Origin of the sequence: Amnibacterium flavum (assembly GCF_003097495.1) — a bacterium.
In the GTDB taxonomy this organism is placed as follows: Bacteria; Actinomycetota; Actinomycetes; order Actinomycetales; family Microbacteriaceae; genus Naasia; species Naasia flava.
The window spans coordinates 964304-1021974 of the sequence record NZ_QEOP01000001.1; the positions used below are offsets into that span (position 1 = coordinate 964304).

Genomic DNA, 57671 nt, shown 5'->3' on the forward strand with positions numbered 1-57671 from the left:
GAGGTCCCGTCGATCATGGGAAGCGTGGGTGTGGTCATGGCGGGGGAGTTTAGCGACCCGTTCCCGATATCCACCGAAAGAAAGTTTCGTGCAATGAATACAAAGTTGCGGACACCTCGAGGGGCGGCTAGCGTCGAGTAGCGAGCACCGGGCCGAGTCGGTCGGCCGGCCGCGACAAAGGAGTTGTTGTGCCCCTCATCCAGATCGACCTCGACGAAGACGTCTACGAGAACCTGCACGAGCAGATCAGTGCCGAAGTCCACCAGGCGCAGATCGACGTGCTGAAGGTCCCCGCCGATGATCTGTTCCAGATCTTCCGCACCCACAAACCGGGTCAGCTCAAGTTCGACCCCACCTACAACAACGTCGAGCGACGCAGCCTCGTCCTGATCCGAATCACGATGGTGCACCTGTACAGCGTCGCCACGAAGCGCGCCCTGTTCGAGGCCATCGCCGCCCGGCTCGACGCGATCGGCGTCCGTCACGAGGACCTGCTGATCTCGGTCGTCGAGAACCACTTCGAAGACTGGTACGCCGGCGCCTGAGCGCCGACGCAAAGGACACCTCACATGGCTTTGGATCCCGCACCCCTCTCCGTCCTCTTCATCGGAGGAACCGGAACCATCAGCGCCTCGAGCGTCCGCCTCGCGGTCGCATCGGGCATGACCGTCCACGTGCTCAACCGGGGCAACAACTCGGCGGCGCGCGACCTGCCCGACGAGGTCGTCTGGCTCACGGGTGACGTGACAGACGATGCCTCGCTCGCGGCCGCCCTCGGCGACCGGCACTTCGACGCGGTCGTCAACTTCCTGTCCTACGACGCCCCCGGCGCCCAGCGCATGGTCGACACCTTCACCGGTCGCACCGGGCACTACCTGCACATCAGCACCGCCTCGCTGTACGGCAAGCCGGTGCTGAAGTGGCCGATCACCGAGTCGACGCAGCTGCACAATCGCTTCGTCAAGTACTCGCGCGACAAGCTCGACGCCGAGCACGTGCTCTTCGACGCGTTCGCCGAGAAGGGCTTCCCGGTCACGATCATCCGTCCGTCGCACACCTACGACGACCACAACCCGCCCCTCCCCGGTGGCTGGACGGTCATCGACCAGATGACGCGCGGCGAGGAGGTCGTGGTGCCGGGTGACGGCACGTCGCTGTGGACGCTGACGCACGCCGAGGACTTCGCCCTCGGGCTCGTCGGACTGCTCGGCAACACCCGTGCGATCGGCGAGGCGTTCCACATCACAGGTGACGACGTCTTCACGTGGGATCAGATCTACACGATCATCGCCGACGCATTGGGCGTCGAGGCCAAGCTCGTGCACGTCCCGTCGGAGCTCATCTCCGCTGCGGCCCCCGACTGGTTCTGGTCCGAGCTGATCATCGGCGACCTGTCGCACTCGGCGGTCTTCGACAACTCGAAGATCCGCAGCTTCGTGCCGAGCTTCCGTCCGTCGCTCACCTTCAACCGCGCGGCAGTGCGGATGATGGCGTGGCGCGCGGCGAACCCCGAGCTCACCAAGGTCGACGCTTCGACCGACGAGGTGCTGAAGCGCCTCGTGAAGGGATATCACCTGGCACTCGACGCGTTCACCTCGCTCGCACCGAGCAAGTGATGAGCGAGTCCGGACAGTCCCGAGTCGAGCTCGCCCATCGCGAGCTCGGCTCGACCGGACTCAGCGTCACCGAGGTCTGCATCGGCACCAGCCCGATCGCGAACATGGCCGGGCTGTACGGGTACGAGGTCGGCGAGGAACGCGCCATCGAGACCGTGCTCGCGGTCTTCGACAGCCCGTTCAACTTCCTCGACACCTCGAACGGCTACGGCGCCAACGGCGAGTCCGAGGTGCGGATCGGCAAGGCCATCGCCCGCGTGGGCGGCCTACCCGACGGGTTCGTCCTCGCCACCAAGGTCGACCCCGACCCGGCGACCCGCGACTACTCGGGTGCTCGTGTTCGTCGTTCGATCGAGGAGAGTCTCGAGCGGTTGGGTCTCGAACGTTTCGACCTCCTCCAGCTGCACGACCCCGAGCAGATCAGCTTCGAGGAGGGCACCGCCGCGGGCGGACCGCTCGAGGCGCTCGTGGCGCTGAAGGAGGAGGGCCTCGTCGACAACATCGGCGTCGCCGGTGGGCCGGTGGGCCTGCTGCAGCAGTACATCGACACCGGTGTCTTCGACGTGGTGCTGAGCCACAACCGGCTGACCCTGCTCGATCGATCGGCGGAGTCGCTGTTCGCGTCGGCTCGCGAACGGGGCATGGGCGTCATGAATGCCGCCCCGTACGGCGGCGGCATGCTCGCGAAAGGTCCCGAGGCGCAGCCCAAGTACGCCTACGGTGCACGCGACGACAGGATCACCGAGGCGGCTATCGCGATGCGCGACGCCTGCGGGCGCTTCGGGGTTCCGCTCGCCGCGGCCGCCCTGCAGTTCTCCACCCGGCACCCGCTCGTGCACTCGACGGTCGTCGGAGTCTCGGCGCCCGAGCGCGTGCAGCAGACGCTCGACTACCTGGCGGTCGCGATCCCGGACGAGCTCTGGGCCGAGCTCGCCGACCTCACCCCGTCGAAGGATCTCTGGCTCGACTGACCGCACCGCCCGTTGAGCCCGTCGAAACGAAGGCGAGCCGGGTCTCGATACGCGCTGGCGCGCTACTCGACCTCCGTGAGAAGGCTCCGCCCGTTGAGCTCGTCGAAACGAAAGGTGAGCCGGGTCTCGGTACGCGCTGGCGCGCTACTCGACCTCCAATGCTTCGGACGTCGAGTAGCGGAGGGTACCGGGAGGGCTCGAGTGGCGGCCCGCGCGTATCGAGAGCGGCGACTCCGCCCCTATGCGACCGACCGGTCGAAGCCCGCCGCCTCGTAGATGGCGTCGATGAGCGCCATGTTCGCGACGATGTCAGCACCTTCGGTCGGCAGCTTCTCGCCGGTCTCGAGGGCGCGCAGCACCGCGTCGAGCTGGTGGTCGTAGGTCGTCAGGCCCGCGACGGTGAACTGGCGGTCCACCCCGTCGACCGTCTGGGTGACGCTGTGGCCCGAGCTGGGGAAGACGAGCGAGTCGATCGTCGCCGTCCCCGTCGAACCCGTCAACGAGAGGGTCGCCTCGAGCGGGCCGTCCATGCTCGTCACGATGGTGGCGGTGGCGCCGGAGGGGAACTCGAGCTGCGCCTCGATGCTCTGATCGGCGCCGAGGGCGTTCTTCTCGGCTCTCGCCGACACGACGCGGGGCTCTTCGCCCATGAAGGCGCGGATCCAGTGGACCGGGTAGCAGCCGAGGTCCATGAGCGCACCGCCTCCGACGGTCGGCTCGTGGCGGATGGATGCCGGGTCGAAGGGGATCTCGGCGGTGAACCGGGCTTCGATGTGCTGGATCGTGCCGATGGAGCCGTCGGTGAGGTACTCGCCGATGCGGGCGCTCAGCGGGTGGTAGCGGTCGTGGAAGGCCTCGATCAGTCGCCGTCCCGTGCGCTCGGCGGCCTCGACCATCGCCGCCGACTGGGTGGCGTTCATGGCGCTGGGCTTCTCGCAGAGGACGTCCTTGCCGGCTTCGAGGGCCGCGATCGTCCACTCCGCGTGCTCCGACGGGGGGAGGGCGTTGTAGACGAGATCGATCGTCGGATCGGCGAGCAGTTCCGCATAGGAGCCGTAGGAGGACTCGATGCCATGCGTCGCGGCGTACTCCGCGGCGGCGGCCGCGCGGCGGGAGGCGACGGCGGCGATGACGGCATCGCCGGATCGGCGGCGGACGGGACGGATGATCGCGGCCGGGGCGATGCCCGCGGCTCCTAGGATTCCGATGCGTGTTGTCATGTCCTCTTCCTCGTCGATGGGGTGGAGCCAGCCTATCGGCCCGGCCTGAGCACGAAAGTTTCGCTCGATTCGGTGACCCGGGATTGCCTCGAATGCAGGTTTGACACCCGTCCCGCCGCGTCCGTAGGCTCATCCGAGCGGCGAAAGTATCGAATTCCGCCGCGCGAACGAGCATCGCCATGGGCGGTGCCGTCGCAATCATGCTGACGAAGGAGTCGCGAGTGTCCGAGACGTCTGGATCCGAGATCTCCGAGATCTCCGAGTCCCCGAAATCGCGATACGCGAGCTACCCGAGTCTCGAGGGCCGGGTCGCGTTCGTCAGCGGCGGAGCATCCGGGCTCGGCGCCGAGTTCGTCAGTCAGCTCGCGGCCCAGGGCGTGCGCGTCGCGTTCGTCGACATTGACGACGCCGCCGGCGAGGCCCTGGCCCGTGAGATCGCCGATCGCGGCCATCCGGCGCCCTGGTACCGCCACGGGGACGTGCGGGACATCCCCGCCCTCCAGCAGCTGATCGCCGACGCGGGACGCGAGCTCGGCCCCATCACCGTGCTCGTCAACAACGCGGCGAACGACACCCGGCACAAGGTCGAGGACGTCGACGTCGCGCTCTGGGACGACCGCACCGCCGTGAACATCCGGCATCACTTCTTCGCCGCCCAGGCGGTCGCGCCGATGATGCGCGAGGTCGGCGGCGGGTCGATCATCAACCTCGGGTCGATCTCGGCGCACATCGATCTCGCCGACCTCCCCATCTACATCGCGTCGAAGGCGGGGATCGAGGGTCTCACCCGCACCATGGCACGCGAGCTCGGGGGAGATCTCATCCGGGTCAACTGCATCATCCCGGGGTGGGTCATGACGCAGCGTCAGCTCGACAACTGGATCACCCCCGAGGCCGAGGCCTCCATCGAGGCCAACCAGGCGCTTCCCCATAAGCTCTATCCCGACGACGTCGCGCGCATGGTCCTCTGGCTCGCCGCCGACGACTCGCGTTCGTGCACCGGGCAGAAATGGATCGTCGACGGAGGGTGGATGTGAACACGACGGCGGAGCAGGTCACCAGCCCCATTGCGAAGCACGGCGAGGGCCCCCTCTGGGATCCGAAGGGCAACCGACTGCTGTTCGTCGATCTGCTCGTCGGCGACATCATCTCGGTCTCGCCTGACGGCGATACCGCGCGCCACCACATCGACGACATCGCTGCAGCGCTCCGAATCCGCGACTCCGGCGGCTTCGTCGTCGCCGTGGAGCAGGGCTTCCGCTTCCTCGACGACGACCTCCGTCGGGTGGGCGACTACATCCCCGCGTTCGACACCGCGGGCGTCCGCATGAACGACGGCGGATGCGACCCGCAGGGCCGGTTCTACTGCGGATCGATGGCGTATTCGGCGGCCGACGGGGCGGGAACCCTGTACAGCATCGAAGCCGATCACTCGGTGCGCACGGTGCTCTCGGGCGTCACGATCTCGAACGGCCTCCAGTGGAACGCGGCGGGCACCCGGGCGTTCTACAACGACACCCCAACCGCGCGGGTCGACGTCTACGACTTCGACGGCGAATCCGGAGCGTTCTCGAATCGCCGCACCTTCACCGAAGTGCCGGGTCCGGGTATGCCCGACGGGATGGCGATCGACGAGCAGGACGGCATCTGGATCGCGCTCTGGGAGGGCAGCTCGGTGCAGCACTACGACCGCGACGGTCGTCTCGACCGGGTGGTCGAGCTGCCGGTCTCGCGAGTGACGGCGTGCACGTTCGGCGGCGACGACCTGAAGACGCTCTACATCACCACCTCGCAGGAGGAGGTCGATCTCGCCGATGAGCCTCTCGCCGGTGCCGTCTTCTCCGTCCGGGTCGACGTCGCGGGCGCCCGCGCGCACACGTTCGCGGGCTGACGCCGCAGTTCCTCCCGCCCGGATCGTCCTCCCCATGGGGAGCCTGCCCGGTGCCATGATCGAGCCATGGTCGCACGATCCTCGGGGCGCCCCGTCTGGCGTCGCTGGAACATCCGGACGGCTCTCGCCTGGGTGTGGCCGACCGCGCCCAGCACCTGGTCCGAAGTGCCGGGGCGGCTCGCGCCCGGCGCCATCCAGGTCGCCCGTCTCACCATCGCGGCGGTGCTCTCCTACGTCGTCGCGGATGCGCTGTTCCCCGGAATCCTCGATCTGACCGCCCCTCTGACCGCGCTCCTCGTCGTCCAGGCGTCGACGGTCGGGACTCTGCTGATGGGCGTCGTGCGCGTCGGCGCGGTGCTGACGGGTGTTCTCGTCGCCATCGGCGTGACCGCGTACCTCGGCTTGTCCTGGTGGAGTCTCGCGCTCGTCATCGCGGCGTCCCTGATCCTCGCCAAGCTGCTGCGGCTCGGGGATCAGACCCTCGAGGCGCCCATCAGCGGGATGCTCATCCTCGCCGTGTCCACTCCGGGGATCGCGGGGGAGGTGCGGCTCGCGAACACCCTGATCGGCACCGTCGTGGGGATCGCGTTCAGTCTCGTGGTGCCGATCGCGATCCCGAACGCGCAAGCGGGCTCGGCCGCGCGGCGGGTCGCGCGCTCCCAGGCCGCATTGCTCGACGAGATCTCGCACACCGTGGCGAGCCGCCCGCCCCACGCCGAGGAGGTCGTCGCCTGGACCGAGTGGGGTGCTCATATCGCCGGCGAGCTCGCCGCGGCCGAGCAGGCGGTCGTCGAGGCGCGGGAGAGCAGGCGCCTCAACCCGAGGGCGCTCGCGACGGCGACGGTGCATCCGGGCCTCAGTGCCGCCGTCGCGCGGCTGGCGCGCGCCCATTCGGCGGAGCAGGCGCTCGTCGTCGCGATCGGCCGCCAGGCGCCCACCGACGATCAGGTGGCCGACGAGTCGGACCCGATCGGAACCGAACTGCGTCGAGCGTTCGCCGTCGCTCTCGACAACGTCGCCAGCGGACTGCGCTCGTTCGGGGAGCTCGTCGAGGCCGAGTACGGACGCGTCAGGGTCGACCGCGTCGACGGGGCGCTCGAGCTCACCCTCGAGTCGGTCCGGGAGACCCGGGCGGTGCTGACCGAATTGACGCTGCTCGATGTCGATCCGCGCGGCCGCAGCGACCTGTGGATGCTGCACGGCTCGGTGCTCACCGCTCTCGAGCACCTCGTCGCCCAGCTCGACGTCGAGCAGGATCAACGCAGCTCCGAACCGTGGCTCGGCAGCAGGGCGCTGCCGAGCCTCCGCTCATCGGTCTTCGGCGGGTGGCTGCGGGGTCGCTGACCTGAGTCCTCGGACGGCCGTCGTGCCCCGCGGGAGGTACCGTGTCTGCAGGAACGGTTCTCTTATCGACCTGGTTCCGACAAAGTTCGCGGCCATCCGAATCCGCGACTGAGGAAGCGGATGATGACGGACGATCATAGGCCGCAAGAGCCTCAAGAGCCGGCGGGGCCCGACCGGTTGCAGAGGTTCAATTCCGCCCGTCTGCTTATCGTCTCTGTCGCGCTGATCGTGTTCGCGTCGGTCCAGCTCCTTGATGCTTTGCGCGATGGCGGGGAGCCGCTCATTTTCGCAGGACTGCTGACGGTCGGCGTGATAGGTGCCATCTTCGGCTTTCGCTTGGTTCGAAGGCACTGGGTGAAGCGCGATGGGCTGACGCTCGACGAAGCCGATCCGAAACGCTCACCTGAAGAGCAGCGTCGACGCGACGACCGCGTGCGCAGTAACAAAGCTGACATGACCCCGCGTCAGGAGGTCAGTGTCGGGCTCATTCTCATCCCGGTCGCAGGCCTTTTCGGTGCACTGCCGCTGATGACCGGCGAACCCTTTAACTGCCTCTTAGCCATCGGTTTAGCCATCATCGGTATCGTCCTGCTCATCCGCGGACTGGTTCGTCTTGGTAAGCGATAACGACCCCGTGAATGCGAATACCCGTACGAGCCTTCTCCGATCGGAGATGATGCGACGGATGAACGACGGGTGGATGGTGATCGAGAGAAATGCATTCAGCATGATCTTGGTTCACGAGGTCCCTCCACCGTGGTGGAGGCTCGCACTCGAATTGCTCAATCCCCTGACTTGGGTTGACAGCACTTCGACCCTCGGGCAGGTGAAGCGGTGGCTTCACGTCAGCATCGACGAGGACGGCACCCTGTCTCGGTACACCATCGGGGAGATCCCGCCGCGCTGGCAGCGTCCCTTCTCATGGGAAGTGCCCGATGGCGACTCTCCGCGTGGCACGTCGAGCTGAGGACCCCCGCGACCAATAACGGACTGCCCGCTCGAGGGACTGGGTCGCGCCCCGCTGACCTGGCCGTCCGACCAGGCGCGCGCACGTTCCGGGCATGGGGGCCGGCCGGAACGTGCGCGTTCGCCCGGAACGCCCAGCTCTGGTGGGGTCAGTGGGACTCGCGCGAGACCTTCGAGCCCGATCCGCCGAGCAGGAAGTCGAGGTCGACTCCCGTGTCGGCCTGCTGCACGTGGTCGACGTAGAGGCGCTCCCACCCGCGGCTCGGAGATGCGAAGCCGTCGGCGGTCGTCGGTGCGACCGTCCGGCGCTCCAGCTCTGCGGCATCCACCTCGAGTTCGAGTCGGCGACCGGGAACGTCGAGCAGGATCGTGTCGCCGTTCTCCACGTAGGCGAGCAGGCCACCCGCCGCCGCCTCGGGGGCGACATGCAACACGACCGTGCCATACGCGGTGCCGCTCATCCGGCCGTCGCAGATGCGCACCATGTCGCGCACACCCGCCTCGAGCAGCTTCTTCGGCAGAGGCATGTTCGCGACCTCGGGCATGCCCGGGTACCCCTTCGGACCGCAGCCGCGGAGGACGAGCACCGAGCTGGCGTCGACGTCGAGGTCGGGGTCGTCGATCCGCGCGTGCAGGTCCTCGATCGAGTCGAAGACGACCGCCTTGCCGCGGTGGACCATCAGTTCGGGTGACGCTGCGGCGGGCTTGATGATCGCGCCGAGCGGGGCGAGGTTGCCGCGGAGCACGGCGATGCCGGCGTCCTCGATCAGCGGCTCCTGACGCGGGAAGATGACCTCTTCGTCCCAGGTGGGCTGGTTCGTGACGTAGTCGACGAGCGGTGCGCCGGTCACGGTGATCGGCGCGGGGTCGAGCAGGTCGCTCACCTGGTTGAGCACGGCCAGCACGCCGCCCGCACGGAAGAGGTCCTCCATGAGGAAGCGTCCTGACGGCTGCAGGTTGACGAGCAGCGGGACGCCGGCGCCAACGCGGTCGAAGTCGTCGAGCGTGAGGTCGATGCCGAGGCGACCGGCGATGGCGAGGAGGTGGACGACGGCGTTCGTCGATCCGCCGATCGCCGCGAGGGCGACGATCGCGTTCTCGAACGACTGCTTGGTGATCACCTCGCTGATGCGGCGGTCCGCGCGGACCATGTCGACGGCGAGGACGCCGGTCTCGTGCGCGGTGACGAGCAGGCGGCTGTCGGGTGCGGGCGTCCCGGCGATGCCCGGCATGGTCATGCCGAGAGCCTCGGCCATGATCGCCATCGTCGACGCGGTGCCCATGGTGTTGCAGTGACCCTTGCTGCGGATCATCGACTGCTCGGACTTGAGGAACAGATCCTCGTCGAGGGTGCCGGCGCGGACCTCCTCGCTGAGCTTCCAGACGTCGGTTCCGCAGCCGAGCGGAACGCCGCGGAAGTGCCCGTTCAGCATCGGTCCGCCCGGAACGACCACTGCGGGCAGGTCGACGGAGGCGGCCGCCATCAGCAGCGACGGGATGGTCTTGTCGCACCCGCCGAGGAGCACAACGCCGTCGATCGGGTTGGCGCGGAACATCTCCTCCATCGCCATGGCCGCCATGTTGCGCCAGAGCATCGCGGTGGGACGCACGAGCGTCTCGCCGAGCGACACCACCGGCAGGTCGAGCGGGATGCCGCCCGCCTCGTAGACGCCCTGCTTGACGGCCTCGGCGACCTCGTCGAGGTGCGAGTTGCAGGGGGTCAGGTCGGATGCGGTGTTCGCGATCGCGATGTGCGGCCGCCCGTCGAACGCGTGGTTCGGCAGGCCCCGGCGCATCCAGGCGCGGTGCAGGTACGCGTTGCGGTCCGTGCCGCCGTACCACTCCGCACTGCGGAAGCGACCCTCCGACGGATCGGTGGTCTCGGTGATGGGCTCGTTCTCCTGAGCACCGCGCAGTTCGTCGTTCATGGGATCAGTACCGTTCTTCCGATGGCGCCGTGGGTGAGCTGGTGGTAGCCCTCGTTGACCTCCGCGAGGGGGAGGCGGTCGCCGAGGAGCGCGTCGAGGGGGAGCTTTCCCGCGAGGTACAGCTCGAAGATCCGCGGAAGGTCGACGAGCGGGTTGCTCGACCCGTAGAGCGATCCGACGACCTTCTTCTGCCGCTGTACCAGTTCGTTCACCGGGACCGCGAAGGACGCATCGCCGCGGCCGAGGCCGATGGCCACGAGCGTGCCGGCCGGGCCGACCGTGGCGAACGCCTGCTGCATCGTGTCGGGTCGGCCGATCGCCTCGATGACCCAGGGAGCACCGGTCGGGAGGATGTCGAGGACCTTCTCGACGGTCCTGCCGTCGGCCGCGTTCACGACGTGAGTCGCACCGATCTGCTTCGCCAGATCCAGGCGGGCGTCATCCATGTCGACCACGACGATCGGGTTAGCGCCGATGAGCTGAGCGCCCATCACCGCGGACAGGCCGACACCGCCGGCGCCGAAGACGACGAGCGGGCGTCCGGCTGCGTCGTGCACGGCGTTGAACGCGGCCCCGACACCCGTGATGACGGCGCAGCCGGCGATGGCGGCGACCTCGGGCGGCACTCCGTCGGGCACGACGACGACGGAGCTCTCGGAGACGACCGAGTACTCCGCGAAGCAGGAGACGCCGAGGAAGTGGTGCACCTTCTCGTCGCCCTCGTGGAGACGCGAGGTGCCGTCGAGCAGGCCGCCGGTCTGAGCGAGCACGCGACCGAACTGGCAGAGCACCGGGTTGCCGGTGACGCAGGCCTCGCACTTGCCGCAGCGCGGGCGCCAGAGCAGAGCGACCCGGTCGCCGACCTTGACCTTCTCGCCCGCGCCCTCGCCGAGCGCCTCGACGATGCCCGCGCCCTCGTGGCCGAGAACGATGGGCAGCGGGCAGGCGATGTCGCCCGTCATGTAGTGGTAGTCGCTGTGGCAGACGCCGGCCGCCTCGATGCGGACGCGGATCTCGCCGGGTCCTGGTGCGTCGAGCTGGACCTCTTCGATGACGAGCGGCGAGCCGGGCTCGCGGAACACGGCGGCGCGCATCAGCGGGTCCTCTCCGCGGACAGGTGCGTGGGGGTCATGGTCAGCCTTCCTTCAGCTGGTCGAGGAGGGTCTCCCGCACGGCGCAGTTCTCGAAGGAGAACGAGTCGGCGAGGGCATCGAGCTCGGCGTCGTCCAGCCCGCGGAACAGCTCCGCGTACTCGTCGGCGAGGGGCTGGGCGATCGTGATGTTGAGCAGCAGCGTGCGCACCCAGTCGAAGCGGCCCCAGGGGTACGGCGAGAAGTCGGGAACCTCGGCGGCGACGAGATCCTGCACCGGCTGGGTCACCTCCTTCACTCCTTCACCCGTGCTGCCCCACTGGTCGACGCCGAGGCGGACCTTCTTGGCGACGAAATCGTCGAAGCGTCGGCGGTACGGGGTGTCGGGCTTCACGGAGACGAGTCCCTGACGGCCGAGGTCCTTGTACATCCAGGTCGTCCAGCTCGCGTCGTACTCGCGGTACAGCTCGAGCTGGTCGCGCAGGATGTCCCGGCGCATCGCGTCGATCCGCTCGTCTCCGGTGTAGATCGGTGCGAACTCCCCGACGAAGATCGGGGTGCCCGATCCGCGGGCGTATTCGGAGCGCTGCAGGAACTTGGCTCTGGCGAAGTCGCGATCGATCCAGACGCCGTCCATGTTGAAGCCGGGGTAGTCGAGTCCACGGCCCAGGCCGGCCGAGACGTAGTCGTGCAGCGTGTAGACCGTGTTCGGCCACGGTTCGCCGAAGATGTCGAACTCGGTCGAGTAGGTGTTGCCGTCGTTGAAGACGATGTGGTCGGGGTCGATCGCCCGGACCGCCTCGAAGAGGCGCTCGTAGAACGGGCCGACCACCTTGCGCGACGGGTCGGCAGGCTCGTTCATCAGGTTGTAGCCGGCGACCCACGGATTGCCCTTGTAGCGGGTCGCGATGGCCTCCCAGATGCCGACGACGCGGTCCTGGAAGTGCTTGTGCAGCCAGAACGACGCGATGTGGGTCGGGTTGTCGGAGTGCCAGTGCTGATTCTGCGAACCCGGCAGGGCGTGCAGATCGATGACCGAGTAGATGCCCCGTGCCGCGCACTGCTCGATGACGCGGTCGAGGTGGCGGAAGCCGTCCTCGATGATCTCGAACGGCGCGTCGTCGCGTTCGAGGTGGTGGTAGTTGACGGGGATCCGGACGACGTTGAAGCCGTTGTCGCCGAGGAACTGCGCGTCGGCGTCGTCGAAGAACGCGGTCAGCAGGCGTTCGAAGAACCGCTCGTACTTCTCATCGCCCAGGACCTCACGGACCTTCTCCCGCATGAGCGACTCGTTGGCCGCGTAGCCGGTGATGAAGTTCTCCATGTTGAGCCAACCGCCGATGCAGACGCCGCGCAGTCGGACCGGTTCCCCGCTCGCGTCGACGAACGACGCCCCCTCGACATGGAGGAACGGGGCGGATGAAACTGCTGACACGGAGACTCCCTCGTCGCGAAACTTTCTTTATCTCAACAGCGAGTTTCAAAAGTTGCGAAGTCAGCCTAGGAATCGCTTCAGGCCGTGTCAAGGAAGGCGGACCTGCCTCGAGGCCTCCCCGTGGAGCGAGGTCGCGCACGCCGGTGCAGGAACTGCGGAATCGCTCGCGAACGGGGACTCGTACAGCGATTTCCGCGGCTGAAGCCGCGATCCATGTACGTGTTGCCCTGTTCCCGCTAACGTCGTGCCATGAGGATCCTCTTGGTCGGTGCCGGCGGAGTAGGCGACGCGATCGCCAAGATCGCAGCGAGGCGCAACTTCTACGAACTGATCGTCGTCAGCGACTACGACCCCGCGCGGGCCGAGCGCACCGTGGCCTGGGTCGCCGCCCGTCACGGCGACGAGGTCGCCTCCCGTTTCGCAGCAGCATCGATCGACGCCTCCGACGCCGCCTCTGTCGAGGCTGTCGCCCGTGAGCACGGTGCCACCCACGTCATGAACGCGGTCGAGCCGAAGTTCGTGCAGACGATCTTCGCCGGGGCGCTCGCCGCCGGTGCCGACTACCTCGACATGGCGATGAGCCTGTCGGAACCCGACCCCGAGATGCCGTACGAGAAGACCGGACTGAAGCTCGGCGACGAGCAGTTCGACGCGGCGGAGGACTGGGAGGCCGCAGGCCGGCTCGCCCTCGTGGGCATGGGCGTCGAGCCGGGCCTCAGCGATGTCTTCGCCCGTTACGCCGCAGACCACCTGTTCAGCGAGATCGACGAGCTCGGCACGCGCGATGGCGCCAACCTCGTGGTCCGCGACGACGACGGCAACGAGATCTTCGCCCCCTCGTTCAGCATCTGGACGACCATCGAGGAGTGCCTCAACCCTCCGGTCATCTGGGAGAAGGACCGCGGCTGGTACACCACCCCGCCGTTCAGCGAGCCCGAGGTCTTCGACTTCCCCGACGGAATCGGCCCCGTCGAGTGCGTCAACGTCGAGCACGAAGAGGTCCTGCTCATGCCCCGCTGGGTCGACGCGAAGCGCGTCACCTTCAAGTACGGACTCGGCAATGAGTTCATCGGCATCCTCAAGACGCTGCACCAGCTGCACCTCGACGAGGTGAAGCCGATCCGCGTCCGGTCGGCCGCGGGCCCCGTCGAAGTGGCTCCGCGCGACGTCGTCGCGGCGGCGCTGCCCGACCCGGCGACCCTCGGACCCCGGATGACCGGCAAGACCTGCGCCGGGCTGTGGGTCACCGGCACGGGCAAGGACGGCTCGCCGCGCGAGGTGTACCTGTACCACGTGAGCGACAACGAGTGGACGATGGCCGAGTACGAGGCGCAGTGCGTGGTGTGGCAGACCGCACTCAACCCCGTGATCGCGCTCGAGCTGCTCGCCACCGGTGTGTGGCAGGGCGCAGGAGTCCGCGGGCCTGAGTCCTTCGACGCGGCCCCGTTCCTCGAGCTCATGGCGAAGGCCGAGAGCGACGGCGGATACGGTCAGGCCTGGGGCCTGGAGGATCGACTCGCCTGAGCCGCGCCCCTCAGATCACCGAGTTGAGCGCCGCGATGAGCGGAGCGGTGATGACCAGCACGGCCGCCCCGCCGATGAGGTAGGTCAGAGCGGGGTGACGCTCGTACCAGTACAGGTTCACCCCGAACCGATGCCGCAGCTCCGAGCGGGTGATCGGCTCCGTGAGCCGCTCGATCGGCAGGTCGTAGGCGTCGAGCGCACGCGCGATCATCGCGTCGCCCCAGTACTGGCCGCGGAGGCGCAGGCGGGTTCTGCCGTCGCGATCGAGGAAGAAGACGTGCGTGTTCGTCGCCAGTGAGCGGCCGCTGTTGACCGGCACCACCAGCACCGAGGCGAGTTCGGCCGCCGGCGTCGAATGCACCCCGCCCAGGTAGCCGCGTTCGACTATCTCGTCCTGCGAGAACGCCACCCGCACCGCGGCCATCCGAGCGATACCGCCCACGAGGATGGCGACCACGATCGCATTCACGATCAGCACCACGAGCGCGCCGCCGCTCGCCCAGGTCAGGAAATACAGGGCCGCGAACGGCGGAGTCAGTGCGAGCAGAGCCGAGAGATTCGCGCGTCGAGCGACGCTCGCGAACAGAGGCCGCAGCGTGACGACCTCACCCACCCCCATATGCGCCTGCATCGCGGACCCCCCTCCACCCGAATGCTAACGGCGGAGCGCAGCGCGGGCACGGACCCACTTCGGGGCCACCGCAGTCGGAGGTCGAGTAGCGGCGGAGCAGCGTACCGAGACCAGCACGTGGTCGGTCTCGCGTGCTGCGGTGGGCCGCCTTCGTCGGCCGGAGGATGGGGGACTCCGTCGCGAGCCGCTGCGCGGGCTGCTCCTCCCCGAATCCCTTTACCTCCGCCAACAGGAAGAGCGCCGCCCCGGGGGGCGGCGCTCTTCCTGTTGGCGGAGGATGGGGGATTCGAACCCCCGAGGGCTTTCACCCAACACGCTTTCCAAGCGTGCGCCATAGGCCACTAGGCGAATCCTCCGGTCGGCGAGACGGCGGAACCGTCGAAGCCATCAAGCATCCTACCGTGACGGTAAGCTAGACGTCGGCTCCCCGCGTGGCGCCATCCAGGCCAACTCCCCCAGGGCGGAAACGCAGCAAGGGTAACCGGGCTCTGGCGGGTGCGCGGGGGGTCCTTTTTTTCGCCCTGCGCGCACCCCGCCGAGCGCCGGGCGACGGCGTCTCCGATGTCCGACGCGGCGGTTACCCTTGACCCGTGGTCACCGCTCTGTATCGCCGCTACCGGCCCGAGTCCTTCGGAGAGTTGATCGGCCAGAGCCAGGTCACCGATCCTCTCCGCACCGCCCTGCGCACCGATCGGGTCAACCACGCCTACCTCTTCAGCGGTCCGCGCGGCTGCGGCAAGACCACGTCCGCCCGCATCCTCGCCCGCTGCCTCAACTGCGCCGAGGGCCCGACCGACACCCCCTGCGGCAAGTGCGACAGCTGCGTCGAACTCGGCCGCGGCGGCGGCGGATCGCTCGATGTCGTCGAGATCGACGCCGCGAGCCACAACGGTGTCGACGACGCCCGCGACCTCCGCGAGCGCGCCGTGTTCGCTCCCGCACGCGACCGCTACAAGATCTTCATCCTCGACGAGGCGCACATGGTCACGCCGCAGGGCTTCAACGCTCTGCTGAAGATCGTCGAAGAGCCGCCCGAGCACGTCAAGTTCATCTTCGCGACCACCGAGCCCGAGAAGGTCATCGGCACCATCCGGTCGCGCACCCACCACTACCCCTTCCGACTCGTGCCGCCGGCGCAGATGCTGGAGTACCTCGGCGAGCTGTGCGCGAGCGAGGGCATCACCGTCGCCGCCGGTGTCCTGCCGCTCGTCGTCCGCGCGGGCGGAGGGTCCGTCCGCGACACCCTGTCGCTGCTCGATCAGCTCATCGCAGGATCCGAGGGTGCGAACGTCGAATACGAGCGGGCCGTCGCGCTGCTCGGGTACACCCACGGGGCCCTGCTCGACGAGATCGTCATGGCGCTCGGGCAGCGCGACGCCGCCGCCGCGTTCGGCGCCGTCGACCGGGTCATCCAGACCGGACAGGATCCCCGCCGGTTCGTCGAGGATCTGCTCGAGCGACTCCGCGACCTCATCGTCGTCGCGGCCACTGGCGCGAACGCCGGTGCGGTGCTCCGCGGCGTCCCCACCGAGCAGATCGAGTCCTACCGGGTGCAGTCGACCCATTTCGGTGCCGCCGAGCTCTCCCGAGCCGCCGACGTCGTCAATGACGCGCTCACCGAGATGACCGGTGCGACCTCGCCGCGGCTGCACCTCGAACTCATGATCGCGCGGGTCCTCGTCCCCTCGAACGACTCGGCCGGTGCCATCGCCCGCGTCGAGCGACTCGAACGCCGGGTCGGTGTCGAGGGCTCGAGCGGCGACAGCTCGCGTTCCGCCGTTCCGGCTCCGGCTTCAGCGCCTCCGGTTGCGGCTCCCGTCCAGGTTCAGCGTGTTCCCGCGCCGGCAGAGGCCGCCCCCGCTCCCCGTGTCGATACGGTTGCCCCCGCCGCGGTCGCTCCCGCCGCCCCTGCGGCCGAACGCCCGACGGCCGCCCCTGTGCAGGCGCCGCCTCCTGTCCGCCCCGCCGCGGAAGCACCGTCCGCGCCCGTCGAATCCCGCAGGCCGAGCGGCGGTCCCGTCACCGCAGGATCGATCCCGGTCTCCGAACCCGGCTGGGAGGTCAGGGTGCCCGGGGCTCCTCTGATGTCCGAGTCCACGCCGCCGCCCAGCGATGACGACGCGCCCGAGCCCGACGAGCCGCCCCGGTCCGAGGTCGCGCCGTCTCCCGAGCCGGTGCGCGCCGCCCCGGTCGCCGCCGAGCCCGCCCCAGCTGGGCCCTCCCCGGTGTCGTCCGCCGCATCGGCTGCGACCGCTCCGGTCGGCGCGCTCGAACTCCAGCACGTCCGCGACGCGTGGCCCGAGGTGCTCGAAGCCGTGCGACGCTCCAGCATCAGCGCCTGGACCGTCGTCTACACGGCGTCGCCACTCATCCTGAACGGTGACGTCCTCACCCTCGGGTTCGTCAGCGAGAACGACGTGACCAGCTTCCGCCAGCAGCAGGCGTCAGGCCAGGGTGTCAGCGAGGTGCTGCGGCAGGCGATCGTCGAGGTCCTCGGCACCCGCGTCAAGTTCCTCGTCCGCGTCGATGCCCCCGTGCAGACCGAAGCCGCCGCGGTCGTCGTCGACCCGTCCGCGGTCGACGAGTCCCGCCGCTACGGCGAAGCGGTCGTGCGTGAGATCCTCGGCGCCAACTTCCTCGAGGAGACCACCATCGCGCCCAAAGCGAAGGACTGACCGGAGTGTACGAAGGCATCGTCCAAGAGCTGATCGACGAGCTCGGCCGGCTCCCCGGGGTGGGGCCCAAGTCGGCTCAGCGCATCGCGTTCCACATCGTGCAGACCGAGTCCTTCGACGTGCGCCGACTCGGGGAGCTGCTCCTCGTCGTGCGCGACCAGGTCCGCTTCTGCATCGAGTGCGGCAACATCGCCGACCAGGAACGATGCAACATCTGCCGTGACCCGCGCCGGAACCGGGCTCTCATCTGCGTCGTCGAAGAGGCGAAGGACGTCGTCGCCATCGAGCGCACCCGGGAATTCCGCGGCCTCTACCACGTGCTCGGCGGAGCGATCAGCCCCATCGACGGCGTCGGGCCCGAACAGCTGCGCATCCGCGAGCTCCTGAAGCGGCTCGCCGACGGCACGGTCGAGGAGGTCATCATCGCCACCGACCCGAACCTCGAGGGCGAGGCCACCGCCACCTACCTCTCGCGCACTCTCCGCACGCTCGACATCCCCGTCAGCCGGCTCGCGTCGGGTCTGCCCGTCGGCGGCGATCTCGAATACGCCGACGAAGTGACTCTCGGGCGGGCCTTCGAGGGACGAAGGCTCGTCGACGAAGGTCGCTGAAGTCGTAGATAGACTCGTGGGCGGCTATTTCGGCCGCGTCCCAGGAGTGCAGCAGTGGCATTGATCGTGCAGAAGTTCGGCGGTTCGTCGGTGGCAGACGCCGAGAGCATCAAGCGCGTCGCCAAACGGATCGTCGAGACCAAACGCGCCGGCAACGACGTGGTCGTCGCCGTGTCGGCAATGGGCGACACCACCGACGAGCTCCTCGACCTCGCCCACGAGGTCGCTCCCATCCCCGCCCCGCGCGAGCTCGACATGCTCCTCACCGCGGGTGAGCGCATCTCGATGGCCCTCCTCGCCATGGCGATCGAGAGCCAGGGGCACGAGGCCCGCTCCTTCACCGGTAGCCAGGCCGGCATGATCACCGACGCCCAGCACGGCTCCGCCCGCATCGTCGACGTCACTCCGAAGCGGGTCCAGACGGCGCTGGAAGAGGGAGCCATCGCGATCGTCGCGGGCTTCCAGGGATTCAACAGAGGCACCGGCGACATCACCACGCTCGGCCGCGGCGGCTCCGACACGACGGCTGTCGCTCTCGCCGCCGCGCTGAAGGCCGACGTGTGCGAGATCTACACCGACGTCGACGGCATCTTCACCGCCGATCCCCGCGTCGTGCCCCGCGCCCACAAGATCCCGCGCATCACGAGCGAGGAGATGCTCGAGCTCGCCGCCGCCGGAGCGAAGGTGCTCTACATCCGCGCCGTCGAATACGCGCGACGTCACGGCGTTACCCTTCACGTACGGTCCTCGTTCAACAACAACGAGGGCACCATCGTCTACACCCCGGCAGGTCCGGGGCTCGACCAGAACGGAGCACCCGTGGAAGAGCCGGTCATCGCGGGCGTCGCCGCCGACCTCAGCGAAGCCAAGATCACCGTCGTCGGGGTTCCCGACGTGCCGGGCAAGGCCGCGCAGATCTTCACCATCGTCGCGCGCTCGGGCGCCAACATCGACATGATCGTGCAGAACGTCTCCGCGGCCGTCTCCGGACTCACCGACATCTCCTTCACCCTCCCGAAGTCCGACGCGCAGGCCGTCCTGACCGCTCTGACGAACTCCAAGGACGAGGTCGGCTTCGAGCGTCTTCAGCACGACGACCAGATCGCCAAGCTCTCCCTCGTCGGCGCGGGTATGCGAACCAACGCGGGTGTCTCCGCCGATCTGTTCACGGCCCTCTTCGAAGCGGGGATCAACATCGAGATGATCTCGACGAGCGAGATCCGCATCTCCGTCGTCACCCGTGCGGACACCATCAGCGACGCGGTCCGCGCCGTGCACACCGCATTCGGTCTCGACGGCGAAACCGACGCCGTCGTCTACGCAGGAACCGGCCGCTGACAGGCGAGCCCGGACGCAACAAGAGGAAGTTCATCATGTCGGATGCCCAGGGCGCCCGCGTCGGAATCGTCGGCGCGACCGGTCAGGTCGGTGCTGTCATGCGCCGGCTCCTCGAAGAACGCGACTTCCCCGTCGCCGAGATGCGCTACTTCGCATCGGCGCGGTCGGCGGGCAGCACTCTGCCGTGGCGCGGAACGGACATCGTCGTCGAAGACGCGGCGACGGCCGACCCGTCCGGACTCGACATCGCCCTGTTCTCCGCCGGTGCGACCACGTCTCGGGCCCAGGCGCCGCGCTTCGCCGCGGCCGGGGTCAAGGTCATCGACAACTCCTCGGCCTGGCGGATGGACCCCGAGGTCCCGCTGGTGGTGAGCGAGGTCAATCCCCACGCCATCGCCCAGTCGGTGAACGGCATCATCGCCAACCCGAACTGCACGACCATGGCGGCCATGCCGGTCCTCAAGGTCCTGCACGAAGAGGCCGGACTCCAGCGCCTCATCGTCAGCACCTACCAGGCCGTGTCGGGTGCGGGCCTCGCCGGTGCCGAGGAGCTGCTCGAGCAGTCGCGCGCGGCGGTCGCTCAGGACCCCGCAGCGCTCGTGCACGACGGCAGGGCCGTGACGTTCCCCGAAGCGCACAAGTTCCCTCGCACCATCGCGTTCGACGTCATCCCCCTCGCGGGTTCGATCGTCGACGACGGCCTCTACGAGACCGACGAGGAGAAGAAGCTCCGCAACGAGAGCCGCAAGATCCTCGAACTGCCCGAGCTGCTCGTGAGCGGCACCTGCGTGCGCGTGCCCGTTTTCACCGGCCACTCGCTCTCGATCAATGCCGAGTTCGACCGTGCGATCAGCCCCGAACGCGCCTACGAGCTTCTCGCCGACGCGGCGGGAGTGCAGATCTCCGACGTGCCCACGCCGCTGCAGGCTGCCGGCACCGACCCGAGCTACGTGGGTCGCATCCGCACCGACGAGGGCGTGCCCGGCGGTCGTGGCCTCGCGCTGTTCATCAGCAACGACAACCTCCGCAAGGGTGCCGCGCTCAACGCGGTGCAGATCGCGGAACTCCTCGTCGCCGCCCGCACCGCCGCCTGACCGCTTCCGCTGCCGCTGCGCCGCCTGACAGGGCGCGGCGCGCATCGGAACCTCCCGAAGGGTTCACCCGGGTGCCGGACCTAAACTGGAGCCATGTCATCCGCTGAGCCCGTCGACGTCGTCCTCATCGGCGGAGGCATCATGAGCGCGACCCTCGGGACGCTCCTCCACCGCCTCGAACCGACCTGGTCGATCCGCATCTACGAGCGCCTCGGCGAGGTCGCGGCTGAGAGCAGCAACCCGTGGAACAACGCGGGAACGGGCCATGCCGCCTACTGCGAGCTCAACTACACCCCCGAGCGCCCCGACGGCAGCATCGACATCGCGAGCGCGGTCAAGGTCAACGAGCAGTTCCAGCTCTCGCGCGAGTTCTGGTCCGCGCTCGTCGAAGGGTCCTACCTCACCGATCCGGCGCAGTTCATCAATCCCACCCCCCACATGACCTTCGTCAGGGGCGCGGCCAACGTCGAGTTCCTCCGCCGCCGTTACGAGGCGCTCTCCTCCCATCCCCTCTTCGCGGACATGGAGTTCAGCGACGACCCCGCCGTCATCCACTCGTGGACCCCGACCCTCGTCATCGGCCGCGACAAGGACGAGCCGATCGCGGCGACCCGCATCGATGCGGGAACCGACGTCGACTTCGGCGCCCTCACGAGTCAGCTGTTCGATCGCCTCGAAGAGGACGGCGCCGAGCTGCTGCTGAACCACGAGGTCCGCGGCCTCCGTCGTCTGAAGAACGGCAACTGGCACGTCAAGGTCAACCAGCTCGTCGGTCACACCACGAGCGAGGTCGAGGCGCGATTCGTGTTCGTCGGAGCCGGCGGCTGGGCGCTCAAGCTGCTCCAGAAGTCGAAGATCAAAGAGGCCCGCGGCTACGGCGTCTTCCCGATCAGCGGGCAGTTCCTCCGCACCGACGACCCGGGCGTCGTCGCCCGGCACAACGCGAAGGTCTACGGCAAGGCCTCCGTCGGCGCCCCGCCGATGTCCGTCCCGCACCTCGACACCCGCATCGTCGGGGGCAGGGCATCGCTGATGTTCGGCCCCTATGCCGGGTTCAGCCCGAAATTCCTCAAGAAGGGGTCGATCCTCGACCTGTTCGGGTCGATCAAGGTGCACAACATCATCCCGCTCCTCGCCGTCGCGAAGGACAACTTCTCACTGGTCCGCTATCTGATCGGTGAGCTGCTCGCGAGTCGTGCCTCGAAGTTCCGGAGCCTCCAGGAGTTCTTCCCCGACGCCGACCGCAAGGACTGGCGGCTCGTCGTCGCCGGTCAGCGCGCGCAGGTGATCAAGCCCGACAAGGCGAAGGGCGGAGTTCTCCAGTTCGGCACCGAGGTGATCGCCGCCTCCGACGGCAGCATCGCCGGGCTCCTCGGAGCCTCGCCCGGCGCGTCGACGGCAGTGCCGATCATGCTCGACCTGCTGAAGAGGTGCTTCCCCTCGCGATTCGATGGTTGGGAGCCCGAGATCCGGCAGCTCGTCCCGACTTACGGCACCCTGCTCTCCGATTCACCCGCTCAGGCCAAGAAGATCCAGCAGGAGACCGCAGAGGCGCTCGAACTCACCGCATGAACTTGACCGACATTCGAACGTGTGTTCGAATGTCCGAATGCGATGGGCTGGTCAGGAATTGTCGACGGGAGTCGCGTCCGACGCGCTCCCGGGGCTCGCGAAGATCTCAGGCCTCGTCCGCTCGGTGCAGACGCCCGAGTTCGCGGGAGTCACCTTCCACGAGGTGATGGCGAAATCCGCGCTCAACAAGGTGCCGGGTACCGCGATGGGCTTCGGGTGGACCATCAACCCGTATCGCGGCTGCACTCACGCCTGCGTCTACTGCTTCGCGCGTCCGACGCACGGCTACCTCGAGCTCGACGCGGGCGACGACTTCGACCGCCAGATCATCGTGAAGGTCAATGTCGCCGACGTGCTGCGCAAAGAGGTGCGGAAGGCGTCGTGGAACGGTGAAGCGGTCGCGCTCGGCACGAACACCGATCCGTACCAGCGCGCGGAGGGCCGGTACAAGCTGATGCCGCAGATCCTCACCGCTCTGGCGGAGTCGGGGTCGCCGATCTCCATCCTCACGAAGGGCACACTGCTGCGCCGCGACCTCGAGCTGCTGGCCGATCTCTCGACGCGTGTGCCGGTCGATATCGCCATGTCGATCGCGATCTACGACGACGACCTCCAGCACGCGGTCGAACCGGGCACACCGTCGACCTCGGCTCGGCTGGCGACGGTCGCGGCGGTCCGCGAGCACGGCCTGCCGTGCAGCGTGTTCGTGATGCCGGTCCTGCCGTATCTGACCGACACGAAGAAGCACCTCTCCCAGGCGATGCGCGGGCTCGCCGAGGCAGGGGCGACATCGGTGCTGCACTCCACTCTCTACCTGAAGCCCGGCACCCGCGAGTGGTACTTCGCCTGGCTCGAGCGCACGCACCCCGACCTCGTCGCGCGCTATCAGGAGCTGTACCGAGGCGGAACGCATGCGCCCAAGGAGTACAAGAAGTGGCTCGCCGCCCGTTTCTCCGAGGCGAGGCGGGCCAGCGGTCTCGAGACCGGTCGTGCAGATCCCGCAACGGGGGCCATGTTCTCGCGAGCTGTCCGACAGGCTCCTCCCGCTCGGGATCTCACCCTGTTCTGAGCCGGCGACGGCCTTCGTCGAGGCTCCCGTGCGGGGGCGCGACCCGATGTGTACCCAGTACCGGGGTGAATTCGGCGAATCCCGGCGGCAAATGTCGCCCGATCTGCCAATCGGGGTACAAAATGTCGGTCAGCGCTGTAATAATCGACCCGGACGGCAACCGAGGCAGGAGCTGTTCACGGGCGTCTGGTCCGCCACGACTGTGAGGAGACGGAGTGTCGCTCGGACTTCCCGCGCATCTCGCGTCACGCGTCGTCACCGCAGCCATATCCCGTGCCGGTCATGTGCTCGCCGGATTGATGCTCGCCTCGGCGATCCTCGCGTCGCTGCTCCTGATCGGCAGTAATCCGCCGCGCGGCATCGTCCTCCTGGTGACGGTCTCGGTCGCGATCGCGGTTCTGCTCGTCTTCCTCTCGCGCCGGCCGTCGCTCGTGACAGCCGGAATCTACCTCGTCTTCGGGGCCGCCGGTCTCTCCGCGGCGACCGTCGTCGCCGCGGTGATGCCGAGCCGACTCGAATCGGTGGACGCCTACGTGATCGCCGCGCTCTGGATCGCCCTGGTCCTCACAGGGGCAGCCGGAGGAGGGTACAGACGCGGCATCGTGATGTCGGTCGCGGGCCTGGGCGCCGGAGCGGTCGGAGCTGCCGTCGGGGCAGCGGTGGGCGGAGTCCTCCCTCCCGTCGAGCCGACCGTTCCCTTCGCCGCTCTCCTCATCGTGACGATCTACTTCGTAACGGGCACCTCGACCCGATACGCCCGGCGAGCCCAGCCCGACATCCACCGCGCCGCTCGCGACGAGAAGCTCGCCGAGGTGCGGATCGGTGTCGAGGCCCGTGCTGCCGCGCTCCTCCACGACACCGTCCTCGGGTCCCTCGCCGCCGTCGCGTCGAGCCCGGTCGGTCCGCTTCCGCGGAAGGTCGCCGACAGTCTCGAATCCGATCTGCACGCCATCATCGGACAGGACTGGTCCGAGCGCCCGATCGTCAGCGAGGACGTCAGCCACGCTGCCCCCATCACCGCCGCTTCCGAGCAGGCTGCGGCCCTCGGTCTCCACGTCGAGACCACCGGGGATCTCGGCGCGCTGTCCCGGGTCGAACCCTCGGTCGTGGAGACCGTCGCGCTCGCGGTCCGTCAACTTCTCGCCAACGTCCGCCTGCATTCCGGCAGCCCGACCGCCGAGGTGGTCGTCTTCGGTGACGACCGGACGGTGTCGGTCATGGTCATCGACAGCGGCGAGGGTTTCGACCCCGAGGCGGTGAGCGCCGACAGGCTCGGACTCCGCAACTCCGTGAAGAGGAGGCTCAGCCTCGTGAACGGGGAGGTGAAGATCTGGTCGTCGCCCGGGCGGGGCACCTCGGTGCTGCTCAGCGTTCCCGTCTCCGACTCGGCTTCGCCGCCCGATGAATCCGCGAGTTCCGCGCGTCAGCCCCAGGGGGCGATGTGATCCGCGAACAATCCCTGCAACGGGTCGACCCGCTCGGCGCACTCGCTGGTCGACGCCTCACGGCGGTCACCGCCGTGGCGGTCGTCCTGCTTTCGGTGGTCTTCGCGTACACGTCGGGCCACTTCGTGACCGATCCGTCCGCGGCTGCGGGGGCCGTCATCCTCGAGGCGGCCGCGGCGGCGCTCCTCGTGATCCGCACCGGGCACCGCCAGCTGCCGTTCGGCCGGCCCTGGGCGCTGACTGTGCTCGCGCTGGGCCTCGCTGCGCAGTGGCTCGCCGCGCTCGGCACCGGGACGAGCGCACCCGGTGGACAGTGGGCTCCCTACGCCCTCGCGCTCCTCCTGCTGGCGATGGTCCCCTACCGCCCGATGAACGACATCGTCGCGATGACCGCTCTGGCCGCTGCCTGGGTGGGGGTGGTCACCTCGATGGCCCCCGCTGCGGATGCCGACGGTGTGCGCGGCTTCGAGCAGCTCGCCGCAGTCGTTCCCGTCCTCGCTCTTCCCATCGCGGGTGTCGTCTTCTCGCAGACGGTTCTCGAGTATCTGCGGCGCTGGCGCGACGACGCGCTCGCGTCGACGGAGGACGAGGCGCGGCGACAGGAGGTCGCCATCACGCGGGCTGTTCAGCAGACCCGTGTCAGCATCCTCAACCGCGACGTCGTGCCGTTCTATGCCGGCCTCGTGGAGCGAGGATCGGTGACCGCCGAGGATGTGGATCGTGCGGCCGAGCTCGCGGGTTCGATCCGAGCGGTCATGCTCGCCGACACCGAGAGGTCGTGGCTCGACGATCTGCTCTCGGGCCGTCAGGGCGCCGGCTCTCCTGCGATGCACCCCAGCGCGGTCCACGATGACGAGGATCTCGCCCGCTTCATGAACATCGATCAGCGCGCCTCGCTGCGCGCCCTCGTCGGCGCGCTCCGCGACAGCGTCGCGCCCGAGTCGATGGGCATCTCGCTCCGCCCGGCCGGACTCTTCTGCGAGGCGCTGCTGGTCGCGAGCGCCGGACCATCTCTGCGCAGATCGGTGGTGAGCCTGCGACCGTACCTCGCGGTCGGCTCAGCCGTCTTCTCCGAGTTCAGCTACGACATCATCGACGACACGTTGAAAGTGAGGTTCAGCTATGAGCGACCGTGACCCGGATTCAACGCTGACCGGAAGCATCCCCACCCTGATCGGAGGCGCGTCCCACCACCCCGCGCCCGAGGCGGCGGCATTCGATCAGCCCCGCATCCGTGTGGCCATCCTCGACGACCACGAGGTCCTGCTCGACAGCCTGAGCAGTTGGATCACCGCGAACGCTCCCGACTTCGAGGTCGCGTTGAGCGCCAAGACGTGGCTGGAGCTCGTGCACAGCGCGAACTTCCCGACCCAGCTGGTGCTGCTCGACTTCCAGCTGAAGGAGCACGTCTCGATCGAGGCCCGGGTCCGCACCTGCCGGGCGGCCGGTGCGAAGGTCATCGTGCTCAGCGGCCTCGAGACCAACGAGGCGCGCGATCGTGCGCTCGCCGCCGGCGCGGCCGGTTTCGTCTCGAAGGCGCAACCTCTCCGCGAGGTCATGGACCTCGCCCGCACGGTCATGGGCCTCTCCCGCGAGACCGACCTGCAGCGTGACTGGCGGCCGCTCCCCATCGGTGCGGAGTCGCCGAACCGCCCGAAGCTCAGCCTGGGGGAGCGGGAGGCGTTCAAGCTGTATGTCGCCGGCCACTCGACGAACGAGGTCGCCGAGCTGATGAACGTGCGGTACGAGACAGCCAAGACGTACCTGCGCCGGGTGCGCGAGAAGTACGCTAAAGCGAACCGACCCGCGAGCCGCAAAGCCGATCTCATCCGTCGTGCGGCCGAGGACGGGTATCTGCAGTGACATCGCCTGCGTGCGCTTCAGCGCGCTGACCTAAGGAGCCGCGTGGCCAAGCTGTACTTCCGCTACGGAGCCATGAACAGCGGCAAGAGCACCGCCCTGCTGCAGGCCGCGTTCAACTACGAGGAGCGCGGTCAGCGTGTGCTGCTCGCCAAGCCGGCGATCGATGTCAAGGGCGATCGCAGCATCCAGTCCCGCCTCGGTGTGGAACGCGCCGTGGACTTCACCGTCACCCCCGACGACGACATCGACACCGCTTTCCACCGTGAGGCGCAGCGCGTCACCGACGAGACCGGGGATCGCGTCGCCTGCCTCCTCGTCGACGAGGCGCAGTTCCTCACCGCGACGCAGGCGGACGACCTTCTGCGGATCGCGATCGTCGACGACGTGCCCGTGCTCGCCTACGGCATCCGTACCGACTTCCAGACTGTCGCATTCCCCGGCAGCCGGCGTCTGCTCGAGATCTCCCACAGCCTCGAGGAGCTCAAGACCATCTGCCGTTGCGGCCGCAAGGCGCTGTTCAACGCCCGACGCATCGGCGACCGCTTCGTGTTCGACGGCGACCAGGTCGCGATCGACACCTTCGAGGACGTCACCTACGAGTCGCTCTGCGGTGCCTGCTATCTCGAGGAGAGCGGCGGCCTCCTCGCCGGCCGCGACGACCACGCCCACCGCGTCGCCTAGCGGCGGCCGGGCACGGCCTCGAAGCGGGTCGAAGCATGTGGAAGCTGACACTCGTGCGCCAGTGGGCCCTGGGTACCTCTCCGCGGATACCCCGACAAATGAGTAAGGCCCCCGCCTGGCGGCGAGGGCCTTGCTCATCTGTCGGGGTAGCGGGATTTGAACCCACGACCTCTTCGTCCCGAACGAAGCGCGCTACCAAACTGCGCCACACCCCGATGTGCCCCGAAGAGCAGGTTCGATTCTAGCCGATCGAGAGCAGTGCTTCACGACGCGGACGTCAGGAAGCCGCCGTCAAGGTCACCAGTGTCGCTTCGGGACGGTTCGCGAAGCGCACCGGAGCGAAGATCGACGTGCCGAGACCCCCGGAAACATGCAGCCATGCCACCCGCCGCGCATGATTCCACAGACTGAGGCCCTTCACCTGCTCGCGCGGGATGTCGCAGTTCGTGACCAGCGCGCCGTACCCCGGTACCGCGACCTGCCCGCCGTGAGTGTGTCCGGCGAAGATCACATCGGCCCCGTTGGTCACGAACGAGTTCAGCACCCGCTGATACGGCGCATGGGTGACCGCGAGAGTCACGTCCGCCCAATCCGGGTCGTCGGCGCGCAGTTCGTCGATCGCCGCTGACACCAGATCGAGCCGATCGAAGTGGCGGTGCGGGTCGTCGGTGCCGAACAGCTCGAAAGCGACACCGCCCCCGGTCAACGTCGTTGCCGTGTTGTCGAGATCTTTCCAGCCGAGGCTGTCGAGGTAGGTCTGCAGCCCCGGTCGGTCGAGCAGGGCGCCCGAGCTCTTCGAGTGCGTTGACTTGCGGAAGTAGCGGAAGGGGTTTTTCGCCTGAGGGCCGAAGTAGTCGTTCGACCCCCACACGTAGACCCCGGGGATTCCCGCGAACGGTTCGAACGCCCGCTTGATCCCCTCGAGTCCACGCTCGTGGCCCAGGTTGTCGCCGGTGTCCACGATCAGATCGGGATGCAGGTCCGCGAGTTGCCGGATCCAGTCCTGCTTGCGCTTCTGCCACGGCGCCATGTGCAGGTCCGAAAGGTGCAGCACCCGGATCGGCCGCGAACCGGCGGGCAGGACGGGCACCGAGACGCGGCGCAGCACGTAGGCGTTACGCTCGATCAGGCTCCCGTAGGCGAACGCCGCCGCCCCGACCGCGGCGACGGCCCCGACGATGGACAGAGCGCGGCGGATCACTGCGGGCATCCCGTCGGCGGCACTGCACCCGTCGGTGAGTACAGGGTCAGCGTGATCGGTGAGCTGATCGTCGCCTTCGCACCCGGGGCCGGATCGGTTGCGGCGACCACACAGGTGTTGGCGACAGTTGCGCCGGTCGCCGTGTAGGCGACCGTGACCTTAGAGGTGTCCACCCCCGCCGCGGCGAGAGCCTGCAGCGCGACGTCACTGCGCTGACCCGTCAGGTTGGGCATCGTGGCGCCCGCCTGGCTCCCATCGCTCGTGTAGACCGTGATCGTCGCCCCCTTGCCCGTCTGGGTTCCCCCGGCCGGATCCATCGCGATGACGAGACCAGCGGTTGCATCGGAGGCGCGCGTTCCGCCGTCCTGGAAGGTGAATCCAGCACCCTCGATGACGGCCTTCGCCTGCTCGAGGGTCTGACCCGTCACATCGGGGACCGCCACCTGAACGCCGCGGATGTACTTGGAGTCGGGTGTCACGAAGTCGTCGCCGCCGAGACGGGCGTCGATCGCCTCCATGATCGGAAGCCAGATCCGGTGACGCGCGGTCGCCGCGCTGCCGCTGTCGAGATCGAGCGCACGCAGGTTCGCGTACTCGTCGAGTCCTGCCGGCAGCGAGGCCTGGCCGACCAGCACCGACAGGCCGACCTTCGAGCTGGCGCCGGTCGTCCATGTCGTCGTGTTGCCGTCGCTCGTTCCCGTCTTCGCGATGTGCTCGACTCCGTCGTACGGGTTCGAGGCGGTCGCGGATCCGCCCTCGATGACGCCGCGCAGCGCGTACGCCGCTGCATCGGCGATCGGAGCCTCGATGGCCTGCGAGCAGAGCGACGCCGGGATGGCGGCGTCGGTCCCGTCGGGCTTCACCATGCGGTCGATCGCGACGGGCGTGCAGAACAGTCCATGATTCGCGATCCCCGCGTAGGCGGCCGCCATCGTCAGCGGCGCGACCTCGTTCGTGCCGAGGATCGCAGACGGCTTGTCCTCGAGCGGAGCCCCGTCCGCGCGGTGGACACCGAGATCGGTCGCGGCCTTGCGGATGTCGCACTGATCGAGTTGCTGACCCATCTGCATGAATCCGCCGTTGATCGACGTCGCCGTCGACTGCATGACGGTGCGGGTGCCGCGCTCGTTGGCGTCGTTCGCAACCTGGTACTCGCCGGTGTACGTGGCGTCGCAGGCCTTGAAGTCGGCCTGGTTGTACGTCTTGGGAGAGATGTTGAACGACTCGCCCAGCGTGTGCCCCGCCCGCAGCCAGGCGATGAGGGTGAACACCTTGTAGGTCGACGCCGCCTGGAATCCGCTGGAACTGCCGTAGTCGGAATCGGCGTTGTAGTTGACAGCGGAGAAGTTCTCGCCGGCGGCTGCGGCGTCGCCCGAGTCGTTGAAGTCCTTATTCTGAGCCATCACCTTGATGCGACCGGTGCCGGCCTCGACCGCCGAGGCCGCCGACGCGAGATCGACCCCATCGAACCGGGTCTTGGGGATGTTCTCGTCGATCGCCTGCTGAGCGACGTCCTGCATGTCGAGGTCGAGACTGGTGTACACGTCGAACCCGCCGCGGATGAAATTGCTGTAGCGCTCCTCGGCCGTCTCGCCGAACACCGGGTCGTTGCGGATCGTGTTCACCACGTAATCGCAGAAGAAGCCCGCGTTGCCCGCCGCGGTGCACCCGACGGGCGCGTCGTGGATCGACGGCTCGATGGGGGCCGCGATCGCGTCGTCATGGGTCTGCTGATCGATCAGCTTGTGCGTGAGCATGCTGTCGATCACGTAATCGCGCCGCGCCTTGGTCAGGGCGTAGCCGTTCGCGGCACCGTTGTCCGGGTCGTCGGGCATGTCGAGCCGCAGGTTCGCCGGATTGTTCACGATCGCGATCAGGCTGGCGGCCTGGTTGATGTTGAGGTCGGAGGCGTTCACCCCGTAGTAGTACTGGGCGGCTGCCTGGATTCCGTAGACGCGACCGCCGAAGAGAGCGATGTTCAGGTAGCCGAGCAGGATGTCGTCCTTCGAGAACTGCTTCTCGAGGGCGATCGCGTACCGCATCTCCTTGAGCTTGCGGTCGAAGCTGACCGAGGTGGCCTCCTCGTAGGCGGCGTCCCGCTCCTCCTCGGTCGCGAGACCGGTCGCCTGGGCGACGAGGACGTTCTTCACGTACTGCTGGGTGATCGTCGAAGCGCCCTGCACGTCGCCGCCCATGACGTTCGAGATCGCCGCGCGGACGACCCCGAGCGGGTCGACCCCGCCGTGCTCGTAGTACCTCGGATCCTCGGCGGCGACGGCCGCGTCCTTCACGACCTGGGCGATCTGATCCCAGGTGACGTTCTCGCGGTTCTCCGCGTAGAACGAGGCGATGGGTACGTTCTGGTCGTTGCCGTCGATGGTGCGGTGGGCGTAGATCGTGGTCTTCTGCGGGAGGTTGTCGACGCGCAGGAATGTCGGGAGCTCTTCGAACATCCCGATCGAACTATTGGCTGCGACCCCCGTCAGCGCGATCGCCGGAGTCACCGCGACCGTGGCGAGAATCCCTGCGACCACACTGAGGCCGAGGAACGAGAGGACCGAGCCCATACGGCCGTTCGGCAGCCGGAAACGGGCAGACATATCATTGAGGGTACGTGATCCGAGCTGGCAACCGGCCACCGACTCGGGGGCGCCGACTGCATCCCAGTAGGGATTCAAAGGGGATTCATATGACCACCTGGGAGTACGTCACCACTCCGCTGATCGTGCACAGTACCGCCGCGATCCTCAACAACTGGGGCTCGCAGGGGTGGGAGCTGGTGCAGGTCGTCCAGGGTCCCGAAGGCGGGCTCGTCGCCTATCTCAAGCGTCCGGCGGAGGAATCCTGATGGCCCGCATCACCGACCGTCTCGCCGAACTGGGCTTCACCCTCCCCGAGGTCGTGCCGCCGCTCGCCGCCTACACGCCAGCGGTCGTGACGGGCAATCTGGTCTACACATCGGGCCAGCTCCCGATGACCGACGGCGCTCTGCCCGAGACCGGCAAAGTGGGCAACGGTGACGGCCTGGTCGATCCCGAGCGCGCCAAGCAGTACGCCCAGACCTGCGCCCTCAACGCTCTCGCCGCGGTCGCCAGCGTGATCGGCGACCTCGACCGCGTGGTCCGGGTGGTCAAGGTCGTCGGCTTCGTCTCCTCGTCACCCGAGTTCACCGGTGCTCCGGGCGTGGTCAACGGAGCGTCCGAGCTGCTCGGTGCCGTATTCGGCGACGCCGGAGTGCACGCGCGCTCGGCGGTCGGCGTCGCCGTCCTGCCCCTCGACTCGCCCGTCGAGGTCGAGATCGTGGTCGAGTTCGCCTGAGCTCCGCTGACGACTCGGGGCCCTGCCGCATGGGCGGTCAGGACCTCGAGTCGTTGACCTCGTCGGTGATGATCTGCATGACGGTCGTGTCCGCGAGAGTCGTCGTGTCGCCGATCTCCCGTCCCTCGGCGAGGTCGCGCAGTAGGCGCCGCATGATCTTGCCCGAGCGGGTCTTCGGCAGCTCATCCACCACGAACACCTGACGGGGGCGCGCGATGGCGCCGATCTGCTCGGCGACGTGCCCGCGCAACGAGTCGGCGCCTTCCGCGGACACGGTCTCCCGGTGCCGGGCCCGGATGATCACGAAGGCGACGACCGCCTGACCGGTCGTCTCGTCGGATGCTCCGACGACCGCAGCCTCGGCAACCCACGGGTGGGCGACGAGCGCGGACTCGATCTCCGCCGTCGACAGCCGGTGACCCGACACGTTCATGACGTCGTCGACCCGGCCGAGAAGCCAGATGTCGCCGTCCTCGTCTTTGCGGGCGCCGTCGCCGGCGAAGTACCAGGGGCCGTCGGGCGCATCCGCGAACCGCGACCAGTAGGTCTCGACGTATCGCTCGGGGTCGCCCCAGATGCCGCGCAGCATTCCGGGCCACGGCTTCGTCACCGCGAGGAGCCCGTCGCCGTGCTCGATCGGCTCACCCGCATCGTCGACGACCTCGACGGAGATGCCGGGCAGCGGCACCTGGGCGGCGCCGGGCTTCGTCTCGGTCACTCCGGGGAGCGCCGAGATCATGATCCCGCCGGTCTCGGTCTGCCACCAGGTGTCCACGACGGGGGTGCTGTCGCCGCCGATCACCGAGCGGTACCAGAGCCAGGCCTCGGGGTTGATGGGCTCGCCCACCGAACCCAGCAACCGCAGTGACGACAGGTCGGAGCGTTCGGGGATGTCGCGTCCGGCCTTCATGAACGATCGGATGGCGGTGGGCGCGGTGTAGAGGATCGTCACCCCGTACTTCTCGATGAGCTCCCACCAGCGGCCGGGACCGGGTGCGTCAGGGGTCCCCTCGTAGAGCAGCTGGGTCGCGCCGTTGGCGAGCGGGCCGTAGACCACATAGCTGTGTCCGGTGATCCAGCCGACGTCGGCGGTGCACCAGTAGACATCCGACTCGGGGTGGAGATCGAAGACGTTGCGGTGCGTGAACGCCGCCTGGGTCAGGTAGCCGCCGCTGGTGTGCAGGATGCCCTTCGGCTTGCCCGTGGTTCCCGAGGTGTAGAGGATGAACAGCGGGTTCTCCGCCTCGAATCCCCGCGCCACGTGGTCGGCGTCGACCTGCGCGATCTCCTCGTCCCACCACAGGTCGCGTCCCTGCACCCAGTTCAGCTTCTCGCCGTCGGGCCATGCGCGACGCACGACGAGCAGATGCTCGACCGTCGTCTCGCCGCGCTCGAGGGCGGCGTCGACCGCGGGCTTCAAGGGGCTGACCTTGCCCTTGCGCCAGCTGCCGTCGGCGGTGATGACGAGCTTCGCCTGTGCGTCGTCGATCCTGGCGCGGAGGCTCTCGGCGCTGAACCCGCCGAAGACGACGGAGTGCACGGCCCCGATCCGGGCGACGGCGAGCATCGCGATCACGGCCTCGGGGATCATCGGAAGGTAGATCGCGACCCGGTCGCCGTGCCGGATGCCGAGACTGGTGAGCAGGTTGGCTGCGCGCTTGACCTCGGCCGTCAGCTCGGCGTAGGTGAGGGTTCGGGTGTCGCCGGGCTCGCCCTCCCAGTGCAGAGCGACGCGGTCGCCGTTGCCGGCGAGCACGTGCCGGTCGAGGCAGTTGTAGGCGACGTTGAGCTCGCCGTCGCCGAACCAGCGGGCGACCGGTGCGCCCGACCAGTCGAGGACCTCGGTGAAAGGTTTGTGCCAGTGGATCAGCTGCCGTGACTGGTCGGCCCAGAACTCGAGACGATCGGCCTCGGCGGCGTCGTACAGGTCGCGGGACGCGACAGCGCCGGCAGCGAACTCGGCCGATGGGGCGAAGCGCTCCGAATGCGCGGCGTTGTCCCGCGTGCTGCTCTCTCGCGTATCCGTCATGACCTGTTCGCTCCTTCGCGTCGAGGCCGGGCAAACACACTGGGCCCGGACATTCTGACCCTACCGCGAGCGGCAATCGCGCTCATCCGGAGGGACACGCGACCCAGTGGGGGGTCGTGCCTGTGGAGTCGCTCAGAAGAGAGGAAAGTGGTTCAAGACACTCTTGCGAACACCCCCGTCAGGGGTACACTGGCTTCGTCAAACAAGCTTTGACATGCAGCGCTAACGATTCCCCCCAATCCAGCGTTGCTGTGGCGGCATCCGTTCCCCCCAATGGATGCCGCCCCTTCCTTTTAACGCGCATGATCCTCGGTCGGCGGCTCCGCGCGCGCTTCTCCGATCGCGGCGGTCAACCACTAGACCTGGTGCGCAGGTCCTCCACAGATACGACATGTAGTTCTCTCCCCACAGCGCCTCCGGATCTCGTCGGTCGCAGTGCGCCCGTTTCGTAGCGTCGGGATGTGCAGTGGTTCGACTCGATTCCCGCGCCGGACGGTCGGATTCCCGACGTTCGTCCGACAGTGTCTCGACCGTCGAGAGAAGTGGTGGCTACGGAGGCTGATCGGGGTACAACCGGCCCCGATGGGGTACGAGCGGTGCCGAATCACCGTCTCGCGCTGCCCGAGGTGCTCGCGCCTTTCGCGTCGTACGTCGACGAGCACACGACCGACCTGTTGGTGAACGGGAGCGATGAGCTCTGGATCGACGGGGCCGGCGGGCTCCGCCGCGAGATCAGCTGGCCGCCGATGGCGCCCGATGACCTTCGCAGTCTCGCGGCTCGGATCGTCGCATCGGGCGGTCGGCACCTCGATCACGCGTCGCCCTGCGTCGATGTGAGGCTCGACGGCGGCATCCGCGTCCACGCCGCGCTGCCGCCGGTCGCGGTGAGAGGCACCACCATCTCGATCCGCATCCCGCGTGCGCGGGCGCCGGAACTTTCCGACCTGGTGCAGTGGGGCATGCTCGACGACGCCGAGGAGCGGATCCTGCGGGCATGCGTCGGCACCCGATCCAACCTGCTGATCACCGGCGCTGCGGGCGTCGGCAAGACCACGCTGCTGTCCGCGGTTCTGGCGGCGGTGCCGCATGACGAACGCATCGTGACGATCGAGGATGTCGCCGAACTCTCCGTCGGGCACCCGCACGTCGTGGCACTCGAGGCGAGACAGGCCAACATCGAAGGCGCCGGCTCGATCGAACTGCCTCAACTCGTGCGCGAGGCGCTGAGGATGAGACCCGACCGGATCGTCGTCGGCGAGTGCCGCGGAGCGGAGGTGCGCGATCTGCTCATGGCGCTCGGCACCGGACACGACGGGGGAGCCGGCACCCTGCACGCACGCTCGCTCGAGGAGGTGTCGACGCGGCTCGAGGCCCTCGGCGACCTCGCCGGCCTCTCGCCCGAGTCGCTCGCCCGGCTCGCGTCGGGATCGATCGATGTCGTCGTGCACCTCGAGCGCCGCGACGGACGGAGAGTGCTCGTCGCCCTGGGGCGGCCCCGAGTGGGAGCCGACGGGCGCCTGGTGGTCGAACCGCTCGTGACGTGAGTCGCCAGCGGCAGGCCTCCCGCACGCTCAGCGCACTGGCGGCTGACGTCGAGCGCGCGGCGACCCTTCTGACAGCGGGGGTACCGGCATCGAGCGCGATGGCCGATCTCACCCGCTCCGATCCGCAGAGCGGAGGCGGCGTCCCGGACGCCCAGGCAGCCGTCGCCGCGGCTCTCGCGGTCGCCGAGGTCAGCGGGTCCCCGCTCGCCCGCACATTGCGAGACGTGTCCGCCTCTCTGACGTCGCTCGCCGACGCGGCACGCGAGATCGAGGTCGCGTCGGTCGGACCCCGCATGACCGCCCTGTTCGTATCGGCCCTGCCTCTCGCCGGCATCGTCCTGGCAGCTGCTCTCGGCTTCGGTGTGCTCGATGTCCTGATCGGCTCCCCCGTGGGGCGCGTCTGTCTCGTCGGAGGGCTGGGACTCGGCGCATCGGGGGCACTGTGGTCGCGACGCCTGATCCGGCATGCGCTTCCTCATCCGAGCGTCGGCGGACTCGTCCTCGACCTCGTGGCCATCGGTCTGCTGGGCGGGCTCCCTCCCGAGGGGGCCATCCACCTCGCCGGTCGCGAAGCGGCCGCCCGAGGACTCGATCCGGGCGGAGCGGATCGCGCCCGTGCGGTCGTCGCGCTCGGTCAGAGCTCGGGGGCACCCGTCGCCGCCCTGCTGCGCGGCGAGGCGATGCTCATCCGTCGCGAGCAGGCGATCGCAGCCCGGATCGCGGCCGAGCGACTCGCTCACACACTGCTGCTCCCGCTGGGACTCTGCGTGCTGCCCGCCTTCCTGCTGCTCGGGGTGGTGCCCGCCCTGATCGCGGTCGTGTCCTCCACCGTCGCGGCGGGGTGACCGGTTGTCCACGGCAGTCCACCGCGAGCCGTTGCCGCGACGGACGCCCGCGCAGACTCGGGGGAGTGCCGGATCCCGTTCCCCTCACCGACTCGGAGGCAACTATGCCCACATCCCCGATCCGCGCCCTCGTCCGCCGCTTCACTTCCGCTGACGAGGGGGCTGCCACCGCCGAGTACGCGGTGGCGACGATGGCGGCCGTCGGATTCGCGGGGCTGCTCGTCGTCATCCTCCGCTCGGACGAGGTGCGCGGGATCCTGACCGACCTCGTGCGCAATGCGCTCACCTTCGCGGGCTGACCCGCGCGGCGAGCGCGGCAGCGCGACCGCCGAGCTCGCCGTCGCGATGCCCGCCGTGCTCCTCGTTCTCGCCGCCTGCCTCGGCATGCTGCAGATCGCGGCGCAGCAGGTGCGGTACAGCGACGCCGCCGCCGTCGGTGCCAGATCCCTCGCCCGAGGCGAGAGTGTGGCGGTCGCATCCGAACGCGCGCTCCTGGTGTCGGGGCCGGCGCGGTTCAGCCCGTCGACCAAGGGTGAGTTCGTCTGCGCGACGCTCACCGGCCGGGGCGTTCCCGTCCTGACCTCGGCGCTCGGCATCGAGCTCTCCGCATCCAGCTGTGCTCTCGCCGGTGGGCTGTGAACCGCACGAACGCGGTGATCCGAGACCGAGCGATGACGGATGCCGGGGCGGGCAGCGCTCTGATCATCGCGCTCGTTGCGGCGATCGTCCTCGTCGCCGCCACCACGCTCCCTCTATATATGGGCTTCTCCTCGGCGCGCCGAGTCGCGGCCGCCGCCGACGCGTCGGCGCTCGCGGCGGCGGACACCGCGTCGGGGGCGCTCCCCGGCGTGCCCTGCGAGGCGGCCGAGTCGGTCGCCTCCCTCAACGGTGTGCGGGTCGAACGCTGCGATGTGCACGGCGCGATCGTCACGATCGTGGTCGCCGACGAGGTGCTCGGGCTCCCGCTCGAAGGACGGTCTCGGGCCGGCCCGCCCTCCGCGCAGAGCGAACGACACGGCGTCGGAGGTGCGGGCGATGATTAGGTATCGGAAGAGCGCACCTGTGTATGGTGTGCGGTGATGCGCCCCGATGGGTGTCCCGGCGGGTTCCGACAGCCATCTCATCTCGAGAGGGTGCGGCTCCTGCATTTCCGTCGACAAGGAAGAACCACGTGCCTGCCAGCAAAAAGCTCGTCATCGTCGAGTCGCCCGCCAAGGCGAAGACGATCGCCGCGTACCTCGGCGCGGGCTACGAGGTCCAGGCGTCCGTGGGTCACATCCGCGACCTGATCGAGCCGAAGAACCTGCCCGCGGAGCTCAAGACCGGGTCTCTCGGCAAGTTCTCCGTCGACATCGAGAACGGCTTCGAGCCCTACTACGTGGTGTCCGAGCAGAAGAAGAAGACGGTCGCCGACCTGAAGCGCGCCCTGAAGGACGCCGACGAGCTCTACCTCGCAACAGATGAAGATCGCGAGGGCGAGGCCATCGCGTGGCACCTCCTGCAGGTACTGCAGCCCAAGGTCCCCGTCAAGCGCATGGTCTTCCACGAGATCACGAAGGACGCGATCGAGAAGGCGCGGGAGAACACCCGCGAGCTCGACACGGCACTGGTCGACGCGCAGGAGACCCGCCGCATCCTCGACCGCCTGTATGGCTACGAGATCTCTCCCGTGCTGTGGCGCAAGGTGGGCCCGGGGCTCTCCGCAGGCCGGGTGCAGTCCGCCGCGACCCGCCTCGTCGTCGACCGCGAGCGCGAGCGCCTCGCCTTCGTGTCCGCCAGCTATTGGGACATCACCGCGGGCTTCGCTCCCGAGAGCGGGTCCGCATTCGAGGCGCGCCTCGTGCGGCTCGACGGCCAGCGCGTCGCGACCGGTCGTGACTACGACGACAAGGGTGTGCTCGCCGACGGAGTCCGCGTCCTCACCGAGGAGTCCGCGACAGCTCTCGCCGACGCGCTGCTCGACTCGGCGACCACCTCCACCGTGAAGAGCGTCGAGGCCAAGCCCTACACGCGCCGTCCCGCGGCTCCGTTCACCACGTCGACCCTTCAGCAGGAGGCTGCTCGCAAGCTGCGCTTCTCCGCTCGGCAGACGATGAGCGTCGCGCAGTCGCTCTACGAGAACGGCTACATCACCTATATGCGAACCGACTCGTCCTCGCTGTCGGCGCAGGCGATCAATGCGGCTCGCACGCAGGCCGCGTCCCTGTACGGTGCCGACTCGCTTCCCGACAAGCCCCGCGTCTACTCCGGCAAGTCGAAGAACGCGCAGGAGGCTCACGAGGCCATCCGTCCGTCCGGTGAGACCTTCCGCACGCCGTCATCGCTCTCCAGCGAGCTCCGCGGCAACGATCTCAAGCTCTACGACCTCATCTGGAAGCGCACCGTCGCATCGCAGATGGCCGACGCGCGCGGCTCGACCGCTACCGTCACCATCGAAGCGCGCCCCGCGGGAACCGACACCCTCGCCACCTTCTCGGCGAGCGGCACGGTCATCACGTTCCGCGGCTTCCTCCAGGCGTACGAGGAGGGACGCGACGAGGAGCGTGTCGCCGAGACCGACAAGGGCGACGCGAAGCTTCCTCCGCTCGAAGAGGGCCAGTCCCTGACGGTCGACACCGCTGAGGCGAAGGGGCACGAGACCTCGCCGCCCCCTCGTTACACCGAGGCCAGCCTGGTGAAGACCCTCGAAGAGCTGGGTGTCGGGCGTCCTTCCACCTATGCATCGATCATCTCCACGATCATCGACCGCGGCTACGTCACCCCGCGCGGCACGGCACTGGTACCGAGCTGGATCGCCTTCTCGGTCGTCCGCCTGCTCGAGGACTTCTTCGGCGACCTCGTCGAATACGACTTCACGGCCGGCATGGAGAACGACCTCGACCGCATCGCGGACGGCGAACAGGACCGCGTCGACTGGCTCGGCGGGTTCTACTTCGGCAACGCCGATCACCGGGGCCTGCGCTCCGTCGTCGACAACCTCGGCGACATCGACGCCAAGACGATCAACTCCGTCGTCATCAGTGACGACATCACCCTCCGCATCGGCAAGTACGGCCCCTACCTCGAGGTTGCGCAGGAGGGCGAGGAGACCCCTCGCCGCATCAACGTGCCCATCGACATGGCGCCCGATGAGCTGACCGCGGAGCGTGCGCGCGAGCTCGTCGACGCCCCGGTGCAGACCGACCGCGTTCTGGGTCAAGACCCCGAGACCGGTCGCGACATCGTCGTGAAGGACGGCCGCTTCGGGCCGTACGTGACCGAACTCGAACCCGAGGCCGCCGACGAGGCGGAAGCCGCGCCGAAGAAGCGCGGCGCCAAGGCCGAGAAGCCGCGCACCGCGTCTCTGTTCAAGAGCATGGTGCCGGCCGAGGTCGACCTCGCCACCGCCCTGCGTCTCCTCACCCTGCCCCGTGTCGTGGGCGCCGACCCCGAGTCGGGCGAGGAGATCACCGCGCAGAACGGCCGCTACGGCGCCTACCTGAAGAAGGGCACCGACACGCGCTCGCTGACCAGCGAGGATCAGATCTTCGACATCGACCTCACCGGTGCGCTCGAGCTGTTCTCCCAGCCGAAGTACGGCGCGGCACGGACGTCGTCGGCGCTCAAGGAGTTCGACGCCGACCCGGTCAGCGGCAAGCCCATCCGCATCAAGGACGGTCGCTTCGGTGCGTACGTGACCGACGGCGTGACGAACGCCACGATCTCGCGCGGCGAATCGATCGACGAGATCGACTTCGACCGCGCTGTGCAGATGCTCGCCGATAAGCGCGCCAAGGGGCCGGCTCCCAAGCGAGGCGCGGCTGCCAAGGCCAAGCCCGCCGCCAAGAAGCCGGCTGCCGCCGCCAAGAAGCCCGCCGCCGCCGCCAAGAAGCCCGCGGCGGCTGCGAAGAAGCCGACGGCTGCGAAGGCTCCTGCCAAGGGCGCGAAGACCACCACGTGACCGGTTTGTTCGTGACTTTCGAGGGCGGTGACGGCGCGGGCAAGACCACGCAGTCCGACCTCCTCGAATCGTGGCTGCGCGAACGAGGCGAGACGGTCCTGCGCACCAGAGAACCCGGTGGCAGCGATCTGGGCGTCGAACTGCGGCAGATCGTGCTGCACCGGCGCGGCCACATCACGCCGCGCGCCGAGGCTCTGCTCTACGCCGCGGATCGCGCGCATCACATCGGCACCGTCGTCCGGCCGGCCCTCGAGTCCGGCGCCGTGGTGGTGCAGGACCGATACCTCGACTCCTCGGTCGCCTACCAGGGTGCCGGCCGCGTGCTCGACCCGACCGAGGTGCGCGACCTGTCACTGTGGGCAGCGGAGGGGCTGCTCCCCGACGTGACGATCCTGCTCGACCTCGACGAACGGCGCGGTCGCGAACGACTGTCGGAACGCACCGAATACGACCGCCTCGAGTCCGAGGCCGACGACTTCCATCAGCGTGTCCGGCACGCCTACCTGGCGCTCGCCGAGGCCGAGCCCGAGCGGTTCCTGATCCTCGATGCGACGAGGCCCGTCGACGAGCTCGCCCTCGCGATCCGCGAGCGGATCGAACCGCTGCTGCCGTGACATCGGGGAAGCTGTGGGACCAGCTCGTCGGCCAAGACGATGCGATCGGCGAGATCCGGGCCGCGGCCCGTTCGGCGCATGACCCGAGCGAGGCGCACGGGGCGATGACCCACTCCTGGCTCATCACCGGTCCGCCCGGATCCGGTCGCTCCAACCTCGCCTATGCGTTCGCGGCTGCGCTCCTGTCCGACGGCGACGATCCCGACGACGTGACCGAACGGCAGGTCCTCGCCCGCACGCATCCCGACCTCGCCGTCCTCAGCACCGAGCGCGTCATCATCTCGATCGACGAGGTGCGCACGCTCGTCAACTCGTCGCAGTACTCGCCGTCGGTCTCCCACTACCGGGTGATGGTCATCGAGGACGCCGACCGGATGACCGAGCGCACCTCCAACCTGCTGCTCAAGGCGCTCGAGGAGCCGCCGCCGCGCACCGTGTGGATCCTCTGCGCTCCGAGCGACGCCGACCTGCTGCCCACCATCCGGTCGCGGGTCCGCACCGTCCGGCTTCGGGTTCCCGCCGTCGACGACGTGGCCGACCTGCTGGTCGCGCGCGACGGGGTCGATCGCGACCTCGCCCTCGCTGCCGCTCGGGAGGCGCAGAGCCACATCGGCATGGCGCACCGCCTCGCCACCAACCCGGGCGCGCGCGAGCGCCGCGCCGAGACGCTGCGGCTGGCGCTCGGTCTGCACAGCGTGCCGGCAGCGGTGGGCGCCGCCGCGCGACTCGTCGAGCTCGCCAAGGCCGACGCCGAAGCGCTCACCGAGGAACGCGACGCGGAGGAGCGTGCCGCGATGCTCCGCACCCTGGGTGTGGAGAGCGGTGGCACGGTGCCGCCGGCGCTGCGCTCCCAGATCAAGGCGCTCGAAGAGGATCAGAAGCGCCGCGCGACCCGCAGTCTGCGCGACGGGATCGATCGGATCCTTCTCGACCTCCTGTCCCTCTACCGCGACATGCTGCTGCGCCAGCTCGGGTCGGGTGTCGAGGCGATGAACGTCTCCGTCGGGCGCGAGCTCGCGGATGCCGCCGAGGGCGGTGACCCGGCCGCGACTCTCGCGGTCATGGATGCGGTGGCGACGGCCCGCCGCCGAATCGACGCCAACGTTCCGCCGGCGCTGGCCCTCGAGGCCATGCTCATCGCCGCGGTGAGGAGATCAGCGCAGTGACCCGCACACCGGCCCGCGCCGCCATGGCGGTGCTGGCCGCCACGGCCGTGCTCGCCCTGACGGCATGCACCCTGTTCGCGCCGCCTCGTGCGACGTCCACGCCCACGGGCGAGGACGTCGATCCGTCGCTCGCGAAGTACTACGGGCAGCAGCTCGTCTGGGAGGGCTGCGGCGACGACATGCTCTGCGCGACGGCGATCGCGCCCATGGACTGGGACGATCCCGAAGGCCACGACGACATCGAGCTGGCTCTGGTGCGGCACGACGCCACCGGCACACGGCAGGGCTCCCTCTTCGTGAACCCCGGTGGGCCGGGCGCATCGGGCTGGTCGCTGGTCCACGACAACGTCGACTACGCGGTCGACGCCGACATCCAGAGCGCCTACGACGTGATCGGCTGGGATCCCCGAGGTGTGGGCCGCTCGAGCGCGGTCGAGTGCTACGACGACGAGCAGCTCGACCAGTTCCTGTTCGGCCTCCCCGAGGCCGAGGTCGGCACACCCGAGTATCAGGCCGAGGTGACCGCCAGCGCGCAGGACTTCGTCGACGCCTGCGCCGAGAACACCGGCGAACTCCTGCAGTTCATCGACACCGACAGCACCGTGCGCGACCTCGACATGCTGCGCGCCGTGGTCGGCGATACCGACCTCAACTACTTCGGCTACTCCTACGGCAGTGACATCGGCGCGAAGTACGTCGACCGCTATCCCGACAAGGTGGGCCGCATCGTGCTCGATGGGGCGACGGACCCGACCGTGTCGATCTTCGATGTCGATCTCGCTCAGACGAAGGCGTTCGCCGACGCTCTACGCGCCTACCTGGCCGACTGCCTCGGAGGCAGCGACTGTCCGTTCTCCGGCACCGTCGATGACGCGATCGCGCAGATCGACGCCACTCTCGATCGGCTCGATGTCGCCCCGTTGCGAGCATCGGACGGGCGCGAGCTGACGAGCGCCTACGTCTCGACGGCGATCACGTCGGCGCTCTACGACGAGCAGACCTGGCCGTACCTGTCCCAGGCATTCGCCGAGATCGCCGAGGGTGACAGTTCGACCGCCTTCCTGCTGGCCGACAGCTACGTCGACCGTGAGCCGGATGGCTCGTACGGGAGCAACTTCTTCGAGGCGTTCTTCGCCATCAACTGCATCGACTACCCGGTTGAGCGCGATCCGGCGGTGCTCGCGGACCAGGCCGCCCAGATCGCCGCCGCGGATCCGCTGTCGGCGGGCGACGAGGTCGATGTGCTGGGCGATGTGGTCTGCCAGCTGTGGCCGTACTCGTTCGACGGCGAGGTCGGTCCGGTGCAGGGCGACGGCGCGCCTCCGGTCCTGGTCGTCGGCACGACGGGGGACCCCGCGACGCCGTACCCGTGGGCCGAGGCGCTCAGCAGCCAATTGTCCAGCGGGGTGCTCCTGACCTACGAGGGCGAGGGGCACATCGCTTACGACTCGGGCGACCCGTGCGTGGTGGGGATCGTCGACGACTACTTCGTGGAGGGGGCCGTTCCCGCCGATGGCGTGACCTGCTGACGGGGGTGAACGCCGCGGCGTCGTCTTTCGGCTAAGCTCTGATGCCGTGCCGGGCGATCCGGCCGTGCCGCCTTAGCTCAGTCGGCAGAGCGATTCACTCGTAATGAATAGGTCCCGGGTTCGATTCCCGGAGGCGGCCCCACGAGAAACGGTCACCCCGCGGGGTGGCCGTTTTTTGGTGGAGCGCTGCCTCGCGATCCGCTGGCGCGCACGTTTCGGCGTGCGGGGCCGGCCGGAACGTGCGCGCGGCGCCGGAACGCCCATCTCAGGGTGGGGGCGAGGTTTCTCGCCCGTGTACCCCATTGCGTCCCGGAGATCGTCGTTTTGCCCCCAGAACACGGCTGATCGCGCGGATTCCTCTTGTCCCCCGCCCGGTGGGTTCTTAGGTTGGTTCACGACGGGACAACTTTTCCGTCCCTGCGGTGCCCCTCCGGGGGGATGAGGCATCGCAGAGCATTCCGGGGGGAATCCATCGTGCGCACGGCGGTCAGATCGATAGTGGTGACGACAATCATCACCAGCGGTCTCGCCGCGGGTCTGCCGTTCCTGGCCACCGCGGTCGCCGATGCGTCGGACCAGGGCACTTCGACGACGGTCGTGTCGTCGCAGGTGCATCTCGGCCCGCGCGCGGTGAGCGCGCAGCTTCGCCAGGGCGCGCACGACGCGTCCTCCTCCGCGGAGTCGGCTGTCGCGGCGGCTGCTGCGATCGACGAGCGGGATCGGGCGGAAGGCGACGGCGCGACCTGTGCTGCGAACATCACCGGCGCGACGGCTCGTGTCGCGACCATCTCGTTCGACGGCGGTGCGATCACGGGCACCTCGTCCGACGACCTGGCCGAATTCGCGACCCGCTTCAACGAGATCCGCGTCGAGAACTGCCTCGACCCCGTCCCGGTCGAGAACTTCCGCTACGGGGCCTGCATGGAGCAGCGCCTCGTCTGGATGGCCGAGGACCCGAGCACCGATCCCGCCAGCGCGTGGGGCCACGAGGGGTCCGTCCGCAGCGACGGCGTCCCGAGTGTCGGCTGCGACGGCAACCTCGCCGGAGGTTCGGACAACACCGGTGTCACGGTCGCGCAGAAGTGGTGGGACTCGCCCGCGCACCGCGCATCCCTGTACCGCCCCGACATCGCCGAGGTCGACGACGACGTCTGCGTCGTCTTCGCGATGACCCACGGCGGAATCCCGAACGAGCCCGCGTCCTTCGCCCGCGCCGCGGCGCGATGGACCCACTGCTCAGAGCTCTGACACCGGGAACTCCGCTCGATCCGGCCCCGTTCGCCGGAACGCTTCGTACACTGTCGGAGTGGCTGTGTCGGGGAAACGTCGCGCGATCCTCATCGCGTCAGCAGCCGTCGCCTATGCGCTGGTGCTGGGTGGCGCCGGCTGGGCGGGGGCCGCAACCGCATCGACCGCTGAACTGAAGCGCGCACCCGCCGCCTCCGTCGTCACGAGCACCCCGACCCCGACCCCTACTGTCGAGGTCCGCGCCGTTCCCGCTGCGGCGCCCGGCCCGTCGCGGCTGCGGACCTGCTCGGTCGCCGGCCCCGCATCCGATGGCCGCCTGCAGCAGTTCCAGGCGCAGGTCGTCAACGCCTCGACCGGCGAGGTGCTCTACGACCGTGGCGGAGGAACCGCGTCGCGCACCGCCAGTGTGCTCAAGGTGCTCACCTCGGCGGCCGCCCTCTCGGTGCTGGGTCCCGACTACCGGATGAGCACGCGCGTCGTGCGGGGCACCGAGCCGGGACAGGTCGTGCTCGTCGGCGGGGGAGATGTGACGCTCTCGCGCACGCCCTCGGGGGACGAATCGACCTACAGCGGGGCACCGCACCTCGATGAGCTCGCGCGCCAGGTCCGTGCGGCATGGGATGCGGATCCGGCGACCGCGGGCACCCCGATCACGAGCGTCGTCACCGACGCGAGCTATTTCTCCGGCGACGCATGGGAGCCGAGCTGGAACCGCAAGGAGCTCTACGACGGCTACATGCCCCAGATCACCGCGCTGATGGTCGACGGCGACCGCGAGAACCCGTACCGCAGCACCTCGCCGCGAGGCGAGGATCCGGTCGGTCGGGCCGGGTGGGCGTTCGCCGACGCGCTCGGCGGCGGGCCCTCCGTCGTCTCCGGCACCGCGCCCGCCGGCGCCGCAGTGCTGGGTCAGGTCTACTCGCAGCCCGTCTCGACCCTCGTCCAGCAGACGCTGATCGTCTCGGACAACACGATCGCCGAGGGGCTCGCGCGCGTCACGGCCATCGAGGCGGGTGCCGGCAGCAGTTTCAGCTCGTTGCAGCAGGGGATCACCTCCGGCCTGTCCGCGTACGGACTCGACACCTCGCAGCTGCGCATCGCCGATGGGTCGGGCCTGAGCGGGAACAACGCCGTGCCGCCGTCGTATCTGACCTCCCTGTTCGTCAAGGTGATGAACAAGGAGGCCAATCTCTGGCCGCTCTACGACGGGCTGCCGATCTCGGGTCAGACCGGATCGCTCAGCTACTCGGACCGGTTCTCGGGTGACAGCTCACGGGCTGACGGGGCTGTGCACGCCAAGACCGGCTGGATCGACGACGGCTACACCCTGTCGGGCATCATCTACGCGGCCGACGGCACCCCGCTCACCTTCGCGATCTACGCGCTCGGCGATGTCAGCGACAGTGCCAAGCAGGCGATCGACGCGCTGACGGCTGCGTTCTGGGACTGCGGCAACAACCTGTCGAACCTCTGACGCCCACCGGCCCGTCGACAGGGCGGCACCCGGACGAACGCGGTGCGCCAGCGGTCCGTCCGCGTTCGTAGAATCGACGCATGACGAGGGCTCTTTTCATCATCGACGTGCAGAACGACTTCACCGAGGGCGGGGCTCTCGGCGTGGACGGAGGCGCGGCGGTCGCGGCCGGCGTGAGCCGCTACCTCGACGAGAACCGTGGAAGCTACGACCTGGTGTTCGCCTCCCGCGACTGGCATGACGCGTCGAACGACAACGGTGGTCATTTCGCCACCGATGCGGCACCGGACTTCGAGGGCACCTGGCCGGTCCATTGCGTCGCGGGAACGCCCGGGGCCGAGTACCACCCGGCTCTCGACACGTCCGAGGTCGACTTCCACATCCACAAGGGTCAGGGCGTGCCCGCGTACTCGATCTACGAGGGCAGCACGACTGACGGCATCGCGGTGCGCGACCTCATCGAGGCCCACGCGGTCGACAGCATCGACGTCGTCGGCATCGCCACCGACTACTGCGTCCGCGCTTCGGCGCTGGACGCCCGCGAGCACGGCAAATCCGTCCGGGTCCTCACCGACCTCGTCGCGGGGGTCGCCGCGGAGTCGAGCGAGCACGCCCTGCGCGAGCTCGAGGCGGCAGGCGTCGAACTCGCCCACAGCTGACCCGCGAGTTGCCCAGTTCGGCCCCTATTCCTGAGGTCTTGTGGGCCGAACTGGGCGACTCGACGACCTGTTAGAGGCGGCTGAGTCGGGAGAGCGCGTCGAAGACTTGGCGGACCGGAGGGCGTCGATCCTCCACGAGCCGCGCGACGCCGACTTCCACGGACGCGAGGTCGGGAACGACAAGCGCGACGACGTCGTCGCGCTGGAACTGATCGGCCACCGCCTTGGAGGCGATCGCCATGCCCCGGCCGGCCGCGACGAACGAGTACATCTCCTGCACGGTCCGGGCAGGGGGACCGACGATCCTGCCGATCGGCATCCCCGCAGGTCTCGGCTCGCCCAGCCAGAGGTCGCGGTAGCCGGGCACTCCCTCCGCCGAGCCGGGATCGAGGATCGCCTCACCGGCGAGGTCGGCCAACGTCACGCGGCCACGGTGCGCCAATCGGTGGTTCGTCGGGACGAGGGCGACTCGTTCGAGGAGCTCGAGTCCGGTGACCGTATGGCCCGCGACGGGAGTGCCCTCCGCGTACTGCAGGTAGGCGAGATCGGCGCGACCGGTGACTATCGCCTGGTGCTCGTGGCCCCAGTCCAACTCGACGGGGTAGACGTCGACGCCGTCGATGCCATCGGCCGCAGCCAGGGCTGCCGCGACCAGGTGCTGCGGCGTGCCGGAGGTGAAGCCCATGGCGAGCGAGACGCCCGATGACGTGCGCCCCGCACGCCGCGTGCGCTCCTCCGCGCGCTGGGCCGCGGCGATGAGGTCGCGCCCTTCTTCGAGCAGCGTCTCGCCTGCGACCGTCAACAGGACTCCCTGCCCCGGGTTCTGCTTGTTGCGGTGAAGGAGGGCGCACCCGAGTTCCTTCTCCAGCCGGGCCACGCTCTGACTCAGAGCCGGCTGCGACATGTGGAGCTCACCGGCGGCCGCGGTGAAGCTGCGCAGCTCCGCGACCGCGACGAAATGACGCAGCTGGCGAAGGTCCACGTCCGCTCCTTCCGTCGCGTTTCGGCGGCGTTAACTTTCCGCGGTTTCGGGTGTCCGGGTCGACGGCCCATCCCCGGCATCATGCGGTTATCGATAGATCTTATGACCACAGTGATGATCCGAATTGGAGAGGCTCGTGACGGTCGATCTACTGTCGCAGAGCGCACCGCCCCACCGTTCACTTCCTCCCCTCTTCCCTCACAGCCAGGAGTCTCCGCGTGACGAACCGCACCGCCCGCACCAGGACCCCGATCGCCGCCGTGGCGATCGCCGCCGTTTCGCTTCTCGCCCTCAGCGCCTGCTCGTCGGGGGATGCGGGCGGTGGCGCAGCATCCGACACCACCCCGATCTCCTTCCAGCTCGACTGGGTGAAGGACAGCGAGTTCGGCGGATTCTTCGAGGCAGACGAGAAGGGGTACTTCGCCGATGAAGGGCTCGACGTCGAGTTCCTCGACGGAGGCGACGTCTCGTCGACCGCCGCGGTCATCGCGGGAGGCGCGGCGCAGATCGGCATCGTCTCGAACCTGTCGAGGCTCATCGACGCGATCGACACCGGCGCCGACCTCGTCGCCGTCGGAGCGCTCTACCAGACCTCCCCGGCCGGGCTGATGACTCTCCCCGACCTCGATGTGACGAGCGTCGACGATCTCAAGGGCCTGCGGATCGGGACCGACGAGTCCGGCACCGCCGACATCGACACCCTGTTCCGGGTGAACGGCGAGGAGCCCGACTACGAGGACGTCCGAGTCGGGTACGACGCCGCACCGCTGTTCGACGATCAGATCGACGCGTACTACGCCTACGTGACGAACCAGCCGATCCCGTATGAGCTGCAGGGCATCGACGTGAACACCGTGACCTTCGCCGATCTCGGGTTCGAGTCGTACGCCGGGTTGATCGTTACCACCCGTGAATTCCTCGACAGCAACCGCGACGCCGTCGAGGGATTCGTCCGCGCCGCATCGAAGGGCTGGAGTGAGACGATCGACGATCCCAGCGCGACGGCCGAGCTCACCATCGGCTCCTACGGCGCCGACCTCGGGCTCGACGAGGACTCGGAGGTCGCGTCGCTCACCGCGATCACCGAGCTCGTGCAGAGCGACTACACGAAGTCGAACGGTCTCTTCGCGATGGATCCGGAGCGCATCGCCGGTCCGATGTACGACGCGCTGACCGCCTCGGGACGCGAGGATCTGCCCGACCCGGCCGACATCTTCGACACGACCATCGTCGCCGACGCGCAGGACTAGTCCAGGGACGAGGAGGAGGGGAGGAGTCGTGACGGACATCGGGATCGAGCTCGACGGCATCAGCAAGAGCTTCGTGAGCGGAGCCGGAACGGTTCGTGCGCTCGACGACTTCACCCTCTCCGTCGCGGAGGGCGAGTTCGTCGCCATCCTCGGTCCATCGGGGTGCGGCAAGTCGACGGTCCTCCGCATCGTGGCAGGGCTCGACAGTGCTGATCGGGGCAGCGTCACCGTAGCGGGATCCAGCCCGCAGACGTTGATCGCCGAGGGGGCACTAGGAGTCGCGTTCCAGGACAACGCCCTCCTTCCCTGGCTGTCGGTCCGTGCCAACGTCGCCCTTCCCTACAAGCTGACCGGCCGGCCGGTCGACCAGGCTCGCGTCGACGAACTCGTCGCGCTGGTCGGCTTGGCGGACTTCGCGGGTGCCCGCCCGTCTCAGCTCTCCGGGGGCATGCGCCAGCGCGTCTCGATCGCCCGCTCCCTCGCCCTCGCGCCGCGGGTGCTGCTGCTCGACGAGCCGTTCGGCGCGCTCGACGCGGTCACCCGCCACCGCCTCAATGTCGAACTGGCCCGCATCCTCGCCGCGGAGGCGTCGACCACCCTCCTGGTGACGCACTCGGTCGAGGAGGCCGTGTTCCTCGCCGATCGGGTGGTCGTGATGACGGGACGGCCGGGGCGGGTCAAGTTGACGGTCGACGTGCCGTTCGGACGCGACCGCACCAAGGCCGTGCTCGGACAGCCGGAGTTCCTGCGGCTCGTTGCACAGCTCACCGCCGCGCTCGACGATGACGACACCGAGACCGGGACCGCGGCGTGACCGTCTCGGCCACAGCAGCTCCGCGGACCCGCCCGGCCGCGGAGAACGGCGCGCGACCTCTGCGCCTGCCGCGCGCGGTCCTGCCCGTCGCCGGAGTGCTGGCGCTCGTGCTGATCTGGCAGGTCATCGGGGTGAGCGGGGTACTCGGGCGCGCGGTGCCGCCACCGACCGCGGTTCTCGATGCCTTCGTCGATAAGGGCGACATCCTTCTCCGCGCCGCACTGGCGACAGGCGGCCGAGCCCTCGTCGGTGGGCTCATCGGCTACCTGCTGGGTGCGATGGTCGCGAGCGTCACCGCCTGGTTCCCGCGTTCGACGACGCCGCTCGTCCGCGTGACGGTTCTGATCAACGCCATCCCGATCGTCGCCCTGGGCCCGGTCCTGATGAGCGTGCCCGCCCGTCCGTTCATCCCCGAGGTGTTCGCGGCGCTGTCCGTGCTGTTCGCGACGGTCCTGACCGTCGGCGACGGGCTGCGGTCCGCGTCGAAGTCGCCCGCCGACGTGTTCCGCGTCTTCGGCGCGTCGCGCACCGCCCGCTTCTTCCGTCTCGAGCTGCCGAGCGCCCTGCCCATGGCCGCTGATGCCGCACGTCTGGCGGTTCCCGCTGCCATCCTCGGCGCCATCCTCGGGGAGTGGTTCGGCGCCGACCGCGGCCTGGGCGTGCTCATGGTGTCCGCGATGCGGAACATCCAGTACGGATTCCTCTGGGCCGCCGCCGTGGTCGCGGTACTCGTCTCCGTCGTCTTCTACCTGGTGGGGACGGTCCTCGAACGGGCGGCATCCCGACGGTTCGGCCGTTCCGGCGAAGCGGCTGTCGATGTGGCACCGCTGGCCAAATCGGCGAGCGCGCTGATCGGCGTTCTGATCCCGGTTCTCCTCATCGTCGGGTGGCAGGCGTGGATCTGGATCGGGGACGTGCCGCAGATCGTCGCGCCCGGCCCTCTCGGAGTGGCCGAGTCGCTCGCGGCGGATGCGCCCGAGCTCCTCGCGGCGGCCGGCCTCACCACACTGTCGGCGTTCGGCGGTCTTCTCGCCGGTGCCGTCGTCGGCCTCGCGCTCGCCATCCTCGTCACCCTGCTCCCCTGGCTGAACGCGATGCTCTCGCCACTCGCGCTCATCATCCCGACCGTGCCCATCGTGGTCTTCATCCCCATCCTCGGCAGCCTCCTCGGTTACGGAGTCGCCACCGTCTTCGCATCGTGCGTGCTGATGGCCTTCTTCCCGATCTACGTCCTCGCCTGCTCCGGACTCCGAGCTCGGCCGGCCGGCAGCGACGATCTCTTCACGATCTACGGCACGGGGCGGCTCCGTCGGCTCACCCGACTGGCGCTTCCCGCCGCGGTCCCCGCGCTGCTGATCGCCGTGCGGCTCGCAGCTGCCAACGCCTTCCTGATCGCGATCTCAGCGGAGTGGCTCATGGGTCAGGGCGGCCTCGGCAGAGTCTTCAGCGAGCGTCGCGTCATCCTCGATACCAACGGCTCCTGGGCGGCAGTCGTGGTCGCGATCGTCCTCTCCGTTCTCGCCTACGTGGGTGCCGCCGCCCTCGAACGCAAGGTCGTCACGAGGTGGCGTTCATGACGGCCGTCGCCGTGCGCCGCGACCTGCTGCAGCTGCCGAAGGTTCACGTGCACGCCCACCTGGACGGTTCCTATCCGCTCGACGCCGTCCTCGAACTCGCACGTCGACGCGGCGCGGCTTTCGAGGTGCCCTCGGTGTTCCGCGACGTCGACCACTTCTTCGCGGCATACGGCACGGTGCCCGATCTCGTGGACGATCTCGCCGATCTCGCCATGCTGTGCCGAGCGCTCGTGCATCAGGAGGCTGCGCGGGGGGTGCTCTACCTCGAACCGGCGATCGAGCCGCAGCTCTACGCTCCCCGCCTCGGCAGCCTCACGGTCGTGACGGACACCATCGTCGGCGCGTTGCAGGATGCTGCCGCCGAGGCGGGCATCGAGGTGGGGGCCAACCTGACGATCAACACCGATCAGGACGTTTCCCTCGCCACGGAGCTCGCTTCCCTCGCCGCTGCTCGCTCCGGTCGCGGGGTGACCGCACTCGGCACCGCCGGATTCGTCGAACCCGCGGGCCTGCACCGTTTCGTGACCGCGGCACGGATCGGCCGCGACGCCGGTCTGCAGATCGTCGCGCACGCGGGGCAGACGGGCGGCCCCGACAGCATCATCGAAGCGCTCGATGTCCTCGGCGCCAGCCGGATCTCGCACGGGGTCAACGCGGTGCTGGATCCGTCGCTCGTGACTCGTCTGGTCGAGGAGCGCATCGTCTGCGACGTCTGCCCGGTATCGAACGTCGCGCTCGGTGTCGCCGTCGACCTGCCGACCCACCCGGTCCGCGCCCTCATCGACTCGGGAGTGCCCGTCACCCTCAACGCCGACGACTCGCTCTGGTTCGGCCGCGATGTCGTCGACCAGTACCGCATCGCGCGCGAGCTGTGGGACCTCGACGACGCCGCGGTCACAGGCATCGCCCGCAACGGACTCCTGGTGGAGGGAATGTCGGCCGGCACCCGCTCGATCTACGAGGACTCACTGGCCGCCTGGTTCACCGCGGCACCCGGTTGATGGCGAGGCCTGCTTCCGCCCATCCATCACCGCGCGCGGCGATCGCGTCGCGCCCCACACACGAGGACCGAACATGACACGCATCATCCTGGGTGCCTTCGAGATCAACGGGCTCAACCTCACGAGTCAGGGTCTCTGGGCGCACCCCGAGCAGAACACCTTCCGCTACACCTCGCTCGGCTACTGGACCGAGCTCGCGCAGATCCTGGACGAAGGCGGATTCGACTTCCTCTTCTTCGCCGACTCCTACGGGTACCCGAGCACCGACGGACGCACCCCCGATGTCGCGTTCGAGCAGGCGACAGAGATCCCGAAGAACGACCCGATGCTGCTGGTCCCGGCGCTCGCCGCGGCGACGCAGCGGCTGAGCTTCGCCGTCACGACCTCGACCACCTATGAGGCGCCGTTCGCGAATGCCCGCCGATTCGCGACCCTCGACCACCTGACGAACGGTCGGATCGCCTGGAACGTGGTCACCACGACGAGCACCGTCGTCCGCGATCTCTTCGGTCATGATCGGTTCATCCCGCACGACGAGCGGTACGCGATCGCCGAGGAGTACCTGCAGGTCAGCTACGAGCTGCTCGAGGGGTCGTGGGAGGACGACGCCGTCCGCGCGGACAAGGCGGCGAGGGTCTACGCCGACCCCTCGAAGGTGCACAAGGTCGAGCACCACGGCACCTACTTCGACGTGGAGGGGTACTTCAACAGCGAGCCGTCGTCGCAGCGAACGCCCGTCATCTTCCAGGCGGGAGCGTCGTCCGCCGGGCTCGCCTTCGCCGCCCGGAACGCGGAGGTGGTGTTCCTCCAGGGCAAGGATGCCGACTCGCTGACGAAGCAGGTCGTCCAGGTGAAGCAGAAGGCGGTGGACGCGGGGCGCGACCCCGACGGCATCAAGACGGTCGTCGGTCTGTCCGCCGTCGTCGGCGAGTCGGTCGAGGACGCGCAGAGCAAGCTCGACGATTACCTCTCGTACATCGACGAGGATGCGGTGCGCGTCTACTTCGCGCAGATGACCGGCATCGACCTCGCCGCGCTGGCTCCGGAGACCGAGGTGTCGTCGCTCTCGACGGAGCAGAGCCGCACCCAGGTCGCCCGCTACAACGGCAAGACCGCGGCCGAGGCATTCGCCGACTTCGCTCGGCGTGGAATGCGGGAGTTCATCCTGCTCGGCACGGGGGAGCAGATCGCGCAGCAGATGATCGACCTGGCCGAGGCGACCGGCGTCGACGGCTTCAACTACACGCCGTTCGTCAGCCCGGCGTCCTACGTCGAGTTCATCGAGCACGTCGTCCCGGTTCTCCGGAAGCGAGGGGCGCTCGCGCCTCAGGGCGATCCGACGACGTTCCGGGATCGCCTGTTCGGTTCGTCGCGGCTCCCCGCCGACCACCCGGCTGCGGCGCACCGCCGTGGCGTCGGCGTTCCGGTTGTCGCTTCCTCGGCCGCGCCGTGACCGTGCCCGCTGCGGCCGACGCGCCCGACAAGGCCGACGTCCTCGTCGTCGGGGCGGGCTTCTCGGGGCTGTCCGCCGCCCTCGCCCTGGTCGACGCGGGGCGATCCGTGACCGTCGTCGAGGCCGAACCCCGAGTCGGAGGGCGGACTCGATCCGGGATGACGGCCGACGGCCAGTGGTTGGAGCTCGGCGGCCAGTGGGTGGGCCCCGAGCACCTGCGGCTGCGTGCCCTGATCGCGCGCTTCGGTCTGAGCACCGAACCGTCCGGTCGGACCGGTGCCGTCGTGCGAGTGACGAACGGCATTCGAACCGAAATCGGTGAGGGCGAGGAGGCTCTTGCCGTGCTGTCACCGGCTGACGCAGCCGATGTGCGGCAGGCCGCGGAGCGCTTCGCCGCCATCGTCGACAGCGTGGATATGGCTTCGCCCTGGTCGACTCCCGGAGCGGAATCGCTCGACCGGGGGACTTTCGCCGACTGGATCGATCGGTCGCTCGGCTCGCCCGCCGCCCGTTCGTATTTCAGCGAATCCTGCGAGGCGATCTTCGCCCCCGACCCGGTGGATGTCTCGCTCCTGCACGCCGCCTACTACTTCGGCTCGGGGGGACACATCCGCTCGCTCCTCGGGGTGAGCCGCGAAGCGCAGGAGGAGCGGGTCACGGGCGGTGCCTCGGCGGTCTGCGTCGCCATCGGCGAGCTGCTCGGCGAACGAGTGGTGACGGGAGCGGCGGTCCGGACCATCCGGGTGTCGGACGGGGTCGAGGCGATCACCCGTGACGGCGCGAGGTTCCGGGCGCGGCACGTGATCGTCACCCTTCCGCCCCCGCTCGCCGGTCGGTTGGAGTACGACCCGATCATGCCGAGCCGACGCGACCAGCTGACCCAGCGGCTGCACGCGATCTCGGTCGTGAAGCTCTACCTCGTCTACGAGACGCCGTTCTGGGCGGACGCCGGTCTCAGTGGCGAGGGTGTGCTCGACGCGGGTCCCATCCGCGTCGTCCTCGACAACACGCCTGTCGGCTACCCCCGGGGCGTGCTGGTCGCCTTCATCGAGGGGGCTGACACGATCGGTCCCGGTCCGACCGACGCCGAGTCCCGACGCGATGCCTTCCTGGCCGCCGCGGTGCTGCTCTTCGGGGCACGCGCCGCGGACCCCCTCGAGTACCTCGAATTCGACTGGATGTCGGAGGAGTTCGCGCGCGGCTGCTACAGCGGTCATCTCGCGCCCGGAACCTGGACCCGCTACGGCCCCGCGCTCACCGAGTCCGTCGGTCCGATCCACTGGGCGGGCACGGAGACCGCGGGCGAATGGACCGGATACATGGAGGGCGCCGTGCGGTCGGGCGAGCGCGTCGCCGCCGAGGTGCTCGCCGCCCTCGCGGCCGAGGAACGGGGTGCCCTGTGACGGAGATGGCCGAACTTCCGCGGTACGCGTCCGATCCGAAGGAGCTGCGGAGGACGTTCTCGTACTTCCCGTCGGGGGTCGTCGCGCTGCTCGCCGAGGTCGACGGCGAGACCCACGGCATGGTGGCGTCGGCCTTCACCGTCGGTGTCTCGTTCGAGCCGCCCCTCGTGTCCTGCGCGATCCAGCTCACCTCGACGACCTGGCCCGTCCTCCGGACCGCCGAGACGATCGGCGTCTCGGTACTCGCCGAGGATCAGGGGGCGCTCGCGCGTCAGATCAGCGGCCGCGACAAGCTCGCGCGGTTCGCCGACGTACCCGTGCGGCACACCGGAGCGACCGCGCGTTTCATCGCCGGCGCCCCGGTCTGGTTCGAATGCCGGGTCTCGGGGGAGCATCCGGCCGGCGACCACTCGATCGCGCTGCTCGAAGTGGTCGCGCTCGGGGCTGACCCCGGCCTCAAGCCGCTCGTGTTCCACGGCTCGGCATTCCGAGGCCTCCAGCTCGCGGAGGCCGAGATCGGCGACGCCTGACCGAGTCGCCCAGTTCGGCCCCTATTCCTGAGGTCTAGTGGGCCGAACTGGGCGACTCAGCGACGTCACACCAGAAGCTGGTGCTGCGCGAGGTCGCGGTAGAGCGGGGTCGACTCGATGAGCTCGGCGTGGGTGCCGACGCCGACGACACGTCCGTGGTCGAGGACGATGATCTGGTCGGAGTCGACGACGGTCGACAGCCGGTGCGCGATCACGATGAGCGTGCGCTTCTCGGCGACCGCGTCGATCGCGCCACGCAGGCGCTGCTCGTTGAGTCCATCGAGGCTCGACGTCGACTCGTCGAGAAGCAGGACCGGGGGAGCGGCGAGCAGGGTGCGCGCGATCGCGAGACGCTGACGCTCGCCGCCCGAAAGCAGGATGCCGTCCTCTCCCACCTGAGCGTCGAGACCGAGCGGGTCGCGGCTGAGCACCTCGGTCAGGTTGACCTGCTCGAGGACCTCGATGCAGTCCTCGTCGGTCGAGAGGGGGCTCGCGAGCAGCAGGTTGTCGCGGAGCGAGCCGGCGAGCACCGGGGCGTCCTGTTCGACGTAGCCGATCTGCGAGCGGAGCACCTCGCGGTCGAGGCTCTTGATGTCGAGCCCGCCGAGGCGGATCCGACCGCCCTCGGGATCGTAGAAGCGCTCGATCAGCGACAGCGTCGTGCTCTTGCCGGCGCCCGATGGGCCGACGAGCGCGGTGCGCGAGCCGCGCGGCACCCGGAAGCTCACCCCGTGCAGGACCTCCTGGCGCTCGATCACGGGAGCCGCCGGAGCACCGCTCACGGCGTCGGCATCGGTGGCCTCGGGATCCGGTTCGCGGAGCGCGAGGTAGGAGAAGGTCACGTCGTCGAACTCGATGGCGGGGGACTCGGGGCGGACCGCGTCGTTCGCGGCGCCGACCAGTACGGCCAGGGGTGCGATGTCGCGATCGTTCTGCGACTCGGTCGGCAGCGCGATGATCTCCTGGATGCGTCCCAGCGCACCGAGTGCCTGGTTCACCGCGTTCACGGCGCCGAAGAACTGCCCGAGCGGCATCACCATCATGAACAGGAACAGGATGAACGCGACGAGGTTCGCGACGCTGAGCGCGCCGCTGGCCACCCGGTAGCCGCCGACTCCGAGCACCACGAGGAACGAGACCTGCAGCGCGATGCCGGCGATCGGCACGATCAGAGCCGAGATCCTGGCGACCTTGATGCCCTGCTCCCACGCCCCCTGCGCGTCGCGGTCGATAGCGGCGATCTCTCGGTCGGTCGCGTTGGAGGCGCGGACCGTGCGGATCGCGCTGATCGAGCGCTCGACGGCGGCGGCGAGGTCGCCGACCTTCTTCTGCGCCTCCTTCACCGCCGGACGGATCCGAGCGGAGAGCGTCACGACGGTGAACACGGCGACCGCCACGACGAGGACGGTGAGCAGGAGCAGCAGCGGATCGAGGATGAGCATCGCGATGAGTGCGCCGATGAAGGTGAGCGCACCGCCGATCGACTCGACGACGCCCTGGGTCAGGACGGCCCGCAGCAGGGTGGTGTCGGACCCGACGCGGGAGACGAGGTCGCCGACCCTGCGGGTGTCGAACTCGCCGATCGGGAGGTTGAGCATGCGTGCGACGAGGCGTCGCCGCGAGGTCAGCACGACACCCTCGCCGGTGCGCTGCAGTAGATAGTGCTGGTATCCGGACGCGAGACCCGATCCGACGACCAGCACGACGAGCAGCCACACGATGCCGCCGAGCGGATCGCCCGCCTGGACCGTCGAGATGACCGAGCTGACGAGAAGCGGCTGGGCGAGCGAGGTGACCGCGCCGATCACGCTGAGTACGACGACGACGATCAGGATGCGGCGATGCTCGGCGAGATAGGGCCAGATCTGGCCGAGGGAGGCTCGGGGGCCTTCGCCGCGCGGCGGGCGGCGGAAGAGGGAACGACGGGGGGTGGTCTCGGTGCTGCTCACTGTCGGCGGGCTCTCTTCATCGGGTGGATCATCTGCGTCCGTACTTCTTGTGGACCGCCTGTCGGGTGACTCCTAAAGCCAGCGCGATCAGCTGCCACGAGGTCCCGGTCACCCGTGCTCGGCGAACTGCGACCGCCTCGACGCGGTCGAGTTCGGCTCGCAGTCTCGCGATGGCGCCCA

Annotated in this window: 51 protein-coding genes, 3 tRNA genes, 1 other RNA gene and 1 pseudogene (2 of these 56 running past the window's edge); 42 read left to right on the forward strand and 14 right to left on the reverse strand. The window is 68.8% G+C overall.

The features are described from left to right. Positions 1 to 38, reverse strand: partial view of an aldo/keto reductase gene (locus tag DDQ50_RS04560; RefSeq protein WP_116755491.1) — the 5' portion only. The gene continues 751 nt to the left of window position 1, outside the view; only the first 38 of its 789 coding nucleotides appear in the window; the start codon lies at positions 36 to 38; its stop codon lies beyond the left edge, outside the window. A gap of 150 nt (positions 39 to 188) precedes the next feature. Between DDQ50_RS04560 and DDQ50_RS04565 the strand changes: the two genes are divergently transcribed. Genes DDQ50_RS04565 through DDQ50_RS04575 form a run of 3 tightly spaced genes read left to right on the forward strand, consistent with a single transcriptional unit; the run spans position 189 to position 2587 of the window. Further along, entirely contained in the window at positions 189 to 545 is a 357-nt protein-coding gene (locus tag DDQ50_RS04565; protein WP_116755492.1) for a tautomerase family protein, read from the forward strand. Positions 546 to 569: 24 nt separating this feature from the next. Further along, on the forward strand, positions 570 to 1616 hold the full coding sequence (locus tag DDQ50_RS04570; RefSeq protein WP_116755493.1) for an NAD-dependent epimerase/dehydratase family protein: 1047 nt from the start codon (positions 570 to 572) through the stop codon (positions 1614 to 1616). Continuing rightward, positions 1616 to 2587, forward strand: coding sequence for an aldo/keto reductase (locus tag DDQ50_RS04575; protein WP_116755494.1), 972 nt, complete (start codon positions 1616 to 1618; stop codon positions 2585 to 2587). The genes DDQ50_RS04570 and DDQ50_RS04575 overlap by 1 nt, the downstream gene beginning before the upstream one ends. A 239-nt stretch (positions 2588 to 2826) precedes the next feature. On the opposite strand, the gene DDQ50_RS04580 is transcribed toward DDQ50_RS04575, so the two are convergent. After that, positions 2827 to 3807, reverse strand: a complete 981-nt coding sequence (locus tag DDQ50_RS04580; protein WP_116755495.1) for a Gfo/Idh/MocA family protein — start codon at positions 3805 to 3807, stop codon at positions 2827 to 2829. Positions 3808 to 4028: 221 nt separating this feature from the next. On the opposite strand from DDQ50_RS04580, the gene DDQ50_RS04585 reads away from it, so the two are divergent. From DDQ50_RS04585 to DDQ50_RS17190, 5 genes are all read left to right on the forward strand, one after another. Next, positions 4029 to 4844 carry an SDR family NAD(P)-dependent oxidoreductase gene (locus DDQ50_RS04585; RefSeq protein ID WP_240614231.1) on the forward strand — a complete coding sequence of 272 codons (816 nt, stop codon included), beginning with the start codon at positions 4029 to 4031 and terminating at the stop codon, positions 4842 to 4844. After that, positions 4841 to 5698 carry an SMP-30/gluconolactonase/LRE family protein gene (locus DDQ50_RS04590; RefSeq protein WP_240614232.1) on the forward strand — a complete coding sequence of 286 codons (858 nt, stop codon included), beginning with the start codon at positions 4841 to 4843 and terminating at the stop codon, positions 5696 to 5698. Before DDQ50_RS04585 ends, DDQ50_RS04590 begins: the two co-directional genes overlap by 4 nt. Positions 5699 to 5764: 66 nt before the next feature. Next, entirely contained in the window at positions 5765 to 7042 is a 1278-nt protein-coding gene (locus tag DDQ50_RS04595) for an FUSC family protein (RefSeq protein WP_116755497.1), read from the forward strand. 123 nt (positions 7043 to 7165) lie between these two features. Beyond that, entirely contained in the window at positions 7166 to 7669 is a 504-nt protein-coding gene (locus DDQ50_RS04600; protein ID WP_133245899.1) for a hypothetical protein, read from the forward strand. A gap of 199 nt (positions 7670 to 7868) precedes the next feature. Further along, the gene (locus DDQ50_RS17190; RefSeq protein WP_165829687.1) at positions 7869 to 8009 is read left to right on the forward strand and encodes a hypothetical protein; all 141 of its coding nucleotides are present in this window, start codon (positions 7869 to 7871) and stop codon (positions 8007 to 8009) included. A gap of 148 nt (positions 8010 to 8157) precedes the next feature. Here DDQ50_RS17190 and DDQ50_RS04610 read toward each other — a convergent pair whose 3' ends face one another. Genes DDQ50_RS04610 through DDQ50_RS04620 form a run of 3 tightly spaced genes read right to left on the reverse strand, consistent with a single transcriptional unit; the run spans position 8158 to position 12462 of the window. Continuing rightward, positions 8158 to 9936: an IlvD/Edd family dehydratase gene (locus DDQ50_RS04610; RefSeq protein WP_116755500.1), complete on the reverse strand. Its 1779-nt coding sequence runs from the start codon at positions 9934 to 9936 to the stop codon at positions 8158 to 8160. Continuing rightward, positions 9933 to 11030: a zinc-binding dehydrogenase gene (locus DDQ50_RS04615; protein ID WP_116755501.1), complete on the reverse strand. Its 1098-nt coding sequence runs from the start codon at positions 11028 to 11030 to the stop codon at positions 9933 to 9935. Before DDQ50_RS04615 ends, DDQ50_RS04610 begins: the two co-directional genes overlap by 4 nt. A gap of 40 nt (positions 11031 to 11070) precedes the next feature. Beyond that, positions 11071 to 12462 carry a glycoside hydrolase family 5 protein gene (locus tag DDQ50_RS04620; protein ID WP_205663570.1) on the reverse strand — a complete coding sequence of 464 codons (1392 nt, stop codon included), beginning with the start codon at positions 12460 to 12462 and terminating at the stop codon, positions 11071 to 11073. Positions 12463 to 12711: 249 nt separating this feature from the next. Between DDQ50_RS04620 and DDQ50_RS04625 the strand changes: the two genes are divergently transcribed. Beyond that, positions 12712 to 13986 (forward strand): saccharopine dehydrogenase family protein, encoded by a 1275-nt coding sequence (locus DDQ50_RS04625; RefSeq protein ID WP_116755502.1) that lies wholly within the window; start codon positions 12712 to 12714, stop codon positions 13984 to 13986. Positions 13987 to 13996: 10 nt separating this feature from the next. Here DDQ50_RS04625 and DDQ50_RS04630 read toward each other — a convergent pair whose 3' ends face one another. Continuing rightward, on the reverse strand, positions 13997 to 14617 hold the full coding sequence (locus tag DDQ50_RS04630) for a hypothetical protein (protein ID WP_133245900.1): 621 nt from the start codon (positions 14615 to 14617) through the stop codon (positions 13997 to 13999). Between the two features lie 268 nt (positions 14618 to 14885). Continuing rightward, a tRNA-Ser gene (locus DDQ50_RS04635) sits at positions 14886 to 14973 on the reverse strand. 62 nt (positions 14974 to 15035) lie between these two features. Between DDQ50_RS04635 and ffs the strand changes: the two genes are divergently transcribed. The 11 genes from ffs (at position 15036) to DDQ50_RS04690 (ending at position 26965) form a co-directional block, all read left to right on the forward strand. Further along, positions 15036 to 15132, forward strand: an RNA gene (ffs, locus tag DDQ50_RS04640) — signal recognition particle sRNA small type. A 75-nt stretch (positions 15133 to 15207) separates the two neighbouring features. After that, a complete protein-coding gene (locus DDQ50_RS04645) occupies positions 15208 to 17292 on the forward strand; it encodes a DNA polymerase III subunit gamma and tau (protein ID WP_116755504.1) in 2085 nt (694 codons plus the stop codon). A gap of 5 nt (positions 17293 to 17297) precedes the next feature. Next, positions 17298 to 17903, forward strand: coding sequence for a recombination mediator RecR (gene recR / locus DDQ50_RS04650; protein ID WP_116755505.1), 606 nt, complete (start codon positions 17298 to 17300; stop codon positions 17901 to 17903). A 54-nt stretch (positions 17904 to 17957) separates the two neighbouring features. Then, entirely contained in the window at positions 17958 to 19241 is a 1284-nt protein-coding gene (locus DDQ50_RS04655; RefSeq protein ID WP_116755506.1) for an aspartate kinase, read from the forward strand. Between the two features lie 35 nt (positions 19242 to 19276). Then, complete coding sequence (locus tag DDQ50_RS04660) at positions 19277 to 20335, forward strand: aspartate-semialdehyde dehydrogenase (RefSeq protein WP_116755507.1); 1059 nt, start codon at positions 19277 to 19279, stop codon at positions 20333 to 20335. A gap of 93 nt (positions 20336 to 20428) precedes the next feature. After that, positions 20429 to 21907: a malate:quinone oxidoreductase gene (locus tag DDQ50_RS04665; RefSeq protein ID WP_116755508.1), complete on the forward strand. Its 1479-nt coding sequence runs from the start codon at positions 20429 to 20431 to the stop codon at positions 21905 to 21907. Positions 21908 to 21944: 37 nt separating this feature from the next. Beyond that, entirely contained in the window at positions 21945 to 22976 is a 1032-nt protein-coding gene (locus DDQ50_RS04670) for an Rv2578c family radical SAM protein (RefSeq protein ID WP_116755509.1), read from the forward strand. A 215-nt stretch (positions 22977 to 23191) separates the two neighbouring features. After that, positions 23192 to 24421 (forward strand): sensor histidine kinase, encoded by a 1230-nt coding sequence (locus tag DDQ50_RS04675; RefSeq protein ID WP_116755510.1) that lies wholly within the window; start codon positions 23192 to 23194, stop codon positions 24419 to 24421. Beyond that, a complete protein-coding gene (locus DDQ50_RS04680) occupies positions 24418 to 25557 on the forward strand; it encodes a hypothetical protein (protein ID WP_116755511.1) in 1140 nt (379 codons plus the stop codon). Before DDQ50_RS04675 ends, DDQ50_RS04680 begins: the two co-directional genes overlap by 4 nt. Beyond that, on the forward strand, positions 25544 to 26284 hold the full coding sequence (locus tag DDQ50_RS04685) for a DNA-binding response regulator (protein WP_116755512.1): 741 nt from the start codon (positions 25544 to 25546) through the stop codon (positions 26282 to 26284). The genes DDQ50_RS04680 and DDQ50_RS04685 overlap by 14 nt, the downstream gene beginning before the upstream one ends. Before the next feature lie 42 nt (positions 26285 to 26326). Further along, on the forward strand, positions 26327 to 26965 hold the full coding sequence (locus DDQ50_RS04690; RefSeq protein ID WP_116755513.1) for a thymidine kinase: 639 nt from the start codon (positions 26327 to 26329) through the stop codon (positions 26963 to 26965). A gap of 141 nt (positions 26966 to 27106) precedes the next feature. Here the strand turns inward: DDQ50_RS04690 and DDQ50_RS04695 are convergent. The 3 genes from DDQ50_RS04695 to DDQ50_RS04705 all read right to left on the reverse strand — a co-directional run bounded on the left by DDQ50_RS04695 (position 27107) and on the right by DDQ50_RS04705 (position 30766). Continuing rightward, positions 27107 to 27180: transfer RNA gene (locus tag DDQ50_RS04695), tRNA-Pro, on the reverse strand. A gap of 62 nt (positions 27181 to 27242) precedes the next feature. Next, positions 27243 to 28175 carry a metallophosphoesterase gene (locus DDQ50_RS04700; RefSeq protein WP_116755514.1) on the reverse strand — a complete coding sequence of 311 codons (933 nt, stop codon included), beginning with the start codon at positions 28173 to 28175 and terminating at the stop codon, positions 27243 to 27245. Further along, positions 28163 to 30766 (reverse strand): transglycosylase domain-containing protein, encoded by a 2604-nt coding sequence (locus DDQ50_RS04705; RefSeq protein WP_116755515.1) that lies wholly within the window; start codon positions 30764 to 30766, stop codon positions 28163 to 28165. The genes DDQ50_RS04700 and DDQ50_RS04705 overlap by 13 nt, the downstream gene beginning before the upstream one ends. Positions 30767 to 30855: 89 nt before the next feature. On the opposite strand from DDQ50_RS04705, the pseudogene DDQ50_RS17195 reads away from it, so the two are divergent. Both DDQ50_RS17195 and DDQ50_RS04710 read left to right on the forward strand, forming a co-directional pair. Next, positions 30856 to 31002, forward strand: a pseudogene (locus DDQ50_RS17195) (DUF4177 domain-containing protein); the annotation flags it as partial. Positions 31003 to 31013: 11 nt separating this feature from the next. After that, positions 31014 to 31484: a RidA family protein gene (locus DDQ50_RS04710; RefSeq protein ID WP_116755516.1), complete on the forward strand. Its 471-nt coding sequence runs from the start codon at positions 31014 to 31016 to the stop codon at positions 31482 to 31484. A 37-nt stretch (positions 31485 to 31521) separates the two neighbouring features. Here DDQ50_RS04710 and acs read toward each other — a convergent pair whose 3' ends face one another. Then, on the reverse strand, positions 31522 to 33513 hold the full coding sequence (gene acs, locus DDQ50_RS04715) for an acetate--CoA ligase (RefSeq protein ID WP_116755517.1): 1992 nt from the start codon (positions 33511 to 33513) through the stop codon (positions 31522 to 31524). Positions 33514 to 34109: 596 nt separating this feature from the next. Here acs and DDQ50_RS04720 point away from each other — a divergent pair. The 13 genes from DDQ50_RS04720 (at position 34110) to DDQ50_RS04780 (ending at position 46532) form a co-directional block, all read left to right on the forward strand. After that, the gene (locus DDQ50_RS04720; RefSeq protein ID WP_116755518.1) at positions 34110 to 35057 is read left to right on the forward strand and encodes a TadA family conjugal transfer-associated ATPase; all 948 of its coding nucleotides are present in this window, start codon (positions 34110 to 34112) and stop codon (positions 35055 to 35057) included. Beyond that, positions 35054 to 35902 (forward strand): type II secretion system F family protein, encoded by an 849-nt coding sequence (locus DDQ50_RS04725; RefSeq protein ID WP_165829689.1) that lies wholly within the window; start codon positions 35054 to 35056, stop codon positions 35900 to 35902. The genes DDQ50_RS04720 and DDQ50_RS04725 overlap by 4 nt, the downstream gene beginning before the upstream one ends. A gap of 104 nt (positions 35903 to 36006) precedes the next feature. Further along, positions 36007 to 36201 (forward strand): DUF4244 domain-containing protein, encoded by a 195-nt coding sequence (locus DDQ50_RS04730; RefSeq protein WP_116755520.1) that lies wholly within the window; start codon positions 36007 to 36009, stop codon positions 36199 to 36201. Continuing rightward, positions 36179 to 36541 (forward strand): TadE family type IV pilus minor pilin, encoded by a 363-nt coding sequence (locus tag DDQ50_RS04735; RefSeq protein WP_116755521.1) that lies wholly within the window; start codon positions 36179 to 36181, stop codon positions 36539 to 36541. The genes DDQ50_RS04730 and DDQ50_RS04735 overlap by 23 nt, the downstream gene beginning before the upstream one ends. 32 nt (positions 36542 to 36573) lie before the next feature. Then, on the forward strand, positions 36574 to 36945 hold the full coding sequence (locus DDQ50_RS04740) for an Rv3654c family TadE-like protein (protein ID WP_133245901.1): 372 nt from the start codon (positions 36574 to 36576) through the stop codon (positions 36943 to 36945). A gap of 128 nt (positions 36946 to 37073) precedes the next feature. Continuing rightward, on the forward strand, positions 37074 to 39842 hold the full coding sequence (gene topA, locus DDQ50_RS04745; RefSeq protein ID WP_116755523.1) for a type I DNA topoisomerase: 2769 nt from the start codon (positions 37074 to 37076) through the stop codon (positions 39840 to 39842). Further along, complete coding sequence (gene tmk, locus DDQ50_RS04750; RefSeq protein ID WP_116755524.1) at positions 39839 to 40456, forward strand: dTMP kinase; 618 nt, start codon at positions 39839 to 39841, stop codon at positions 40454 to 40456. Before topA ends, tmk begins: the two co-directional genes overlap by 4 nt. Continuing rightward, entirely contained in the window at positions 40453 to 41622 is a 1170-nt protein-coding gene (locus DDQ50_RS04755) for a DNA polymerase III subunit delta' (RefSeq protein WP_205663571.1), read from the forward strand. The genes tmk and DDQ50_RS04755 overlap by 4 nt, the downstream gene beginning before the upstream one ends. Beyond that, a complete protein-coding gene (locus DDQ50_RS04760; RefSeq protein WP_240614233.1) occupies positions 41619 to 43151 on the forward strand; it encodes an alpha/beta hydrolase in 1533 nt (510 codons plus the stop codon). Before DDQ50_RS04755 ends, DDQ50_RS04760 begins: the two co-directional genes overlap by 4 nt. Before the next feature lie 66 nt (positions 43152 to 43217). Next, a tRNA-Thr gene (locus tag DDQ50_RS04765) sits at positions 43218 to 43293 on the forward strand. Positions 43294 to 43652: 359 nt separating this feature from the next. Further along, positions 43653 to 44399: a hypothetical protein gene (locus DDQ50_RS04770; protein WP_116755525.1), complete on the forward strand. Its 747-nt coding sequence runs from the start codon at positions 43653 to 43655 to the stop codon at positions 44397 to 44399. Between the two features lie 58 nt (positions 44400 to 44457). Beyond that, positions 44458 to 45873 carry a D-alanyl-D-alanine carboxypeptidase/D-alanyl-D-alanine-endopeptidase gene (locus DDQ50_RS04775; protein ID WP_240614234.1) on the forward strand — a complete coding sequence of 472 codons (1416 nt, stop codon included), beginning with the start codon at positions 44458 to 44460 and terminating at the stop codon, positions 45871 to 45873. Positions 45874 to 45953: 80 nt separating this feature from the next. Next, entirely contained in the window at positions 45954 to 46532 is a 579-nt protein-coding gene (locus tag DDQ50_RS04780) for an isochorismatase family protein (RefSeq protein WP_116755526.1), read from the forward strand. 70 nt (positions 46533 to 46602) lie between these two features. Here DDQ50_RS04780 and DDQ50_RS04785 read toward each other — a convergent pair whose 3' ends face one another. Next, positions 46603 to 47514: a LysR family transcriptional regulator gene (locus tag DDQ50_RS04785; RefSeq protein ID WP_116755527.1), complete on the reverse strand. Its 912-nt coding sequence runs from the start codon at positions 47512 to 47514 to the stop codon at positions 46603 to 46605. Between the two features lie 218 nt (positions 47515 to 47732). Here DDQ50_RS04785 and DDQ50_RS04790 point away from each other — a divergent pair, with 218 nt between their 5' ends. The 7 genes from DDQ50_RS04790 to DDQ50_RS04820 all read left to right on the forward strand — a co-directional run bounded on the left by DDQ50_RS04790 (position 47733) and on the right by DDQ50_RS04820 (position 55542). Next, complete coding sequence (locus DDQ50_RS04790; protein ID WP_165829690.1) at positions 47733 to 48764, forward strand: ABC transporter substrate-binding protein; 1032 nt, start codon at positions 47733 to 47735, stop codon at positions 48762 to 48764. A gap of 28 nt (positions 48765 to 48792) precedes the next feature. Next, positions 48793 to 49578, forward strand: coding sequence for an ABC transporter ATP-binding protein (locus DDQ50_RS04795; protein WP_116755529.1), 786 nt, complete (start codon positions 48793 to 48795; stop codon positions 49576 to 49578). After that, positions 49575 to 51155 (forward strand): ABC transporter permease, encoded by a 1581-nt coding sequence (locus DDQ50_RS04800; RefSeq protein ID WP_116755530.1) that lies wholly within the window; start codon positions 49575 to 49577, stop codon positions 51153 to 51155. Before DDQ50_RS04795 ends, DDQ50_RS04800 begins: the two co-directional genes overlap by 4 nt. Continuing rightward, on the forward strand, positions 51152 to 52156 hold the full coding sequence (locus DDQ50_RS04805) for an adenosine deaminase family protein (protein ID WP_116755531.1): 1005 nt from the start codon (positions 51152 to 51154) through the stop codon (positions 52154 to 52156). The genes DDQ50_RS04800 and DDQ50_RS04805 overlap by 4 nt, the downstream gene beginning before the upstream one ends. Positions 52157 to 52229: 73 nt before the next feature. Next, positions 52230 to 53609, forward strand: a complete 1380-nt coding sequence (locus DDQ50_RS04810) for an NtaA/DmoA family FMN-dependent monooxygenase (RefSeq protein ID WP_165829691.1) — start codon at positions 52230 to 52232, stop codon at positions 53607 to 53609. After that, on the forward strand, positions 53606 to 55012 hold the full coding sequence (locus tag DDQ50_RS04815) for a flavin monoamine oxidase family protein (RefSeq protein ID WP_205663572.1): 1407 nt from the start codon (positions 53606 to 53608) through the stop codon (positions 55010 to 55012). The genes DDQ50_RS04810 and DDQ50_RS04815 overlap by 4 nt, the downstream gene beginning before the upstream one ends. A 5-nt stretch (positions 55013 to 55017) precedes the next feature. After that, positions 55018 to 55542 carry a flavin reductase family protein gene (locus DDQ50_RS04820; protein WP_116756098.1) on the forward strand — a complete coding sequence of 175 codons (525 nt, stop codon included), beginning with the start codon at positions 55018 to 55020 and terminating at the stop codon, positions 55540 to 55542. A gap of 65 nt (positions 55543 to 55607) precedes the next feature. On the opposite strand, the gene DDQ50_RS04825 is transcribed toward DDQ50_RS04820, so the two are convergent. Both DDQ50_RS04825 and DDQ50_RS04830 read right to left on the reverse strand, forming a co-directional pair. Then, positions 55608 to 57491 (reverse strand): ABC transporter ATP-binding protein, encoded by a 1884-nt coding sequence (locus DDQ50_RS04825; protein WP_116755533.1) that lies wholly within the window; start codon positions 57489 to 57491, stop codon positions 55608 to 55610. 28 nt (positions 57492 to 57519) lie between these two features. Then, on the reverse strand, positions 57520 to 57671 hold the 3' portion of the coding sequence (locus DDQ50_RS04830) for a hypothetical protein (protein ID WP_116755534.1). Its footprint extends 64 nt past the window's final position; the window shows 152 of its 216 coding nt (coding positions 65-216); its start codon lies beyond the right edge, outside the window; it ends in the stop codon at positions 57520 to 57522.

Bases quoted from the DNA above. Each gene is read 5' to 3' on its own strand.
- DDQ50_RS04710 (WP_116755516.1), top strand. From the start codon at position 31,014: ATGGCCCGCATCACCGACCGTCTCGCCGAACTGGGCTTCACCCTCCCC.
- DDQ50_RS04670 (WP_116755509.1), top strand. From the start codon at position 21,945: ATGCGATGGGCTGGTCAGGAATTGTCGACGGGAGTCGCGTCCGACGCG.
- DDQ50_RS04660 (WP_116755507.1), top strand. From the start codon at position 19,277: ATGTCGGATGCCCAGGGCGCCCGCGTCGGAATCGTCGGCGCGACCGGT.
- DDQ50_RS04740 (WP_133245901.1), top strand. From the start codon at position 36,574: ATGACGGATGCCGGGGCGGGCAGCGCTCTGATCATCGCGCTCGTTGCG.
- DDQ50_RS04735 (WP_116755521.1), top strand. From the start codon at position 36,179: ATGCGCTCACCTTCGCGGGCTGACCCGCGCGGCGAGCGCGGCAGCGCG.
- DDQ50_RS04705 (WP_116755515.1), bottom strand. From the start codon at position 30,766: ATGTCTGCCCGTTTCCGGCTGCCGAACGGCCGTATGGGCTCGGTCCTC.
- DDQ50_RS04630 (WP_133245900.1), bottom strand. From the start codon at position 14,617: ATGCAGGCGCATATGGGGGTGGGTGAGGTCGTCACGCTGCGGCCTCTG.
- DDQ50_RS04580 (WP_116755495.1), bottom strand. From the start codon at position 3,807: ATGACAACACGCATCGGAATCCTAGGAGCCGCGGGCATCGCCCCGGCC.
- DDQ50_RS04810 (WP_165829691.1), top strand. From the start codon at position 52,230: ATGACACGCATCATCCTGGGTGCCTTCGAGATCAACGGGCTCAACCTC.
- DDQ50_RS04730 (WP_116755520.1), top strand. From the start codon at position 36,007: ATGCCCACATCCCCGATCCGCGCCCTCGTCCGCCGCTTCACTTCCGCT.
- DDQ50_RS04615 (WP_116755501.1), bottom strand. From the start codon at position 11,030: ATGCGCGCCGCCGTGTTCCGCGAGCCCGGCTCGCCGCTCGTCATCGAA.
- DDQ50_RS04685 (WP_116755512.1), top strand. From the start codon at position 25,544: ATGAGCGACCGTGACCCGGATTCAACGCTGACCGGAAGCATCCCCACC.
- DDQ50_RS04805 (WP_116755531.1), top strand. From the start codon at position 51,152: ATGACGGCCGTCGCCGTGCGCCGCGACCTGCTGCAGCTGCCGAAGGTT.
- acs (WP_116755517.1), bottom strand. From the start codon at position 33,513: ATGACGGATACGCGAGAGAGCAGCACGCGGGACAACGCCGCGCATTCG.
- DDQ50_RS04595 (WP_116755497.1), top strand. From the start codon at position 5,765: ATGGTCGCACGATCCTCGGGGCGCCCCGTCTGGCGTCGCTGGAACATC.
- DDQ50_RS04600 (WP_133245899.1), top strand. From the start codon at position 7,166: ATGACGGACGATCATAGGCCGCAAGAGCCTCAAGAGCCGGCGGGGCCC.
- DDQ50_RS04780 (WP_116755526.1), top strand. From the start codon at position 45,954: ATGACGAGGGCTCTTTTCATCATCGACGTGCAGAACGACTTCACCGAG.
- DDQ50_RS04610 (WP_116755500.1), bottom strand. From the start codon at position 9,936: ATGAACGACGAACTGCGCGGTGCTCAGGAGAACGAGCCCATCACCGAG.
- DDQ50_RS04700 (WP_116755514.1), bottom strand. From the start codon at position 28,175: ATGCCCGCAGTGATCCGCCGCGCTCTGTCCATCGTCGGGGCCGTCGCC.
- DDQ50_RS04570 (WP_116755493.1), top strand. From the start codon at position 570: ATGGCTTTGGATCCCGCACCCCTCTCCGTCCTCTTCATCGGAGGAACC.
- DDQ50_RS04665 (WP_116755508.1), top strand. From the start codon at position 20,429: ATGTCATCCGCTGAGCCCGTCGACGTCGTCCTCATCGGCGGAGGCATC.
- DDQ50_RS04820 (WP_116756098.1), top strand. From the start codon at position 55,018: ATGGCCGAACTTCCGCGGTACGCGTCCGATCCGAAGGAGCTGCGGAGG.
- DDQ50_RS04575 (WP_116755494.1), top strand. From the start codon at position 1,616: ATGAGCGAGTCCGGACAGTCCCGAGTCGAGCTCGCCCATCGCGAGCTC.
- DDQ50_RS04625 (WP_116755502.1), top strand. From the start codon at position 12,712: ATGAGGATCCTCTTGGTCGGTGCCGGCGGAGTAGGCGACGCGATCGCC.